Below are 55892 nucleotides of genomic sequence, written 5' to 3' on the forward strand. Positions count from 1 at the left end.
TACAGAAAGCACATCGTGGAGAACGAGATGCTGAACGGCGAGACCATCCGCCTCGACGGCGCCATCCGCATGGCGCCGCAGTAACCGGACGCGCGCAGCTTGGTTTCGGAAACGGCCCCTTCGCGGGGCCGTTTTCCATTGGCCGCCCCCCCGCCAGCCCTCGCCGATGCCCGTCCGGCGCATGGCACGATTGATCGAAGCGCGGGTTTGTCGACGGACTGAACTGTGGGTATGATCCCCAAGGTGTTTAACAAATCGAACACCCGTATGAAAAATGCGGGTATAATCCATTGACAGGATGGGCAAGATGACCGCGACCGGCAACTCGGCGGCGAGCCGCGACAAGGCTTTCGTTCTCCACCCCTACACCAACCTGCACGCCCACGAGACGCAAGGCCCGCTGATCATCGAGCGCGGCGAGGGCGTGCGCGTCTACGACGACGCCGGCAACGCCTACATCGAGGCCATGGCGAGCCTGTGGTGCGTCTCGCTGGGCTGGGGGGAGGAGCGTCTGGTCCAGGCGGCGGCCAAGCAGATGCGCCAGTTGTCCAGCTACCACATCTTCGGCCACAAGTCGCACGAGCCGGGCATCGACCTCGCCGAAAAGCTGATCAAGCTGGCGCCCGTGCCGATGTCGAAGGTGTTCTTCGCCAATTCGGGCTCGGAAGCCAACGACACGGCGGTCAAGCTGATCTGGTACTACAACAACGCGCTCGGCCGGCCCGAGAAGAAGAAGATCCTGGCGCGGACGCGCGGCTACCACGGCGTGACGGTGGCGTCGGCCAGCCTGACCGGCCTGCCCAACAACCACCGCGACTTCGACCTGCCGATCGCCCGCATCCTGCACGCCGACTGCCCGCACCACTACCGCAACGCCCATCCGGGCGAGAGCGAGGAGGATTTCGCGACCCGTCTGGCCGAGCAGCTTGAGGCGCAGATCCTGGCCGAGGGGCCGGACACCGTCGCCGCGTTCTTCGCGGAGCCGATCATGGGGGCCGGCGGCGTGGTGGTTCCGCCCGCGACCTACTATGAGAAAATCCAGGCGGTGTTGAAGAAATACGACATCCTGCTGGTCGCCGACGAGGTCATCTGCGGGTTCGGCCGGACCGGGACTTTCTGGGGCAGCCAGACCCTGGGGATGCGTCCGGACATCCTGACCTGCGCCAAGCAGCTCTCCTCGGGCTACCTGCCGATCTCGGCGGTGATGGTGTCCGAGGCCGTCTATCGGGCCTGCGTCGACGAGAGCAAGAAGATCGGCACCTTCGGCCACGGCTACACCTACTCCGCCCATCCGGTGGCGGCGGCGGTGGCGCTGGAGACCCTGGCGATCTACGAGGAGCGCGACATCCTGGGCCATGTGCGCGACGTCGCCGTGCCGTTCCAGAAGCGGCTGAAGGCGCTGGCCGACCACCCGCTGGTCGGCGAGGTCCGAGGCACCGGCCTGATCGGCGCCCTCGAACTGGTCGCCGACAAGGCGACCAAGGCGAACTTCGACCCGGTCGGCCGGGCCGGGGCGGTGGTGAACACCCTTGCCCAGGAGAACGGCCTGATCGTCCGCGCCATGGGCGATTCCATCGCGCTCTGCCCGCCGCTGGTCATCGGCGAGGACGACGTTCATCAGGTGTTCGACCGCCTGACCACGGCGCTGGACGCCGCGATCCCGGTCCTGCGCGGGTAGGGGCTCGCCCCCTCCCCATCCCTCCCCCGCCTCCGGCGGGAGAGGGGACCGGAGCTTTGCGGAAGTCCAGCGGCAGTTCCCTCTCCCGCGAAGCGGGGGAGGGTCAGGGAGGGGGCAGGCGCGCCGCTCCCCCGCCCAATCCCGCACACGGGCATGGCCGGTCCACCACCACTAAACAGTCCATCCGCATCTTGGAAACGACTTGGCACACCCCAAGCGAAGGCGTGGCGCCGGGGTGGTGCGCGTTGTGCCAATGTCTCATTCGCACACGCTTGATTTCGGTCAATGCCGGATGGAACTTTCACGACGATGATGCCATCATGCCGTTGCGTGAGGTTGGGGCGGACGCGTTACACCGCTTGGGACCGGCGCGACACATCGTTGGTATGGCCGCGAACGGAACCCGCGCGATGGATTACGAGAGCTTCTTCCGCACCCAGATCGCCACCCTCAAGCAGGACGGCCGCTACCGGTTCTTCGCCGATCTGGCGCGGCAGGCGGGGAATTTCCCGACCGCGACCTTCCGCGACTCCCAGGGGCGCGAGCGGAGCGTGACGGTCTGGTGCTCCAACGACTACCTCGGCATGGGCCAGCACCCCGCCGTTCTGAAGGCCATGCACGACGCGCTGGACGAGGTCGGGGCCGGGGCCGGCGGCACCCGCAACATCTCCGGGACCAACCGCTACCACGTGCTGCTGGAGAAGGAACTGGCCGACCTGCACGGCAAGGACGCGGCGCTGCTCTTCACCTCGGGCTACGTGTCGAACGACGCGACGCTGACCACGCTGGGCAAGATCCTGCCCAACGCCGTGATCCTGTCGGACGCGCTGAACCACAACTCGATGATCACCGGCATCCGCAACTCCGGCGCCGAGAAGCACGTCTTCCGCCACAACGACCCCAAGCACCTGGACGAGCTGCTGTCGGGCATCGCGCCCGGCCGTCCCAAGGTGGTGGCCTTCGAGAGCGTCTATTCGATGGACGGCGACATCGCCCCCATCCATGACATCTGCGACGTGGCCGACAAGCACGGCGCGATGACCTACATCGACGAGGTCCACGCGGTCGGCATGTACGGTCCGCGCGGCGCCGGCGTGGCCGAGCGCGACGGCGCGATGGACCGCTGCACCATCATCGAGGCGACGCTGGGCAAGGCGTTCGGCGTCCAGGGCGGCTACATCACCGGCTCCTCGGCGCTGGTCGATTGCGTGCGCAGCTTCGCCGCCGGCTTCATCTTCTCGACCTCGCTGGCCCCGGTGCTGGCGGCGGGCGCGCTGGCCAGCATCCGCCACCTGAAGTCCAGCCAGACCGAGCGCGAGCGCCACCAGGAGCGCGCGGCCAGGCTCAAGCGCCTGTTCGCCGAGGCCGGTTTGCCGGTGATGCCCTCGGTCAGCCACATCGTGCCGCTGATGGTCGGCGACGCCCACCGCTGCAAGCGCGCCTCGGACGAGCTGCTGGAGCGGCACGGCATCTACGTGCAGCCGATCAACTACCCGACCGTCCCGCGCGGGACCGAACGCCTGCGCTTCACCCCGACCCCGCTGCACGGCGACGCCGAGATGGAGCGTCTGGTCGAGGCCCTGCTCGACGTGTGGAGCCGGCTGGACCTGCGTCTGGCCGCCTGAAAAATCCCTGCGCGAAACAGGCTCTTGGGCGGTACCGACATTTTGCCCCCTGGACAGACGCGGTGTGCGGCCCTAACTTGACGGGAGTGTTGCGATTGACTCGCAGCGCTCTCGTCTCGTCCCACCCGCCTGTCCCAACCGACTGTCCAGGGGTTTGCCATGTACCGTGACAACTCGCTGATGCCGAAGGAGGCCGTGCGCCTCGTCGTCCTGGGCACGCTGATCCAGGGCGGGCCGCTGCGCTACGCCGAGCTGGCCGGGTCGGTGCGTCATTTCCTCGACCGCATCGTCGGGCCGTCGCTCGACCTGATGGGCACCTCGCTGGAGATGCTGCGTTACGAGGGGCTGATCGAGGCGCTGGACGGCAGCGGGATGGAGGACAACGCGCTCCTCGGCCCGACCGACGCCGGCCGGGCGGAGTTCGAGACGCTGATGCGCGCCAACGTCCGCGCGCCCTCGGCCGAGGGCCTGAACAAGCTGGTCATCGCGCTGAAGCTGCGCTTCCTGCACCTGCTCGATGCCGAGTCGCAGCGCGAGCAGGTCGACAACCTCGCCATGCTCTGCGAGTCGGAGCTGGCGCGGCTGGGCGACCTGAAGCGCGCCAACACCGCCGACAGCGGCCATTTCGCCGCGTGGCTCGACCAGGACATCGCCCAGGCCGAGGACCGGCTGGCGTGGTTCCAGGACCGGCTGACCAAGCTGTAAGCGTTACCGTTCCGTTTCGGCCGTGTTGCGGGGACGCGACCTTTTCTCCTGGGGTCGCGCCGGGGTTTGTTTCGGACCCGGATTTTGTGTAGCCTAACGGCTTACCCCAACCTGCCGGAATGACCGCTCATGGCTTCGCTCCTGTCGACCGACGATCTTGAAGACCGCCTTCGCATGGAGTTCGTCGACGACGCGCGCGACCGCATGGAGGTCATGAACGCGGCGTTGAACGGCAAGGCCAAGGGCCAGCGCACCGACGCCGAAGTGATCGGCGTGCTGCGGCTGGAAGCCCACAATTTCAAGGGCATGGGCACGAGCTTCGGGTACCCCACGGTCAGCCTCGTGGCGCACCGGATGGAGGATTACCTCAGCGGCCTGAAGCAGCTCGACGCCAAGCAGCTCACCGACGCGCAGACCTTCATCGACCGCATCGCCGAACTGGTGGACCGCGCCGAGCAGCCGCTGCTGGCCGAGACCAACCGCATCATCCGCGCCCTGCCGGTCCGCTACGAGTTCCAGGTCACCGACGTCGAGGTTCGCAACGTCGAGATCATGCTGGTGACCCCGTCGAAGGTGATCGCCAAGAAGCTGGGGGCGGAGCTGGCGGCCTGCGGTTTCCGCACCGTGACGGTGACCGACCCCATCGAGTCGATCAGCCTCGCGGTCCGCGTGCCGCCGGACATGGTCATCGCGTCGATGGTGATGGACGGTCTGTCGGGGCTGGACCTGATCCGTGGCCTGCACGCCATGAGCGTCACGCAGAGCGTGCCGATGGCGCTGCTGACCTCGCTGAACCTCGACCACCCGTCGCTGAAGGAAATTCCCCACGGCGTGTCGGTCATCCGCGTCGGCGAGCATTTCGGCGACGATTTCGCGGCGGTGGTCGCCAAGCACAATCTGGGCTGAGGCCCGTTTGAAGCCCCTCTCCCCTTGTGGGAGAGGGGTTGGGGTGAGGGGGCGCAAGTCCCCTAACTTTCGCCTTCGGCGAATACCCCTCATCCCAACCCGCGAACCCATCGGACGCCTTTGGCGTCCTCCGGGATTCGCCCCGCAAGGGGAGAAGGGCTCCCTTCGCCGTAGAGATCCTACTCACCCCGGAATGGCGGTCGCCCCGACCTTGCCGCGCGGGGCGGCCTTGATCGACGGGCCGGCGTTGTCCGCCGGCTTGGAGATGGTCGTCGTCGTGCCGCGCGTGCCGGCCGGCGTGCTGCCCTTCAGCCGCAGCAGGTGCAGCCGCACATAGGCGGTCGACCCGGCGGCCTTGACCGCGATCCAGTCGCTGTTGCGCACGCGGCCCAGCACGGTCACCGCCTGACCCGCGCCGATGGTGGCGACGACGCCGCCGCCGGGCGTGGGCTGGGCCAGCAAGGAGGTGGGCTTGTCCGCCTCCCACTCGCCGTAGACCTTCTCCAACCCGGTTCCGCCGCTGGGCGCGCTGCGCACGTCGGGCGGGTTGGGGATGCGCTCGCGCGTCGTGCAGCCGGGGACCAACAGCGTGGTCAGGGCCAAGGCCAAGGGGACAAGATGCGCAGGCCGGATCATCGGACACCCTAGGGAAACGCTCAACCGTTGGCGCGACCATACAGGAGGAACGCCGCCCTTCGCCACCGCAGCGCACCCACAGGGGCTATGCGCTTTTTGGGGCAGGACCGCGCTTCGCTCAGAAGGCGGGCGGGCAGCCGCCGGGCTTCAGGGTGCGGGCGCTCGCCGGCGGGTTGGCGGCCAGCTTTTCCGTTGGGCGGATCGGGCGGCGGACCAGCTCGCCGCCGCAGTTGGGGCAGCGCTCGCCCGGCAGCCGGCTGCGGCAATCGCCGCAGAAGGTGCATTCGAACGAGCAGATGTAGGCGTTGGGCGACGCGGGCGGCAGGTCGCGGTCGCAGCATTCGCAGTTGGGGCGGAGTTCCAGCATGGGGCGCGGTCCTTCGTGGAGGGTGGCGACGGCACGAAGGATAGCCGACGGCGGACCGTCCCGACATTGGCGCGCTTGCCAACATCCATCAAGATCACGCCAATCCGCGCGCCCAAACGAAAACGGCGCGGCCCTCCGGAGAGAGCCGCGCCGTCGTCACGCCGGTGAAGGCGTCAGCGTGTTACCAGGACTTGGCGCGGGCCGGGGCCGGCTTGCCGTTGCCGTGCGACTCGCGGCGGGCGTGGTCCGGGCGCGGGCCGGCGTCCGAACGGTGGTTGTCCGAGCGGGCGTGCTCCGGACGGCCGCCACGGCCGGCGTAACCGCCGGGCTTGTTCTCGCCGCCGCCGTTGCCGTTGCGGTGCCACGGCTTCGGACCGCCGTTGCCGCTGGGACGGCCGCTGCCGTTGCGGGCGGGGGGACGGCCGCTGCCGGCGGTGAACGGACGCTGCGGCTCCAGGCCGGGGATCGTGTGGATCGCCAGCGTGGCGTTGGTGTAGCGCTCGATGCGGAACAGCGTCTCGCGGTCGGCGCGCGAGGCGAAGGAGATCGCGATGCCCGAGGCGCCGGCGCGGCCGGTGCGGCCGATGCGGTGGACGTAGTCCTCCGCCGAACGCGGCAGGTCGAAGTTGATGACGTGGGTGATGTCGCGCACGTCGATGCCGCGCGCGGCGACGTCGGTCGCCACCAGCAGGCGGACCTGCCCGGTGCGCAGACGCTGGAGCGTGCGGTTGCGCTTGCCCTGGTCCATGTCGCCGTGCAGGGCGGCGGCGGCGTGGCCGGCGAGGCTCAGTTCCTCGGCCAGCGTGTCGGCGTCGCGCTTGGTCGCGGCGAAGATGATGGCCTTGCCCACTTCCGGCTGCATCGCGATGTGCTGCAGCAGACGGCGCTTGTGGTCGAGGTCGTCGGCGTGGTGCAGGCGCTGCTCGACGTTGATCGCCGTCGCCTCGGTCTCCACCGCGACCCGCTCGGGGTTGCGCAGCAGGTTGCCGGCGAGGCCGGCCATGCGGCGGTCCAGCGTGGCGGTGAACAGCATGGTCTGGCGGGTCGGCGGGCAGCACTTGGCGATGGTTTCCACGTCGTCGTGGAAGCCCATGTCCAGCATGCGGTCGGCCTCGTCGAGGATCAGCACCTCGACGTAGTCCAGGTCGAGGCGGCGGCGCGACACGTGGTCGATCAGGCGGCCCGGCGTGGCGACGACGACGTCGACCGGACGCGACAGCAGGCGGAGCTGCTCGCGGTAGGGCATGCCGCCGACCACGTCCACGATGTTCAGCTTCATGAACTTCGCGTATTTGCGGGCGGCGTCGGTGACCTGCTTGGCCAGTTCGCGGGTCGGGGCCAGCACCAGCACGCGGGGGGCGGCGACGCCCAGGCGCGGCATTTCGGCGATGCGGGTCAGGGCCGGCAGCATGAAGGCGGCGGTCTTGCCGGTGCCGGTCTCGGCGGTGGCGAGGATGTCGCGGCCTTCGAGCGCCGGCGGGATGGCGGCGGACTGGACCGGGGTGGCGGTGATGTATTCGAAGGACTCAAGGGCCTTCAGGACGAGCGGGTGCAGACCGAGTTCGGAAAACGACAAAGGATTCAACCTTCTCAAGACAAGTCGGCACGCCCACGCGCGTCCGGATGACGAACGTGGGAGAAGCCGGCGGTTTCGCCGGGAGGAGGTCGAGAGGGAGAGGCGTCTATCCGAAGCACGAACCGCCCAACCCCGCCATTGTTTGGGGTGGACGCCCTGCGATATCAAAGCGCGTCTCGCTCAAGAGACGCGCGAGCCTCCAGCGATCAAGGATGCAGTACATAGTCTATCGCGTTGCACAAACCAAGATCTTTCCGAACGTTAAGCCCTGCGCTCCTCACGGGCTACCCATGCGCGTCGTGGCGGGGGGTGTCGGATGGCCGGGCGCGACGTCGGGCGGGACGGCCGGATGGTGGGCGCGGAGCGCGTCGCGGATCTCGGTCAGCAGGATTTCCTGGCGGGACGGACCGGCCTCGGCCTTGTGCATGAAGTGCAGGCGGTTCACTTGGCGCACGATCAGGAACAGCGCGCCCGAGACGATCAGGAAGTTGATGACCGTGTTGATGAAGCGCCCGTAATTGATGGTCGCCGCCCCGGCGGCCTCGGCCGCCGCGATGCTGTCGAAGCGCCCGCCGGACAGGCTGATGAAGTAGTTGGAGAAGTCGATCCCGCCCATCAGCCAGCCGATGGGCGGCATCAGCATGTCCTTGACCAGGGAGTTGACGATCCCGGTGAAGGCCGCGCCGATGATGATGCCGACCGCCAGTTCCACGACGTTGCCGCGGCTGACGAATTTCTTGAACTCGTTGAGCATGGTCGGGGGGTCCCTTGCCGTTCCGAAGGACGGAAACGGTCTCAAGGGTGCCATGGTTTCAACGGGGCGGCGCCTTGGGCGCGGTTATGGGGGGTAACACGGCCCCTCCATAGGGCCAAAGACAAGCCCCTCTCCCCTCGCGGGAGAGGGGTTGGGGTGAGGGGGCAAGCTTCCGCCTTTGGCGGAATACCCCTCATCCCAACCCTTCTCCCACAAGGGGAGAAGGGCTTTATTCGCTCGTCCTTACGCCAGACGGCCGTGGCAGTGCTTGAACTTCTTGCCCGAGCCGCAGGGGCAGGCGGCGTTGCGCTGGGTGGTCGCCATCACGTCGGCCGGGAGCGGCTGGTCCTCCGGAATCACGCCCGCCGGGGCCGGGGCGCGGACCATGCCGTCGGGAAGCTCCTCGCCGCCGGCCAGCGCCAGCGCCGGGTCGCTGCGGCCCTCGTGCATCTCCTGCATCTGGCGGGCGAACAGCTCCTCCGGCGAGGGCTGCATGCGGATCTCGACGTGCATCAGCACCGAGGTGACCTGCTCGCGCAGCGCCATCAGCATGGTGTCGAACAGCTCGAACGCCTCGCGCTTGTACTCGTTCAGCGGATCCTTCTGGGCGTAGGCCCGCAGGGAAATGCCCTGGCGCAGATGGTCGAGCTGGAGCAGGTGGTCCTTCCATTCCTGGTCGAGGATCTGCAACAGCAGGCTCTTCTCGACGTGCCGCATCGTCTCGGCGCCGTAGGCCTCCTCCTTCTCCGCGTATTTGCGGTCGGCGGCCTGCTGCACGCGCTCCTCGATCTCCGGCTCGGCGATGCCTTCCTCCTTGGCCCAGTCATGGACCGGCAGGTCCAGGCCGAGCAGGCGGTTGACGCCCTCGTGCAGACCGGCGATGTCCCACTGCTCGGAGTAGCTGTTCGCCGGGATCGCCGTCGCCACCATGTTGGCGACGATCTGGTGGCGCATCTCCTGGATTTCCTCGGCGATGTCGGCGCTCTCCATCACCTCGCGGCGCTGCTCGTAGACGACCTTGCGCTGGTCGTTCATGACGTTGTCGAACTTCAGCAGGTTCTTGCGGACCTCGAAGTGGTGCGCCTCGACCTTCTGCTGCGCCTTCTCCAACGCCTTGTTGATCCAGGGGTGGATGATCGCCTCCCCCTCCTTCAGGCCGAGGCGCTGGAGCATGCTGTCCATACGCTCCGACCCGAAGATGCGCATCAGGTCGTCTTCCAGCGAGAGGAAGAACTTCGAGGTGCCGGGATCGCCCTGGCGCCCCGACCGGCCGCGCAGCTGGTTGTCGATGCGGCGGCTCTCGTGCCGCTCGGTGCCGACGACGTAGAGGCCGCCGGCCTCCTTCACCTGCTCGCGGGCCACGGCGATCTCGGCCTCGATCCGCTTGATCGCGGCCTCGCGCTCCGGACCCTCGGGCATGTCGGCCAGCTCGACCTCGATGCGCATCTGGAGATTGCCGCCGAGCTGGATGTCGGTGCCGCGCCCGGCCATGTTGGTGGCGACCGTCACCGCGCCGGCGCGGCCGGCTTGCGCTACGATGTAGGCCTCCTGCTCGTGGTGGCGGGCGTTCAGCACGTTGTGCGGGATGCCGCGCTTGGTCAGCAGCTCGGCCAGCAGCTCCGACTTCTCGATCGAGGTGGTGCCGACCAGGACCGGCTGGCCGCGCTTGCGCGCGTCCTCGATCAGGTCGATCATCGCGTGGTACTTCTCGGTCGCCGACCGGTAGACCTCGTCGTCGTGGTCGATGCGCTTGACCGCGACGTTGGTCGGGATGTCCACCACTTCGAGGCCGTAGATCTCGCCGAACTCGGCGGCCTCGGTCAGCGCGGTGCCGGTCATGCCGGCCAGCTTGGGGTAGATGCGGAAGTAGTTCTGGAAGGTGATCGAGGCGAGAGTCTGGTTCTCGCGCTGGATCGTCACCTGCTCCTTGGCCTCCAGCGCCTGGTGCAGCCCCTCGGAGAAGCGGCGGCCGTCCATCATGCGCCCGGTGAACTCGTCGATGATGATGACCTTGTCATCCTTGACGATGTAGTCCTTGTCGCGCTGGAACAGCGTGTGGGCGCGCAACGCCTGCTGGGCGTGGTGGACCAGCGCCACGTTCTGGATGTCGTAGAGCCCGCCGGTCTTCAGCAGCCCGGCCTGGGTCAGCAGCTGCTCCATGTGCTCCTGGCCGATCTCGGAGAAGCTGACGGAGCGGTGCTTCTCGTCCTTCTCGTAATCCTCCGGGACCAGGCTGGGGATCAGCGCGTTGACCTGCATGTACATCTCGCCGGCGTCCGTCGACGGACCGGAGATGATCAGCGGCGTGCGCGCCTCGTCGATCAGGATCGAGTCGACCTCGTCGACGATGGCGTAGTTGAAGGGCCGCTGGACCATCTCCTCCAGGCGGAACTTCATGTTGTCGCGCAGGTAGTCGAAGCCGAACTCGTTGTTCGTGCCGTAGGTGATGTCGGCGGCGTAGGCGAGGCGGCGCTCGTCGTCGTCCAGGCCGTGCACGATGACGCCGGTGGAGAGACCCAGGAATCCGTAGACCCGGCTCATCCACCCACTGTCGCGGCTGGCCAGATAGTCGTTGACGGTGACGACGTGGACGCCCTTGCCTTCCAGCGCGTTCAGGTAGACGGCCAGCGTGGCGACCAGCGTCTTGCCCTCGCCGGTCCGCATCTCCGAGATCTTGCCCTGGTGCAGGACCATGCCGCCCAGAAGCTGCACGTCGAAATGCCGCTGGCCGAGCACGCGCTTGGCCGCCTCGCGCACGGTGGCGAAGGCGTCGGGCAGGATGTCGTCCAGCGACTCGCCCTTGGCCAGGCGCTCGCGCAGCCAGGGCGTGCGGGCCTTCAGATCCGCGTCCGACAGCGCGATCAGCGACGGTTCCAAGTCGTTGATCTGCTGGACGGTTTTGTGCAGCGCCTTGACCGCGCGCGTGTTGGCGGTGCCGAAAATCTTGCGGGCGAGAGCGCCGAACATGAAAACCTCGGAAGTAAAACGGAGTGTGGGCCAGCCTAATCGACGGGTCTGACATAGGACTATGGCAAGGCGCTGTCAACGAGCCCCGCCCCTTTGCGGCGTTGGAACACGGCGCGAAATCAGGGGGCGGGGGCCGGTGTGGGGCTGGTATTGGGGGACCGGCAATCACAGTTGTGTGACGGATCGAGGGACCGCTTGCCCGCCACGCGCGAGCCATGCTTAATCCTCGCGGAATCGGGCACGGAGCGGCGGATGGCTCCGGTGCCGCAGGGGCTTGCTTCGAGACCATCCGCGGAAGGAAAAGACACGTCATGGTGAATCGTATGTTCCGCACCGCGCTTCTGTCGATGGCGGCCTGCGGGATCGCGCTGGCGGCGCACGCCCAGACCCCGGCTCCGGCGACCCCTGCGGCCCCGGCCACCACGGCCGCCCCTGCGGCAACCCCCGCCGCCACCCCCGCTCAGGCCGACCCGGTCGTCGCGCGCGTCAACGGCGAGGAGCTGCACCGCTCCGACGTCAGCCGCATGATCGCCCAGCTGCCGCCCCAGGTGCAGCAGATGCCGGTCGAGATGATCTATCCGGCGGTGATCGACCAGCTGGTCAGCGGCAAGCTGGTCGCGGCGGCCGGCTACAAGGACAAGCTGGCCGATTCGGCCGAGGTCAAGGACGAGATCAAGCGCGCCGAGGAGCGCGCCGTGCAGCGCGCCTACATCCAGAAGGAAGTGAAGGCCCGCATCACGCAGAAGGCTCTGGACGACGCCTATCAGGCCTTCCTGAAGCAGAACCCGCCGCAGGAGGAGGTCAAGGCCGCCCACATCCTGGTCGAGAAGGAGGACGAGGCCAAGGCCATCATCGCCCAGCTCAAGAAGGGCGGCGATTTCGCCAAGCTGGCCAAGGAGAAGTCGAAGGACGCCGCCGCCGCCGCGCAGGGCGGGGATCTGGGCTACTTCACCAAGGACGCGATGGTCGAGCCCTTCGCCAACGCCGCCTTCGCCATGAAGCCGGGCGAGGTGAGCAAGGAGCCGGTGAAGACCCAGTTCGGCTACCACATCATCAAGGTCGAGGAGAAGCGCACCCAGCCCGCCCCGACGCTCGACGAGGTGAAGCCGCAGCTGGAGCAGACGCTGTCCAAGGACATCGTCACCGCCCTGGTCGACGAGCTGCGCGCCGGCGCCAAGGTCGAGACCTTCCAGATGGACGGCTCGCCGATGCCGGCCGCCCCGGCGGCCCCGGCCGACGCTCCGGCGGCCACGCCGGCGCCGGCCAAGTAAGGACGCGGGCTCCCTCCCGAAGCCCGTTGCCCCCTCCCCATCCCTCCCCCGCTTCGCGGGAGAGGGGGCCGGAGCTTCGGGGGCGTTCAGCGGCAGTCCCCTCTCCCGCCGCAAGGCGGGGGAGGGTTAGGGAGGGGGCCAGCTTCCCCGGCCTCAAGTCTTTCCACCGCCCACCCCACGCCCACGACGGGACTCCCCCCATGGCCACGACCCTCTCCCCCTTGGCTCCCGCCAGCTTCCCGACGCTGCCGCCCATCGCGGGCGTGCGCATCGCCACGGCGAACAGCGGCATCCGATACAAGGGCCGCGACGATCTGCTGCTGGCCGTGCTGGATCCCGGCACCGCCGTCGCGGGCGTGCTGACCCGCTCGCTGACCTGCTCGGCCCCGGTGATCTGGTGCCGCGACAGTCTGCCCAAGGGGTCGGCCCGCGCCGTCGTGGTCAACGCCGGCAACGCCAACGCCTTCACCGGCAAGGCGGGCGACGCCACCGTCCAGGCCACCGTCCAGGCCGCCGCCTCCATCGCCGGATGCGCGCCCGACGAGGTCTACATCGCGTCCACCGGCGTGATCGGCATCCCGCTCGCCCCCGACGCCATCGGCAAGTGCCTGCCCGGCATGGAGCCGGCTCTGGCCGCCGACTCCGCCGCCTGGGAGAAGGCGGCGCGCGCCATCATGACCACCGACACCTTCCCCAAGGGGTCCGTGCGCACCGTCACCATCGGCGGCACGCCGGTGACGATCGCCGGCTTCGCCAAGGGGTCGGGCATGATCGCGCCGGACATGGCGACGATGCTGGGCTTCGTCTTCACCGACGCCGCCATCGCCGCCCCCGCGCTCCAGGCCATGCTGTCGGAGTTCAACGAGCGCACCTTCAACGCCATCACGGTGGACGGCGACACCTCGACCAGCGACACGCTGCTGCTGTTCGCGACGGGCAAGGCCGGCAACGCCCCGGTCACCAGCGCCGACGCCCCTGAGCTGGCCGAGTTCCGCGCCGCGCTGGAGGATCTGCTGCTCGATCTGGCGCTCCAGGTCGTGCGCGACGGCGAGGGGGCGACCAAGTTCGTCGCCATCACCGTCAACGGCGCCGACAACGACGTCGCGGCCAAGCGCATCGCGCTGACGGTGGCGAACTCGCCGCTGGTCAAGACCGCGCTGGCCGGCGAGGACGCCAACTGGGGCCGCATCGTCGCCGCCATCGGGCGGGCCGGCGAGCGCGCCGACCGCGACCTGATCAAGATCACCGTCGGCGGCACGCTGATCTGCGCCGAGGGGATGGAAGTCCCCGGCTACGACGAGACCCCGGTCGCCGCCCACATGAAGGGCAAGGAGATCGAAGTGCTGATCGAGCTGGGCCTCGGCCAGGGCACCGCCAAGGTGTGGACCTGCGACCTGACCCACGGCTACATCGACATCAACGGCAGCTACCGGAGCTGACGCGGATGACCGCCTGTTTCGATCCCAGCTCCACCCCGGCGCCCGGCTCGCTGCCGGTGCTGTTCGTGGTCGCGGTGGCCCTGGTGGACGCCGACGGCCGCGTGCTGCTGGCCCAGCGCCCGCCCGGCAAGTCGCTGGCCGGTCTGTGGGAGTTCCCCGGCGGCAAGGTCGACGCCGGGGAGACCCCGGAGGCCGCGCTGGTGCGCGAGCTGAAGGAGGAGCTGGGGATCGACACGGCGGCGAGCTGCCTCGCCCCCTTCACCTTCGCCTCGCACAGCTACGAGAGCTTCCATCTGCTGATGCCGCTCTACGTTTGCCGGATCTGGGAAGGCGACGTCACCGCGCGCGAGGGGCAGCGGCTGGCCTGGGTCCGGCCCAACCGCATGGGCGACTACCCGATGCCGCCGGCCGACGTGCCGCTGGTGGCGATGCTGCGGGACCTTCTGTGACCCTGCGTTGAAAAGGCTCTTCGTCGGGAGTATGTTGCACGGAGATAGCCGGCGGATGCTCGCGACACCCGCCGACCACTCCTGATGCTTGGCGCCGTATCAGGCGGATCTCGATCCGCCATCTCTGCCACTGGAGCACCAGGAAGAAGGGCATCGTTTTCATGCCTTTTTTTCTCCTTCTGAAACGGCGGATGGACCACCCATCCGCCGTTTTCAGTTTGCACGCAGGAAAGGAATCGGCGTCATGGCTTCACACGCCTGCGTGGAGGACCACCGCTTGTCCCACCTGCCCGCCCGGCCGATCCCCGATTGCGGCTTTGCCGGTGGGGCGATCTGTGCCACATCATGGACTCTGAAACGCAAGCCGGCCCCCGGCCCCACCAACTGAACCGCATGGGCGTGGATTCGTTGTTCACATTTTCCCGCCGGGCCTCCAACGGGAGCTTCGGCGATGGTCCCGAGGCCGCGCTCGACGCGCTGCAATCGGTGTTCGGCTATGATTCCTTCCGGGGCCAGCAGGCCGAGATCATCGACCATGTGGTGCGGGGCAACGACGCGCTGGTGCTGATGCCCACCGGCGGCGGCAAGTCGCTGTGCTATCAGATCCCGGCGCTGGTCCGCGACGGCGTGACGGTGGTGGTCTCGCCGCTGATCGCCCTGATGCGCGACCAGGTCACCGCGCTGAAGGAACTGGGCGTCCGCGCCGCCTTCCTGAACTCCTCGCTGGGCGCCGCCGAGGCGCGCGAGGTCGAGCGCGACATGGTGCAGGGCGAGATCGACCTCGTCTACGTGGCGCCGGAACGGCTGGTGACGCCGCGCTTCCTCGACCTGCTCGACCGCACCAAGCTCGCGCTCTTCGCGCTGGACGAGGCGCATTGCGTGTCGCAGTGGGGCCACGACTTCCGCCCCGAATATCTGCAATTGTCGATCCTGCACGAGCGCCATCCGACGGTGCCGCGCGTCGCGCTGACCGCGACCGCCGACGTGCAGACCCGCAACGAGATCAAGGAGAAGCTGGGCCTGACCGAGGCCCGCGTCTTCCTGTCCAGCTTCGACCGCCCCAACATCACCTACCGCGTGGTCCCGAAGAAGAGCGAGCGCCAGCAGATGCTGGCCTTCCTCAACGAGAACCACCCGGAGGACGCCGGCATCGTCTATTGCATGTCGCGCGCGAAGGTGGAGGACACCGCCGCTTGGCTGAACGCCCAGGGGCGCGAGGCCCTGCCCTACCACGCCGGCCTTCCGGCGGCCGTGCGCGAGGCCAACCAGGACCGCTTCATCAAGAGCGAGGGTCTGGTGATGGTGGCGACCGTCGCCTTCGGCATGGGCATCGACAAGCCCAACGTGCGCTTCGTCTGCCACCTCGACCCGCCCAAGAGCCTGGAAGCCTACTATCAGGAGACCGGCCGCGCCGGGCGCGACGGGTTGCCGGCCAACGCCTGGATGTCCTACGGCATGGCCGACGTGGTGATGCTGCGCCAGATGCTGGAGCAGTCGGAGGCCGGCGACAGCCACCGCCGGGTCGAGCGCGGCAAGCTGGACGCCCTGCTGGGCTTCTGCGAGACCTCGGGCTGCCGCCGTCAGGTGCTGCTGAACTATTTCAACGAGACGCTGGCCGAGCCCTGCGGCAACTGCGACACCTGCCTCGACCCGGTCGAGATCTGGGACGGCACCGTCGCGGCGCAGAAGGCCCTGTCGGCGGTCTACCGCACGGGGCAGCGCTACGGCGCCGGGCATCTGATCGACGTGCTGCTGGGCAACACGACGGAGAAGGTGGCCCAGCAGGCGCACGACACGCTGAAGACCTTCGGCGTCGGCAAGGATCTGTCCAAGACGGAATGGCAGTCGGTCTACCGGCAATTGGTGGCGAACGGCTTTCTGACGGTGGATCTGGAATACGGTGGCTTCCGCCTGACCGACGCCGGGGTCGCGGTGATCAAGGGCCAACGGACGGTCGGCCTGCGCAAGGACCCGGTGCTGGAGCGCCGACGCGGCGTCCGCGACGCGCTGCGCCGCCAGAGCGGGCGCGGCGGGTCGGCAAGCGACGGCGTGTCGCGCGGCAGTGCCCGGGGGACGCTGTCGGCGGCCGACGACGCGCTGTGGCACGCGCTGCGCGACTGCCGCACGGGCCTCGCCAAGGAGCAGAGCGTGCCGCCCTACGTGATCTTCCACGACAGCACGCTGCTGGAGATGGTGAACCAGCGCCCGCGCAACCGCGAGGCCTTCGCCCATCTGCCGGGCGTGGGCGCGCGCAAGCTGGAGCGCTACGCCGACGCCTTCCTGGAGGTGATCCGGGAGCACGGTTGAGCGGGTGATTTTCCCAAATTGTTCGCTTGCATCCGGCAAAGCACGCCGCTATGTTCCCCGCCACAACGACGCCGCAGTAGCTCAGGGGTAGAGCAACTGATTCGTAATCAGTAGGTCCGGGGTTCAAATCCCTGTTGCGGCACCACTCTAAGGCCCTGAAACGCCGACGCGTTTCGGGGCCTTTCCATGTCCGGACCATGATGATGGTCAGAGTTCAGTCATCGGTCCGTTCCTCCCTTGTCCGCCTCGGGCGCCGGCAGCGCCCGAAGCCAAGCTGGAGTTCGCAATCGACAAGGCTCCAGCTTCCCCGTTAACGTCGGTGGATCAAGGAGATGATCCGATGTCGAACAACCTCAAATTCTACATTGACGGCGCGTGGGTGGATCCGGCGGAGCCCGCGACGATCGACGTGGTCGATCCCTCGACCGAAGAGGTCTTCGCCACCATCGCGCGCGGCGGCGCGGCGGACGTCGACCGGGCGGTCGCCGCCGCGCGCGCGGCCTTCCCGGCCTTCGCCGCGACCTCGCGCGAGGAGCGGCTGGTCCTGATGCGGCGCCTGCTGGAGGCCTACAAGGACCGCTACGACGAGGTCGCCGACGCGCTGTCGCGGGAAATGGGCGCGCCCCGGACGCTGGCCCAGCGCTCGCAGGCCGCGATGGGCACCGCGCATCTGGCCCGGACGATCGAGGCGCTGGAAGGGTTCGCCTTCGAGGAGCTGCGCGGCTCGACCCTGATCGCCAAGGAGCCCATCGGGGTGGTCGGCATGATCACGCCGTGGAACTGGCCGATCAACCAGATCATGTGCAAGGTCGCGCCGGCGCTGGCCGCCGGCTGCACCATGGTGCTGAAGCCGAGCGAGATCGCGCCGCTCAACGCCATCCTCTTCGCCGAGGCCGTCCACGCCGCCGGCCTCCCCAAGGGCGTGTTCAATCTGGTCAACGGCGACGGCCCGACGGTGGGCGAGGCCATCGCGCGCCATCCGGGCGTCGACATGGTGTCCTTCACCGGCTCGACGCGGGCCGGGATCCTCGTCGCCAAGGCGGCGGCCGACACGGTCAAGCGCGTCCACCAGGAACTGGGCGGCAAATCCGCCAACATCATCCTCGACGACGCCGACCTCAAGCGCGCGGTGAAGCTGGGCGTCGAGGGCTGCATGCGCAACAGCGGCCAGTCCTGCAACGCGCCGACCCGCATGTTCGTCCCGGCCGCCCTGCACGGCGAGGCGGTGGCGGTGGCCAAGGCCACGGCGGAACGCCTGACGGTCGGCGCGCCCGCCTCGGAAGGGACGTGGCTCGGCCCCGTGGTCAGCCAGGCCCAGTACGACAAGATCCAGCGGCTGATCGCGGCCGGGATCGAGGAGGGCGCCGAGCTGGTCACCGGCGGCCCCGGCCGTCCGGACGGCCTCGACCGTGGCTACTACGTGCGCCCGACGATCTTCGCCAACGTCACCGACGGCATGACCGTCGCGCGCGAGGAGATCTTCGGGCCGGTGCTGGTCATCCTGCCCTACGGCAGCGAGGAGGAGGCGATCGAGCGCGCGAACGACACGCCCTATGGCCTCGCCTCCTACGTCCAGTCGGGCTCGCTGGAGCGCGCCCGCAAGGTCGCGGCGCGGATGCGCAGCGGCAACGTCTACATCAACTACCCGGCCTGGGACGCGGGAGCGCCCTTCGGCGGCTACAAGCAATCCGGCAACGGGCGGGAATACGCCGATTTCGGCCTGGAGGAGTTCCTCGAAATCAAGGGCGTCGTCGGCTACGCGCCGGCCTGAGACCGAAAGCCGGTCCCCGGAGCCCGCGCCGCGGAGTCCGGGGCCGCTTCGTCTCAGCGGATCGAGTCGTTGTGCAGCACCATCTCCACCGCCAACTGCGCGGCGCAGAGATCCTCCAGCGCGGTGCCGACCGACTTGAAAAGAGTGATCTGGTCGTAGAAGCGCCGCCCGGCCCGCTCGCCGCGCGTCAGGTCGTAGAGATCGCCCGCGATGTCGTCCTCGCTCAGGATGCCGGCCCGCATCGGCTGCACGATGTCGCCGGCCTCCTTGCAGGCGCCCTCGCGGGTGTCCACGAAGACGCGGGAGCGGCGGATGCAGTCGTCGTCGGCCTCGCGCATCTCCGGCGTGAAGCCGCCGATCAGGTCGAGGTGCTGGCCCGGTTGCAGCCAGTCCCCCCTGATGATCGGCTCCTTGGCCAGGGTGGCGCAGGTCACGATGTGGGCGCCGCGCACGGCGCCCTCCAGATCGTCGGTCGCCTCGATCTTGAACTTCGGACGGTGGAAACGGCCGGCGACCTTCTTCGCCTTCTCCAGGCTGCGGCCCCAGACCAGCACCTGCTTGATCGGGCGAACCGCCGCGTAGGCCTCGATCAGTTCGGGGGCCAGCGCGCCGGTGCCGACCACCAGCAGCCGCTCCGCGTCGGCCCGCGCCAAATAGGAGGCGGCCAGCGCCGAGGCCGCCGCCGTGCGCCGCTTGGTCAGGGCCGAGCCGTCCAGCAAGGCCTGCGGAATGCCGGTCTTGCCGTCCATCAGCAGGTAGACGCCCTGCACCGCCGGCAGGTCCTGCGCGCCGTTGTCGGGGAAGACGGTGACGATCTTGACGCCGATCGACTGGTTGACCTGCCACGCCGGCATCAGCAACAGCGTGGCGTCGTGCTCCCCGTAGGTCCCGACCGTGTGGTGGTGGCGCATCGGCACCTCCACCCCGGCCCGGAAGGTCTGCCGCATGCGCTCGATCAGCATGCGGTGGTGCAGAACGGACCTCAGCTCGGCACCGGTGATGGTGCGCATGGGCGCCTCCCGACGAAGGCGCCGCCCGGTGCCGTCCGACGGCGCCGGACGGCGCGTGCGATCAATGAACCGTCGTCGCCGTGGTGGCGGAGGCGGCGGGAACCGGCAGGCCGGTGCCGGCGCCGGAGACCGGGCGCGACAGTTCGGCCAGACGCTTCTCGGCGGCGGTGGCGCGGGCCTGCGCCTCCTTCACCTCGCGCTCCAGGAACAGGACGCGGTCGCTCTCGCGCCGGGCGCGGCGGCGGTGGCGGCGCTGGGCGTTCCACACGATGAAACCGCCGGCCAGGAAGCCGGCCAGCAGGGCCAGCAGGGCGGCGAGGTAGAGCGGCGCCTCCAGCGTGAAGGGCAGCGGCCACAGCGCCCAGGTCACGACGTCGCGGTTGGACACCGCGAACAGAACCGCGATCAGGGCGATGGGCAGGGTGACGATCCAGGTCAGGTAACGCAAAGCGACGATTCCTCAACAAGGACGGAGGGACCGGCGGGCCATCGGTGGCCGGCGGTCAATCCGTGTTCAGCCGTTCCCGGAGCTGTTTCCCGGTCTTGAAGAAAGGGATGCATTTCTCGCCCACGTCAACCGATTCTCCGGTGCGGGGGTTGCGGCCGGTGCGCGCGTCGCGCCGCTTGATCGAAAAGGCGCCGAATCCCCGCAGCTCGACCCGGTCGCCGCGGGCCAGCGCCTCGGTGATCTCGTCGAAGATGGTGCCCACGATCTTTTCGATGTCGCGCTGGTACAGATGCGGATTCCGCTCCGCCAGCCTCTGGATCAATTCCGATTTTGTCATGGCCGTCGACGTTTCCCCTTGGCTCTTGCGGACGCCTCGGTTGATTGTGCGCCGCTTGGCCTCAAGCGTGCCACCAAGCCCCCTCCCCGTCAAGCTAAGCCGTTATGGAACAACGTCTTTTCCGCATCGCGGCAGGGGGTTGGCGAGGCCGTGCCACGGATCGGGGGGCCTGCGGGCCTGAAATTTTCGCCAAGGATATCAATGGGCTTTTGAAAGCATGCGATCCGGGGCGAGGCCCGGCCTCCACAAAGTCACGCCTGCCCCAGCCGGGTTCCTTCCAGGATGGCGTCGTCCAGCACCGCCGTGCTGCGGTCGCAGCCGGTCAGGTCGGCCAGGGTCAGGTCGCTGCCCTTCAGGTTGGTGCGCAGCAACGAGGCCCCCGCCAGCCGCGCCCGCACCAGCGAGGCCCGCATCACCTTGGCCCCGGCGCTGACCAGCAGCAGGCCCAGATTGGCGCCGTCGAGCTGGCAGTCGATCAGGATCGCCCGGTCGAGCTTGACCCCGCGCAGATCGGCGCTGCGCAGGTCGGCGGAACGGAAATCGGCCCCGTCGAACTGCGCGGCCTGGAGCTGCGCGCCGTGCAGCCGGGCGTGGCGCAGCCGGACCCCCGACCCCTTGGCGAGCGTCAGGATCTTCCCCGACAGGTCGGCGCCCTCCAGGTTCAGCCCGCTGAGGTCGAGCTGGTTACCCTGCTTGCCGCTGGTGCCGAGCCAGATCATGTGCTGCTTCAGCATGCTGTCGAGCTGGTCGGCGGGCAGCGCCGGCATCTCGGCGGCGGCCGGCTCCTCCTCTTCCGGCGCGGGCGGTGGCGGCGGAGGCGGTGCTTGACTGGCGGCGCGGGCGTCGTCGTCGGTGCGAATCGCCTGCTCCAGCCCCTCCGCGTCGACCTGCGCGCCCTCCAGCCGGGCGCCGCGCAGGTCGGACCCGTTCAGGTCGGCGCCGCGCAGGTCGGCGCCGGAGAAGTTGGCGCCGCGCAGATCGGTGCGGTCGAGCCGGGCGCCCGACAGCTTGGTGTTGGTGAAGTCGGCGGAGCGCGCGAAGCTGCCCGACAGCTTGGCCCGCGCCATGTCGGCGTTGGTCAGCCGGGCCGACGCCATGTCGGCCGGGCCGGGGTCGAAGCCGACCACCTTCAGCTCGCCGTCGCTGTTGCGGCTGACCATGCTGCCGTCGCGCAGGTCGACCTCGACCATGGCGGCGCCGTCCAGCGTGGCGCCGCGCACGTTGGCGCCGCGCAGGTCGGTGCGGAACAGCCGCGCCCCCGACAAATCGGCCCCGCGCAAATCGGCGCCGTAGAGGTCGGCGTGGTCGAGGATGGTGCCCATCAGGTTGGCGTCGCGCAGGATGGCGCCCGACAGATGCGCGCCGGTCAGGTCGCGCCCCGCCAGGCTCAGGCCCGACAGGTCGAAGAAGGGCAGGTTGGCGCGGGCGCCGTTCGGCCGACCCTCGGTGAAGCGGACGTGCCGCTCGCACACGCGGTCGAGCTGCTCCTGATTCAGCCGGACCCTGGATTTGCCGTCTTGCGCCATCAGCCGGTCACGCGAACAGGGCGTCGATGTCGGCTTGCGAGATCGACGGGCCGCCGCCGTCCGCCGCGTCCGCCGGGGGCGGAGGCGGTGGAGGAGGGGCCGCCTTGCGTGCCGGCGGGGGGGGAGGCGGTGGTGGCGGAGGAGGCGGTGGTGGGGGCGCCGTCTCGAAAGCCGGCTCCGCCCGTTCCAGCACGTCGGGCATGCTGTCGAACAGCGCGTCGATGGCGTCCTGGCTGACCTCCGGCCCGCCCAACTGCGGCCCGTTCAGCAGATGCGCGTCGGGCCGCGTGTCGCCGCTCTTGCGGTGGGAGGACACGTCACCATTTCCGGGGCCGTTCCCGGCGCCGCCGACGGCCAGCCGCTCGACGCCCCAGATCTCGATCATCGTGTTCACGCGCTCTTCGATGTAGCGCAGCGTGTTCACGACCTTGGTGGTCCGCTGTCCGGTGATGTCCTGGAAGGAGCAGGCGGTCATCACCTCGATGCACCACGCCTCGATCGCGTCGATCCGCTCGGCCAGATCGGGATCGCCGCGCGGGATCGACATGGTGATTTCCTGGATCTTCTCCGCCGCGTTCAGGATGTCGGTGGTCGCCCGCTCGGTCGCCGCGACGATCTCGTCCAGCTCGCCGGTCGCGGCCTCGATGCGGTTGGATCCGGTGTCGGTCGCCTTCAGGGCGGCGATGTCGCTGCGCGCCTCCTGCACCACCTGGGTGATGGCGGTCAACTCCTGCTGGAAGCGCCCGTCGCCCAGCGCGAATCCGGCCGGGGACGCCGCCGGGGCGGCGCCGTTCAGACGGTCGACCTGCCGTTCGAGCTGCCCCACCAGCCGGTGGAACTCGTCCGACGCCACGACGCGGCAGCGCCGGTCGCGCATGCGCAGGAAGGCCCGGCCCCGCGCCGATTGCGACAGGGCCTCCTCCATCTGCAGATACTCCTGCTCGGTCAATTCGAGCAACGGCCCGCTCATGCCCGCCAATCCATCCCGACAACGCGCCCGGCAAAACTGCCCAAAGTCGCAAAACTGCCCAAAGTCATAGGCCGACCATAACCCGACGACGTCCCTGGGGCAAAGGCGGCGCCGGGCCTTTGCCTGTGTATCACCGAAATGATTTACCGAGGGTTTCCGGCCCTGGCGGCGAAACGCGGCGCCGATGGCGCGTCCGCCCCCTCGCGGCGGCGGCGGCGGTCGGCTATGATCGCGGGCAACGGGCTTGAAGACGTTTTGTTTTTCTCCCAAATCTGCCCGGCCCACAACGGAGAGGACGAACCCATGACGGCGGTTGCGCGCTTGGCGACGGTTGGTGTGATGATGGCGCTGGCCTGCGGCGCCCTGGTCGGACCGGCGGCGGCGCCCGCCTCGGCCGCGCTGCCGGCCGGCGTGACCGGCGTCACCACCATCGCCCCGATGCTGGAGCAGGTGACCCCGGCGGTGGTCAACATCTCGGTCCTGTCGCGCGCCCCGCAGTCGGAGAACCCGCTGCTGCGCGACCCCTTCTTCCGCCGCTTCTTCAACATCCCCGACCAGCAGGTCCAGGCCAAGCCGCAGGTCAGCGCCGGCTCGGGCGTGATCGTCGACGCCGCGCGCGGCTACGTCATCACCAACAACCACGTGGTGGAGAACGCGCAGGAGATCGCCGTCACCCTGAAGGACCGCCGCCGCCTGCGCGCCAAGCTGGTCGGGCGCGACGCCGCCACCGACATCGCCCTGCTGAAGATCGAGGCCAAGGGGCTGACCGCCCTGCCGATGGGCGATTCGGACCATCTGAAGGTCGGCGATTTCGTCGTCGCCATCGGCAACCCGTTCGGGCTGGGGCAGACGGTGACCTCGGGCATCATCTCGGCGCTGGGCCGCAGCGGGCTGAAGATCGAGGGCTACGAGGACTTCATCCAGACCGACGCCTCGATCAACCCCGGCAATTCCGGCGGCGCGCTGGTCAATTTCAGCGGCGAGCTGATCGGCATCAACACCGCCATCATCGGCCCGGCCGGCGGCTCGGTCGGCATCGGCTTCGCGGTGCCGGTCAGCATCGTCCGCTCGGTGATCGAGCAGTTGGGGGATTACGGCGAGGTGCGGCGCGGCCGGCTCGGCGTCGCCATCCAGGACCTGACGCCCGACCTCGCCGAGAGCCTGAGCCTGACCGGCGACGAGGGCGCGCTGATCGCCAAGATCGAATCCGGCTCGCCCGCCGACGGCGCCGGACTGCGCAGCGGCGACGTGGTGGTTGCGGTGGACGGCCGGCCGATCCGCAGCGCCACCGACTTCCGCAACCGCATCGGCCTGCTGCGCGTCGGCACCCCGGTGCAGGTGACCGTGGTGCGCAACGGCGGGCAGAAGTCGCTGACCGTCCGCACCGCGAAATAGGGGGCGAAGCCGCAGCCGCATGGTCCGTCCCACCGCTCCCCGCCCCAACGCGCCCCGCCGCCCCGCCCCGTCGCCGGCCCAGAAGAGCCCGGCGCAGCGCCAGCGCGAGATCGCCACGCTGCTGATGCGGCTCGACGCCATGCTCAAGCAGACCGGCGAGATGGGGCTGGCGGCGCGCGAGCGCATCTCGGTCGGCGGGCTGACACGCTACCGGCGGTTCAGCCGGCGGGTCCGCGACTTCTTCGCGCTGGCCGCCGTGGCGCAGGAGCGGCTGGACGCCGCGCCGGGGGAAATGGAGGACCTGATCGGCCCGATGACCACCGCGCTGGAGCGCCTGCACACCCGCATGGTGATCCTGTTCGTGGAGGGCAGCGCCGGCTTCTTCGCCGGCTTCGCGCGGGTCAAGGCGCTGCCCATCGGCACCCACGAGATGTGCGGGGTGGAGCTGCGCGGCGTGGTGGAGATCCGCAAGTTCCTCGACGACCCGCTCTACGACGGGGAGCGCGGGCAGGCCCTGCGCGCCGAGGCCGACCGCATCGTCAAGCTGATCCGCGTGGTGATGGACCGCATCCCGCCGCTGCCCGATTTCGGCGAGGAGCCCAGCATCGGCCCGAAGGGCGCGCTGAACAGCCCGTTGAAGGGGCCGGGGGCCGGGCTGCCCCGCCCGGCCCGTCCGGGGGGGCGGCCCCCGGCCCTGCCCCCGGAACCGCCGAGGCCGCCGCCGGAGGTCCGGTCGCTCAGCCTCGACCAGTTCGAGGACGACGAGGAGGATTGAACGTGGCGCGGATCAGCGGCGGCGGCGGCCACCGCCCTCGTCGGCGCTGAGCGCCCCCACCGCCGCGCCCGCCGCGCCGCCCAGCAGGCCGCCGTAGACGGGGCTGCCGCCGGTGACGGCGCCGATCGTGGCGCCGCCCGCGGCGCCGATGGCGCCACCGGCCAGGGCGCGGTTCTCGCGCTGATTCAGGTTGGAGCAGCCGCCCAGCGCGCCGGCCCCGACCAGCAGGGCGAACAGGGCGGCGGAAGCGTTGCGCGTCGTCTTGGTCATGGTCTCTGTTCCTCACATCATAAGCGTGGCGGATCGGGTGCGCCCCGAACAGCCACGCTTATGATTGGGAAGAACCGGGATCCTGTGCTGTGGCTATTTCGGGGTAAATGTCCCCCTTCGGGCGGGAACGCGGGGTGGGCGCCGCGTCAGCGCTTCAGTTGGGGGTCCTCGCCCTTGGCGTGGCGTTTCCCCTCCTCCTCGGCGCGCCGCAGTTCCTCGCCTTCCGGACCGTCCACCGCCTTGCGGGCGCGGTCGGCGTCGCCCTGGACGTCGTGGTTGCGGACATGGTCCTCGACGCCCCGGCGATACTGGGCGTCGGCGGTGCGGTTGCCCTCGCCTTGGTTCTGGGCGGCCGGGTCGGGTTTCTCGGGCGTGTCGGCGGTCATGGCGTCGTCCTCCGGATTCGCGGGCGTTGAACCGTGATGATGGGCCGGCGCGTGACCGCGCGGACCTGCCCTCAACAACCCGGCGGCGGCGTCAAAGTTTCCATAATCCCAAGAATCCCCTCGCCCGCTCGGCCTTGCGGAGACTGAGGGACGCCGAAGGCGGTACCGCCTCCAGCAAGGGAACAGTTGCACCGTGCGGTGCGTTCACCCACACTGCGTGCGTTGCCAGACCAACAATGGGCCATGGAAGACATCGACCGTCAAAGAACGCTGGAGTATTTCGAACGGCTGGGGAAGGAGCGTGTGCGCCTTTACGCCGCCATCGACTGCGAGCGTTTTCTGGGGGGATGGCAGGTCCGGGAACTGGCCGACCAGTGGCTCGACGCCAAGGAGGCGGAGAACGGTTCCCGCACCCTGTGGCGCCGCCTGCGTCCCGGCCGCTGACGGTCCCCCGTCTCCAACAGCTCAGCGCCGCTCCGGAAACAGGCCGAGCAGCCCCTCGCGGGTCGCGGGACAGACGCCGCGCTCGGTGATCAGCCCGGTCACCAGCCGGGCGGGAGTCACGTCGAAACCGAAATTGGCGACCGGGCTGCCCTCGGGCGTCACGCGGACGGTCTCGATCCGCCCGTCGGCGGTCCGGCCGGTCAGGTCGGTGACCTCGCGGCCGTCGCGCTCCTCGATGGGGATCTGGCGCACCCCGTCGCTCATCCCCCAGTCGATGGTCGGCGACGGCAGCCCGACGTAGAAGGGCACGCCGTTGTCGGCGGCGGCCAGCGCCTTCAGATAGGTGCCGATCTTGTTGCAGACGTCGCCGGTCGCGGTCGTCCGGTCGGTGCCGACGATGCAGAGGTCGACCCGGCCGTGTTGCATCAGGTGGCCGCCGACGTTGTCGGCGATGACGGTGTGCGGCACGCCGTGGCGGTTCAGCTCCCAGGCGGTCAGGCTGGCGCCCTGGTTGCGCGGGCGGGTCTCGTCCACCCAGACATGCAGGCGGATCCCCTGCTCGAACGCCACGTAGACCGGGGCCAGCGCCGTTCCCCAATCGACCGTGGCGAGCCAGCCGGCGTTGCAATGGGTCAGCACGTTGACCGGCTCCCCCGCCCCCTTGCGCTCCGCCACCGCGCGGATCAGGGCGGCGCCGTGTTCGCCGATGGCGCGGTTGATGGCGACGTCCTCGTCGCCGATGGCCGCCGCCGCCGCCGCCGCCGCTCCGGCCCGCTCCACCGCCGGCAGGGCGGCCAGCCGGCCGGACACCCGCTCCAGCGCCCAACGCAGGTTGACCGCCGTCGGGCGGGTCGCCAGCAGGACGGCGCAGGCGCGCTCCAGCCCCGAGTCGGACGGATCGGCGCGCATCGCCAGCGCGACTCCGTGGGCGGCGGTGGCGCCGATCAGCGGGGCGCCGCGCACCAGCATGGCGCGGATGGCGTGGGCGGCCTCCTCCAGGCTGCCCAGCCGGACGACCGCGAAGTCGTGCGGCAGGCGGGTCTGGTCGATGATCGCGACACTGCCGTCCTCTTCCGCCCAGATGGTCCGGTAGGCCGTCCCGTCGATCCGCATAGCACCCTCCTCCCAACGCCCGATGCCGGAATCGGCACCCCAGAATAGGTGGTGGCCGGTTTCCCTTCAACGCGGCTAGCGTCCCGTGGAACCGTCACCCGCGGCCGGTGTTACCGTTCCCGGCCTAGCCCGAACAGGCCTGATGTCCTCATGGTAGCCCAAACGATGCCGCTCCGCGCGCTGCGATCCCACCCCTCCCCCCTGTACCGGCTGCCCGGATCGGCGCTGGTGCTGATGGCGTGCGCGGTCGCGGTGCTGGCGACGGTCGGGCTGTCGGCCTTCTTCGCGTGGCGCGACCGCGACGAATCGGTGCGCCAAGCCGCCGGAGTCGCCGGCAACGTCGGGCTGCTGGTCGCCGAGCACGCGGCGCGGATGATCGAATCGGGCGACCTGCTGCTGACCCAGGCCACCGCGCTGGCCGGCGCGCCGAACCAGCCCCTACCGACCGGCGAGGAGGCGCGGGAACGCCTGTCGATGCTGGCCGCCAGCGCGCCGCATGTGGTCGGGCTGGAGATCCGCGACGCCGAAGGCCAGCCGGTCCTGTCCAGCCTGAGCGACAATCCCGCCACGAACGCGCAGCCGCCCGCCGCCAGCGGCCTCAACCCGGCCGGGCGCGGCATCGCCGACGGCACCATGGACGGCCGGCCGGTGCTGCGCGTCACCCGCCCGCTGGCGGGACCCGGCGGTCCGCCGCGCGGCTACGCCGTCGCCGGGATCGACGCGGCGTCGTTGCGCGACGTCTACCGCGCGCTCGACGTCGGCTACGGCCACACCATCGCGCTGCTCGCCGCCGACGGCCGCACGCTGCTGCGTGAGCCGGATGGCGCCGGTACCGGCGGCAATCCGTCGCAGGCCGAGGACATCGCCGCCACCCGGCCGGTCGGCAACACCGGCCTCAGCGCGCGGGTGACCATCGCCACCGGCAGCGTCCTGGTGCGTTGGCGCGACCAGTTGTGGACCTACGCCGCCTTCGCGCTGGCCGGCTGCGCCGCGGTGGGCTGCATCGGCGCGCTCGCCCTGGAGCGCACCCGCCGCCAGCGCGAGGCCGAGGACGCCCTCCAGCACGCCTACGACACGCTGGAGGAGCACGTCCACCAGCGCACCACCCAGTTGGAGAACGCCAACGCCCGGCTGGAAGGCGCCCTGACCGACAAGGAGGTCCTGCTGAAGGAGGTCCAGCACCGGGTGAAGAACAACCTCCAGGTCATCTGCAGCCTGCTGCGCCTGCAGGCCGCGCGCATCGACGACCGCGCCCGCCGGGGCTTCGACGAAAGCCTGCGCCGCATCCAGACCATGAGCCTGCTGCACGAGCTGCTGCACCGCTCCAACGAGCCGGCGCACCTGAACTTCGCCGACGCGCTGCGGCAGATGTGCGACGGGCTGGTGCGCTCCGACAACCCGACCGCCGCCCGGTTGGAGGTCGAGGCCCAGGACTGGATCGTCGACGCCGACCGCGCCACCCCGCTGGCCATCGCCACCAGCGAACTGGTGTCCAACGCCCTGCTCCACGCCTACCCCGGCGGCCATCCCGGCACCGTCCGCGTCATCCTGGAGGCGGTGGACACCAACATGCGCCTGATCGTGCGCGACGACGGCGTCGGCCTGCCCCCGGAGATGCCCGGCCAGTCCAAGCGTGGCGCCAGCAGCAGCGGCGGCGCCAGCAGCGGGTTGGGTCTGGCGCTGGTCCAGGCGCTGTCCCATCAGGCGGGCGCCGCGCTGGCCATCGAGCGGGAGGGCGGCACCGTCTTCACCATGACCCTGCCGATCCAGCCGGTGAAGCGCGCCGCCAAGCAGGCGGCGGCGTGACGGCACCACGCCGCGCCTGAGCACCCTTTCGTCGGGCAATTGCAGACGCGCGATTATCAAGCCTAGATTTCCCGCAAAAGACGAACAAGCGGGACTATCGACATGGCTGGGGAGAAATTCGGCTTATTGGCGTCCGCCTTGGCGGCCCTTGCGCTGGTGGGATGCGCCGCGATGGGAACCGGCGACTCTTCCGGCGCGGCGCTTGACGGCGTGGGACCGACGGCGGCCAAGCGCTTCGAGGCGGTGCGCCACAGCCCGCCGGCGTTGCGGGCCTTTCTGTACCGGATGCCGAAGGGGGCCGATCTCCACAGCCACCTGACCGGCGCGGTCTACGCCGAAACCTATCTGCGGCTGGCGGCGGCGCAGGGGCTGTGCTTCGAGACCGGGACGAAGTTCCTGGTGCTCCCGACCAAGGCCGCACCCTGCGGCGACACCACCGGGTCGCCCCGCCCGGCGGCCGGGGTGGTGATCGCCGACCCGACCCTCTACCCGGTCGCCTTGGACGCGCTGTCCACCCGCGACGCTTTGCCGCTGTCGGGCTACAGCCTGCACGACCAGTTCTTTTCCACCTTCGGCCGCTTCGCCGCCGCCGACGGCGCCGTGGGCGACCTGCTGGCCGAGGTGGTGGACCGCGCCGGCCGGCAGGGCGAGCAGCACATTGAGCTGATGGTGTCCTTCCAGACCCGCACCGCCGCCGGCATCGGCAAGTCACAGCCCTGGACCGACGACCTCCCGGCGATGGCCGACCGGCTGATCGCCGCCGGGCTGGCGGACGTGATCCCGCAGGCCCGTGCGGACATCGACGCGGCGGAGTCGTGGATGCGGTCGTTGCTCGGCTGCGGCACCCCGGCGGCCAAGCCGGGCTGCGCGGTGTCGGTCCGCTACCTCCAGCAGGTCTCGCGCACGCAAGGGCCGGGGGCGGTCTTCGCGGCGACCCTGTTCAACGCGTTGCTGGCGGTACAGGAGCCGCGCGTCGTCGGCCTGAACTTCGTCGCGCCGGAGGACAACCCGACCGCGCTGGCCGATTACGACCGCCACATGCGCATGATCGCGGAGACCCGCCGCCGCTTTCCCGGCACCAACGTCGCGCTGCACGCGGGTGAATTGACGCTGGGCCTCGTCCCGCCGGAGGAACTGCGCAACCACATCCGCAAGGCGGTGGAGATCGCCGGGGCCACGCGCATCGGCCACGGCGTCGACCTGATGCTGGAAGACGACCCGCGCGGCCTGCTGCGCGGCATGGCCGCCCGCAAGGTGGCGGTGGAGATCAACCTGACCAGCAACGACCTTATCCTGGGCGTCGCCGGCAAGGAGCACCCCTTCCCGCTCTACCGGGTGGCCGGGGTGCCGACGGTGATCGCGACCGACGACGAGGGCGTCAGCCGCATCGACCTGACCCACGAGCTGCAACGCGCGGTGACGGAGTTCGGCCTCGGCTACGCCGATCTGGTCGGCTTGGCCCGCGCCAGCCTGGAGCACAGCTTTTTGCCGGGCGGCAGCCTGTGGGAGGAGGGCTGCGGGACGGCAGCGTCGGACGCCTGCCGGGCGGTGCTGGAGCGCAGCGAGAAGGCGCGGGTCCAGTGGAGGCTGGAGGAGGCACTGCGGCGCTTCGAGCGGGAGGTGGGAGAGGGGAAGGTGTGAGGGGCTGGCCCCCTCCCCATCCCTCCCCCGCCTTTGGCGGGAGAGGGGGTGGGATGCTTGCCGGCGTTCAGCGGAGTTCCCTCTCCCGAAAGGCGGGGGAGGGTTAGGGAGGGGGCCAAGCGCCCCCTTTTTTTACGCCACCGGCGACTTCGCGATGGCCGCGTGGGCGTGGCCGTGCCCCGGCTCCATCAGCGACACCGCCAAAGTCGGCGCCTTCCAGTCCAGGCTGTCGAAGGCCCCGCAATGGCCGCACAGCCCGCCCCAGGCTTGGCTGACGGCGTGGCAGGGGGCGCAGGTCCAGGCCGGGTCGGCCGGGGCGGCGGCGGCCTTCGCCATCCAGTCACGCGCCGCCGCCTCGTCGTGGCGCTCGCTGCGCTCCAGCTCGGCGAACAGGCGGTAGAGCCGGCGCGACGGCTCGATCGCCAGCGCGCGGTTCAGATGGTCGCGCGCCTCGCCCCACAGTTGGGCCTCCAGCGCGATGCGGGCGAGCGCGATGTGCGACTCGACGTGGTTCGGCGCCTGGGTCAGCAGCTTCTCGAACAGCTTCACACGGGTCAGCGGGTCGTAGCTGCCGAGAACCTCGCGGTAGGCGTCGGCCAGATCGGGGTGCGGCGACTGGCGCCACGTCCGCTCCACCACCTTGGCGGCGGCCTTCTGCTTGCCGGCGGCCACCATCAGACGGGCCAGACGCGCCGCCGCCGGGACGAAGCCGGGCGACAGGTCGTGCGCCGACTGCGCGTGCGACAGGGCGTTGTCGCTGCGCCCACGGCGCTCGGCCTCGAAGCTGCGCTCCAGCAGCAGGACCGTGCGGTGGCGGCGGCCGTCCTCGGTCGGGATCGCCCCGGCCTGGATCGCCTGTTGCAGCGTGCCCTCCGCCGACGCCCAATCGCCCGCGCGGGCCTCCAGGTCGTACAGAGTCGCGAGCAGCCAGGGCGTGTTGGGCTGCAACGCCCGCGCCCGGCGGGCCAGTTGCAACGCCTCCACCCGGTCACCGGTCTTGATGGCCTGGGTCAGCAGGCCGCGCAGGCCAAGGAAGGCCGTCTCCGGCCGCTCCAGCATCGCGGTGAAATACTCGTTGGCGGCGCGGTCGTCGCCTTGCAACTGGGCGGCCTGGGCCGACAGCAGCATGGTCAGCGGCGGCTCGTTCAGCAGGCCGTCGGCCTTGCGCGCCATCTTGCGCGCGGTCGGCGCGTCGCCGGCCGCCACCGCCACCATGCCCTGGGTCAGGGCGCGGTAACCGCGTTCCCGCTTGCGCGCGCGCGAATGGCGACGGATGCGCGACGGCGTGCGCAGGACCGAGCGGATCAGCCGATAGCCCAGCGCCGCGACGCCCAGCGCCACCAGCCCGATCAGCAGGGCGACGGTGAAGGAGGTCTCGATGGCGTAGCCCAGCATGTTGACGCGGACGCTGCCGGGATGCTCGACCAGCCAGATGGCCGCCGCGATGACGACCGCCAGCTTCAGGAAGAACCAGAGGGCGCGGATCATTGGGCCGCTCCCTTCCCGCCGGCGGCGGTGGTCAGCAGAGCGATGGCGCGTTCGGTCAGGTTCCGGCCGGACTGGTCGGCGGCGAGCCGGGCCTTGGCGTCGGCCAGCCACGGCGCCGCGACCTCGGAGCCCGGACCCTGGAGGGTCGACAGCTCCTCGACCGCCTTGGCGAGGTTGTTCTCGTTCACGGCCGCCTCGGTGCGGGCGACGATGGCGTCGGCGCTGGTGCCGACCACGCCGCCGCCCTGACGGCGGACGGTGACCAGCGTGGCGAGCTTGCCGGTCACCTGATCGACCCAGGTGGTGCCGGGGCCGCGGTTGGCCGCCTGCACGATCTCGGTGGCGAGCGGCCGGAAGCGGTCGATCATCTGCGCCTGGGTCGGGATGCCCTTGGCGGCAAAGGGCGCCACCGCGTCGAGCGGCTGCGTCACCCCGGCGTCGCCGATGCCGAGCGCGCGGACGGCCTGGAGATCCTGCTGGAAGGGCAGCCCGGCGTTCAGCGCCAACCGCAGTTGCCCGGCGGCGAGCACCAGCGCCTGCGCGGCGGTGGCGGCGTCGCGGCGGGTCTCGACGGCCTGGTTGACCGTGGCGACCTGCTGCTTCACGGCGTCGAGGTCGCGGCGCAGATCCTGGGCGGCCTGGCTGTTGCCGGCGACGGCGGTCAGCTTCTGCTCGATGCCGCCGAAGCGTTCGGTCAGTTCGGCGACGCGCGGATCGGGCTCGGGGGCCGGGGCTTCGGCCGGGGCGACGGGGCGCTTCTCGAGCCCGTCGATGCGCTCGGCCAGCTGGCGCAGCGACGCCTCCAGCCCGGAGGTGTCGGCGGCCGGAGTGGCGGCGCTGTCGGTGGGAGCCGTGCCGTTCACCACGACGGGGGCGGCAGCGGCCGGGGCCGGGCGCTGCTCCAGACGGGCGAGGCGCTCGGTGAGCTGCTGCACCTGAGTGCGCAGCGCGGGATCGGCGGGGGTCGCGACCGCCGCCGGGGCGCCGGAGGCGCCGGGCCAGCCCGGCAGGCGCGGTCCCCACCACGGCTCGGCCAGGGCGGCGGCGCCGACCAGCAGGGCGACGATGGACAGCGACGTGGCGAAACCGGCGCCCGAGCGCGGCTCGTCGATGTAGGAGGAGGCCGGCGGAACCGTCGTGGTTTCGATCCGGGGCGGCTCGGCGCTCGCGGGCTTGGTGTAGCCCGGCGCCGCGTCGTCGGCCGTCGCGGGGTAAACGGTGGAGTAGAGGGAGGGTCCGTCGTCCTTGTCGGCGGCGCTCCTGGCCGCAGCCTCGGTGTCGGTCGCGGGCGTGGCGTCGAGCGGGATGGTCCCGCCGAGCGTGGTGCCGGAGGTCGCGCCGTCCACCGCCGGGGCCTCGGGATCGAGCTTCGGCGCGGCCGGATCGGTCACCGCGTCCGCCGCCGGGTCGAGCTTCGGGGTGTCGGTGGCGGTCGGCTCGCCAAGGATGGGAGCGCCCTCGACGGGGGTGATGGCGACCGGGACGGCGTCTCCCGGAATGGTGTCGGCCGGCGAGGCGTCGGGCGCGGCGGCGACCGGCGGCACGATCACCGCGTCCGTGGTCAGCGCGTCCACGGGCGCGGAGGCCGGGATGATGCCCTCGACGACGACCGTGCGGTCCTCGGAGGGCGTGGCGGCGTCCAGGTCGGCTTCGTCGATCTTGATGCGGTGCTTCGCGGCGGCGGCGCGCAGGTCGGCGTGGCGGGCCAGCGGGATCGCGCCGCGCTTCTTCCAGCCCTGCACCGTGGTGACCGGCGTGTCCAGCTTGTTGGCCATCGGGCGGATGCCGCCGAACCGTTCGACGATGCGGTCGACAGCGCCGGTGTTACCGGGGGCGCCGGCATTGCCGGGCGAAGCGGCGTTCGAGTCGCCGTCCTGTTCGTTTGTCGGACGGTCCGAGCCTGGGCGAGAGGTCATGGAGGGTGTGCCTTTTGTTCGCTGTTGTACGTCTTAACGCCACAGCCCCCAAACCGGCTCCCTCACCCTCCCTCGCCGCCGGTGCCCGACTTTCTGGTCAGTCGGTCTTCGGCAGCAGGCCGAGCAAGGCGTCCTGCTCCGGCCGTGGCGCCACCCGTACGCTTCGCCATGGCGTCACTCCCTGGTCGCCGTACGCGCGGGCAGCCTCCGCGACCGCGGGGCTGAGGCAGAACGCGTCGACCGTACGACAACGGTCGACCAGTCCGGCCTCGGCCAGCAACTTAACAAAGGAACGCGCGGTCCGGGGAGAGAAAAACAACACCCCGTTAAGATCAGACGTACGGAAAATTGTCGCGGTCTCCTCCGACAGGCGCCCGGCGGGCAAGGCGTCGTACAGGGCTTCCCGCCGCAGGGCGAAACCGGCCCCGCCCAGCAGCCCGGCGAGGTCGCCCGCGACCTTGCTGCCGGCCACGTGCAGCAGACCGCCGCCCGCCGGATCGAGGCGGGCGCGCACCAGCTCCGCCAGCGCGTACACGTCGCCGGACGCGCTCTCGACCTGGGTGAAGCCGGCCTCGCGGGCGGCGGTCGCGGTGGCATCGCCGACGGCATAGACGGGTCGGTCGCGGCGCCCTGTACGTCGGGCATAGCCGCGTACGCCGTTCGCACTGGTGAACAGCAGGGCCTGTACGTCGGTCAGGTCGGGTTCCGGCCCGTCGAGCCAGACGAGCGACAGCATCGGCTCCAGCGCGCAGGCGAAGCCCAGCGCGTCCAGCCGGCGGACCAGAGGCTCAGCATCCTCCATCGGGCGGGTCACGAGAAGGCGTGGCCGCCCGGCGGAGGGGCTGTTTTTCACAGGGCGAAAAAATCCGGCGGCAGCTGCGCCTTGATCTCGGCGCCGGCGTCGGCGCCGAGCGCCTGGGCCTCGGCGGCAGCGCCCCGCCGTTCGGCGTGGAAGACGCGCGCGCCGTCGGTGGACAGCACCTTGACCCGCAGATGCAGCGCGTCGCCGTCCAGCAGCGCCAAGGCGGCGATGGGGGTGCGGCAGGAGCCGTCTAGCGCGGCCAGCAGCGCGCGCTCGGCGGTCACGCGGGTCGCGGTCTCCGCGCAGTTTAGCGGGGCGAGCAGCGCGCGGGTGGCGTCGTCGGCGCTGCGGATCTCGATGCCGATGGCGCCTTGGGCAACCGCCGGCAGCATGGTCTCCGGCTCCAGCACGGCGGTGATCCGCTCGGTCAGGCCAAGACGGCGCAGGCCGGCCAGCGCCAGCAGGGTGGCGTCCACCTCCCCGGCGTCGAGCTTCGACAGGCGGGTTTGCACGTTGCCGCGCAGGGGGAAGATTTTCAGATCGGGCCGCAGTTCCAGAACCTGGGCCTGACGGCGGAGCCCCGCCGTGCCGACGACGGCGCCGGGCGGCAGATCGGCCAGACCGCCGCCGGAGCGCGAGAAGAAGGCGTCGCGCGGATCCTCGCGCGGCAGCAGGGTGGCGATCTCCAGCCCGTCGGGAAGCTGGGTCGGCACGTCCTTCATGGAATGGACGGCGAGGTCAGCGCGGCCGTCGAACAGCGCCTCCTCCAGCTCCTTGGTGAACAGGCCCTTGCCGCCGGCCTCGGCCAGCGTGCGGTCGAGGATGCGGTCGCCGGTGGTCTTGAAGGCGACGATCTCGATGGCGCCGGGCGCCGCCAGATGGGGATGGGCGGCGATCAGGCGATCGCGCGTCTCATGGGCCTGCGCCAGCGCCAGCGGGCTGCCGCGCGTCCCGATGCGGAGCGGTTGGGTCGTCATGCTCCGAGTTCTAGGGGATCCGCGCGGCTTTGCAAGGACTCCTTGTCAGCGGTGCCCGGCAAGGTTTCGGTGCCCGGTGGCGACGATCCGCCGGCTGTCGGGCGTCCAGGCCGCGCCGTCGAAGTCGCCGGCCAGCCCGTCGAGCGTCAGCCCGGCGTCGCGCAGCAGGCCCTCCAGCTCCGCCCGGTCGACCATCCGCCAGTCGAAGGCGAAGCGGGTGGTGCGGAGGCCGCCGTCGGGCAGCAGCTCGTCGTACCAGCCGGCGAGGCGCTGGACCTTGCGCGAATCCACCGCCGAGGCCTGGGCGTGGCGGATGTAGGGGTTTCCGCTGCGCGGGTTCAGCCGGGGCCGCGACGGGACCGGGGCGGGATCGGCCTCCCAGGGCAGGGTCGCCGGGTTCATCACGTCCAGGGCAAAGGCGCCGCCGGGCGCCAGATGCCGGGCGGCGGCCTCCACCACCCGCAGCGCCTCCTCCCGGTCGGGAAGCAGCATGAGGAGGTTGAAGGGCAGGATCGCCAGACGGGCGGTAACGCCCGGAAGCTCCAGCGCTGCGGCGTCCTGCCGCAGGACGTGGACCCGCGCCCGGACCTCCGGCGGCTCGGCCGCCAGCTTGGCGCGCAGTTGCCCGAGCATGGCCTCGGACACGTCCACCGCATGGATGTCCACCCCGGCTCTGGCCAGCGGGATGGTCAGGCGCCCGGTGCCGCAGCCGATCTCCAGCACCGGCCCGCCGGCCGCCCGCGCCTGCTCGGCGTAGAAGGCCACGTCGCCCAGCATACCCATGCGGGCCAGCGCCGCCGCGTCCTCGCCACGCGCCGGGCCGAGCTCCAGCGACGGGTAGTCCGCGTCGTAGTAGAGGATGCTGGCGTCGTCGGCCGGGGTGTCGGAATTCATCGGGCGGGGCTTTCGTCGGGGCCAAAACCCTATACCCGCAAAATCCTATACCGGCGCGCGCAAGGCGGCTAGTTTGGCGGCATGATCGTTCTTGGAATCGAGACAAGCTGCGACGAGACGGCCGCCGCCGTGGTCACCGACGCGCGCGAGATCCGCGCCGACGTGGTCCTGTCGCAACTGGACGACCACACCCCCTATGGCGGCGTGGTCCCGGAAATCGCCGCGCGCGCCCATCTGGAGCATCTGGACGGGCTGATCCGCCGCGCCATGGCCGAGGCCGGGATCGGTTTCGGCGACCTCGACGCGGTGGCGGCGACCGGTGGACCGGGGCTGATCGGCGGGGTGATCGTCGGCGTGATGACCGCCAAGGCCATCGCGGCGGCGCGCAACCTGCCCTTCGTCGCGGTCAACCATCTGGAAGGCCACGCGCTGACCGCGCGGCTGACCGACGACGTCGCCTTCCCCTATCTGCTGCTGCTGGTCTCGGGCGGGCATTGCCAGCTGCTGGTGGTCGAGGGGGTTGGCCGCTACCGCCGGCTCGGCACCACCATCGACGACGCGGTGGGCGAGGCCTTCGACAAGACCGCCAAGCTGCTGGGCCTCGGCTATCCCGGCGGGCCGCTGGTGGAGAAGGCGGCGGCGCGGGCGACCGATCCGGGACGCTTCGACCTGCCGCGCCCGCTGGTCGGGCGGCCGGGCTGCGATTTCTCCTTCTCCGGGCTGAAGACCGCCGTGCGGCGGCACGTCGAGGAACTGGCCAAGGCGTCGGGCGCGCCGCTGACGGACGCCGACCGCGACGACCTCGCCGCCGCCTTCCAGGCGACGGTGGCCGAGGTGATGGCCGACCGCTGCGCCCGCGCCATCCGCCGCTTCAAGGAGGAGCACCCGCAGGGCGGCGCCCTGGTGGTGGCCGGGGGCGTGGCGGCGAACAAGACCCTGCGCGCGCGGCTGGCGACGCTGGCCGCCAGGGAGGGCATGCCCTTCGTGGCGCCGCCGCTGCGGCTGTGCACCGACAACGCGGCGATGATCGCCTGGGCCGGGATCGAGCGGTTCCGTCTGGGCGAAAGCGATCCCCTGAGCTTCGCCCCGCGCCCGCGCTGGCCGCTGGACCCCACGGCGGCCCCGGCCATCGGGCGCGCGGGCGTCGGGTCGGGGGTGAAGGCGTAGGGGGTGCATCGGCCCCCTCCCTAACCCTCCCCCGCCTTTGGCGGGAGAGGGGATTACCGCCGAACGCCGACAAGCCTCCAGCCCCCTCTCCCGCGAAGCGGGGGAGGGATGGGGAGGGGGCACCGTTCAGCAACCCACCAACACGCCACAAGGAACGCCCCATGACCACCCCCGCCTCCCCCTTCCAACGCATCGGCGTCGTCGGCGGCGGCGCGTGGGGCACGGCCCTGGCCCTGGCGGCGCTCCGCGCCGGGCGCGACACGCGGCTGTGGGCGCGCGAGCCGGCGGTGGTCGAGGCGATGACCCTCCACCGCGAGAACCGCGACTATCTGCCCGGCGTGGCGCTGCCGGCCGACCTCTCCGTCACCGGCGACCTCGCCGGCCTCGCCGACCGCGACGCGGTTCTGCTGGTCTCCCCGGCCCAGCACGCGCGCGGCGTCTGCGCCCGGCTGGCCCCGGTGCTGAAGCCCGGCGCCCCGGTCATCGTCTGCGCCAAGGGCATCGAGCTGGACAGCTTCGCCCTGATGAGCGACGCGGTGGCGGCCGCCCTGCCCGCCGGCACGCCGGTGGCGATCCTGTCCGGCCCGACCTTCGCGATCGAGGTGGCGCGCGGCCTGCCGACGGCGGTGACGCTGGCCTGCGCCGACCGCGACATCGGCGCCGCGCTGGTGGAGGCGCTGGGCAGCCGCACCTTCCGGCCCTACCGGTCGGACGACGTGGTCGGCTCGCAGATCGGCGGGGCGGTGAAGAACGTGCTGGCCATCGCCTGCGGCGTGGTCGAGGGGCGGAGGCTCGGCGACAACGCGCGGGCGGCGCTGATCACGCGGGGGCTGGCCGAGATCACCCGGCTGGCGCTGGCGCTCGGCGGGCGGGCGGAGACGCTGATGGGGCTGTCGGGGCTGGGCGATTTGACGCTGACCTGCTCCAGCCTGCAATCGCGCAACATGTCGCTGGGCGCGGCGCTGGGCGAGGGTCAGGCGCTGGCCGACATCCTGGCCGCGCGCCGCTCGGTGGCGGAGGGCGTCTACACCGCCGCCGCCGTGACCGGGCTGGCCAGGCGGCTGGGCGTGGACATGCCGATCTGCGCGGCGGTGGACGCCATCCTCAACCGGGGCGCCGGGCTGGACGAGACCATCGACGGGCTGCTGGCCCGGCCCTTCCGGGGCGAGGGCGTCTGAACCACCCGGCCGCTTCCACGGCCGCGCCGGAGCTTTCCCGCGCCGGCCGGCTGCGCTAGGCTTCCGCCCGACCCGAGGCCCGACCCGGCCCGCGATTTTAGGGAGTTCCCCGATGCTGTACATGTTCCATTGCACCGACAAGGCGGGCGCCGCCGAGATCCGCGCGTCCAACCGCGCCACCCATCTGGCCTATCTGGAAGCCAGCGCCGAGCGCCTGTTCGTCGCCGGCCCGCTGCTGTCCGAGGACGGCCAGGGCATGGTCGGCAGCCTGCTGATCGTGGACTGCGCCGATGCGGCGGACGCCCAGGCCTTCGCCGACAACGACCCCTACGCCAAGGCCGGCCTGTTCGAATCGGTGACGATCCGGCCGTGGCGCCGCGTCTACCCGAAGGCCTGAGCGGGAGAGCGTCGGCGATGGCCCATTGGCTGCTGAAGTCGGAACCGTTCAAGTATTCCTGGGACCGCATGGTCGCCGACGGGCGCACCCATTGGGACGGCGTCCGCAATTACCAGGCGGCGAACAACCTGAAGGCCATGCAGGTCGGCGACCAAGCCTTCTTCTACCACTCCAACGAAGGGCTGGAGGTGGTCGGCATCGTGGAGATCGCCCGCACCTACTACCCCGACCCCAGCGATCCGGCGGGCCGTTTCGGGATGGTCGACGTCCAGCCGGTGAAGCCGGTCAGGACGCCGGTGACGCTGAAGCAGATGAAGAGCGACCCGCTGTTGCAGGGCATGGCGCTGATCCGCCAGTCGCGTCTGTCGGTTTGCCCGGTCGCGGACAACGAATGGGCGCGGGTCTGCGAACTCGCGGGAATTGAGCCGTAACCCGGACGGCGTAACGCGTTATTCCGCCGCTTCGTGAAGGGCCGCCCGGAAATCCCGGGTGGCCTGGAGCATCTGGCGGGCCATCGCCCGTACTTCCGCCGCCGCGCTGAAATTACCGATCCCCACCAGGGACTTGACGCCGTTGTCATGGGCGGCGCGCAGCGTCGCGTCGAGCGCCATCAGGCTGCTGCGGTCGGCCATCTGGGTCAATCGGTCGGTGATATCGGCGGCTTTGGAAACGGCGGTGTCGGTGCTGTCGCCCGTGCTGGTGGTGCTGGCCATTGGAAGTCCTTGCCGCCCGTATCGTTGCCGATGCAGGCAATTTACGGACAGACCTGTTAAAGGCCGGTTAAGCATAGACGCCGCCGCTGCACGCGGCGCGGGAGTCGCGGCATGGCGCCGCAGCCGTCATCAAGGATGGGTGACGTCGGGGAAACGGCGAGTCGCCAGGAATAATAAGTCTCGCGCGATGGAAAACGCGACACAATCCTCCTTTGGTCGGGGGGGTTTAAAAGGCCCTTCTGCTTGTTCGTCCTGCAATTTGTGTGGATAATGCGCGCAACACGGGCGGCCCGCCGCCCTCAAACATCTTCCGGGCAATCGGAAGCATCACGGGGGAACCGCGCAGCTATGACCGACAACAGCTTCTTTCCGGTGAAACCCGAAATCGCCAAGGCCGCGCATGTGGACGAGGCCGGCTACGCCCGTCTCTACGAGCAGTCGGTCGCGGACCCCGAGGCCTTCTGGGGCGAGCAAGGCAAGCGCCTGGACTGGATCAAGCCCTACACCAAGGTGAAGGACGTCGATTTCAACAACGACGTCCACATCCGCTGGTTCCACGACGGCACGCTGAACGTCTCGGCCAACTGCATCGACCGCCACCTCGCCACGCGCGGCGACCAGACCGCGATCCTGTTCGAGGGCGACGATCCGGGCGTCTCCAAGGCCATCACCTACAAGGAACTGCACGAGCAGGTCTGCCGGCTGGCCAACGTCCTGAAGAAGAACGGCGTCAAGAAGGGCGACCGCGTCACCATCTACCTGCCGATGATCCCGGAAGCGGCCTACGCGATGCTGGCCTGCACCCGCGTCGGCGCGATCCACTCCATCGTGTTCGGCGGCTTCTCGCCGGACAGCCTGAAGGACCGCATCGTCGACTGCGACAGCCACTTCGTCATCACCTCGGACGAGGGCCTGCGCGGCGGCCGCAAGGTCGCGCTGAAGGCCAACGCCGACAAGGCGGTGGCGGCGGCCGCTTGCGTCAAGCACGTGCTGGTGGTCAAGCACACCGGCGGCGCCGTCAACTGGACCGAGGGCCGCGACCTCTGGTACCACGAGGAGATCGCGTCGGTCTCCGCCGACTGCCCGCCGGAGGAGATGAGCGCGGAGGATCCGCTGTTCATCCTCTACACCTCGGGCTCGACCGGCAAGCCCAAGGGCGTGCTGCACACCACCGGCGGCTATCTGGTCTACGCGTCGATGACGCACCAGTACGTCTTCGACTACAAGGACGGCGAGGTCTACTGGTGCACGGCCGACGTGGGCTGGGTCACCGGCCACAGCTACATCGTCTACGGCCCGCTCGCCAACGGCGCCACCACACTGATGTTCGAAGGCATCCCGACCTACCCGGACGTCTCGCGCTTCTGGCAGGTCATCGACAAGCACAAGGTCAACATCTTCTACACCGCGCCGACCGCCATCCGTTCGCTGATGCGCGAGGGCGAGGGGCCGGTGAAGAAGACCTCGCGGGCGAGCCTCCGCGTGCTGGGCTCGGTCGGCGAGCCGATCAACCCGGAGGCGTGGCTCTGGTACTACAACGTCGTCGGCGAGGGCCGCTGCCCGATCGTCGACACGTGGTGGCAGACCGAGACCGGCGGCATCCTGATCACCCCGCTGATCGGCGCCATCGGCCAGAAGCCGGGTTCGGCGACCAAGCCCTTCTTCGGCGTCCAGCCGGTCGTCGTCGACAACGAGGGCACGGTTCTGGACGGCGAGACCGAAGGCAACCTCTGCATCGCCGACGCGTGGCCGGGCATGATGCGCACGGTCTACGGCGACCATGAGCGCTTCATCCAGACCTACTTCTCGACCTTCGCCGGCAAGTACTTCACCGGCGACGGCTGCCGCCGCGACGCCGACGGCTATTACTGGATCACCGGCCGCGTCGACGACGTCATCAACGTGTCCGGCCACCGCATGGGCACGGCCGAGGTCGAAAGCGCGCTGGTCGCCCACCCGAAGGTCGCCGAGGCCGCCGTCGTCGGCTACCCGCACGACCTGAAGGGCCAAGGCATCTACGCCTACGTGACGCTCAACGCCGGCGAGACGCCGACGGAAGAGCTGCGCAAGGAGCTGGTGGCCTGGGTCCGCAAGGAGATCGGCCCGATCGCCTCGCCCGACCTGATCCAGTGGGCGCCCGGCCTGCCGAAGACCCGCTCGGGCAAGATCATGCGCCGCATCCTGCGCAAGATCGCCGCGAACGAGCACGACAGCCTGGGCGACACCTCGACGCTCGCCGATCCGGGCGTCGTGACCGACCTGATCGACAACCGCATGAACGGCGCCTGATCCGGCACGCTTCATACGGAACACGGTGACGGAACCGGGGGCTTCACGGCCCCCGGTTTCTTTTTACGCCAGCCACAAAGCAGCAAGCGCCAGCAACGCCGGCAGGGCCTGCACCATCAGGATGCGGCGGCTGACCGACCACGCGCCATAAGCCCCGGCCACCACGACGCAGGCCAGGAAGAAGCTCTTGATGTGCAGGGCGGGCGCCGGGTCGGGATAGACCAGCCCCCAGAGCAACCCGGCCGCCAGGAAGCCGTTGTAGAGTCCCTGGTTGGCCGCCAGCACGGCGGTGGCCCGCGCCTTCTCCGGCGATTGCCGGAAGGTCTTCAGCCCCAGCGGCTTGGTCCACAGCACCATCTCCAGCACCAGGAACCAGAGGTGCAGAAACGCCACCAGCGCCACGAGCGCGTTCGCCACCAGAGCCATGCCGTGTCCTTCCGTTCGAACCGCTTGTCGTTCGAACAAAATTCTCCGCGCTTCAGCTTCCGGTCAAGCGCGGAGCGTGAACGGCGGCGACGGCCGGAAATTGCATCCGAAAGAATGCGTCTTGCTTTGGTTGTTCAACCGTCATGGTGTGCAGCGGTGGGTGCGGACGGGGTGGCGGATCGGCCACCACCCCCGCCGCTTCAAGGAGGTGTTGAGGATGACGAAGTTCCTCACTCTCCTGATCCTGGAGATCATCAAGCGGTTGCTTGAGTTCCGTCATTAGGATCGGGTCGGCGGGCGGGAGCTGACACTCCCACCCGCTACGCCCAATGATGGTGACGGACGCTTCCCAAGTCAACCGCCGACGCTTCGTCGCCTTGATCCGCCCCTCTGCGCCAAAACCCCGCGAAAGGCTGTAGCGGCCGCGCAATTCCGGTATGGTGCGGCATCTTTTCGTGTTCCAGCCGATTCGGAGCCGCCGCGATGACCGACACGCCCGCCCCCACCCTGCTCGACGCGGCCCGCCTGTTCCGGGCCAACGACCTGCCGGGCGCCGAGGCGATGTGCCGGGCGCTGCTCGCCGCCGACCCGCACCACGCGCAAGCGCTGCATCTGCTGGGGCTGATCGCCGCGCACACCGGCCACCCCGACGACGCGCTGTCGCTGTTCGCCCAGGCCATCGCCGAGGGTGGCAGCGACGCCTCCTTCCACAACAGCCGGGGCAGCCTGCTCTTCCAGCTCGGCCGCGCGGCGGAGGCGGAGGAATCGTTCCGCGCCGGACTGTCGGTCAACGCCAAATACCCGGAGCTTCACGGCAACCTCGGCAACGCGCTGAAGGCGCTGGGACGGCTGGAGGAGGCGGCGGAGTCCTTCCGGGCCGCGCTGGATTTGCGCCCCGAGGCGCCGGAGATGCATCACTTCCTGGCGACCACCCTGCGCGAACTGGGCGAGCTGGAAGCGGCGGAGGCGCATCTGCGCAAGGCGCTGGACCTCGCGCCGGACTATCTGGAGGCCCATTACAACCTCGCCGAACTGCTGTCCACCCGCGGCCGGCTGAAGGAGGCGGAGGACGCCTTTCGCGTCGTGCTGGCGGCGGCGCCGCGCTTCGTCCCGGCGCAGGTCGGGTTGGCCCATGTGCTGCAAAGCCTCGACCGCGCGTCCGACGCCATCGAGGCGATCGAGGCGGCGCGCGAGCAGGCCCCCGACCACCCGCTGGTCCAGTTCACCCGCCGACTGATCTACTCCAACGCGGTGCCCGGCTGGCACCTGCCGATGATCAACGACTTCGAGCGCAACGAGGCCTACAAGCAATCGCTGGAGCGCGCGGTCAAGCCGGACTCGCTGGTGCTGGAGATCGGCACCGGGTCGGGAATCGTCGCCATGATGGCGGCGCGCGCCGGGGCGAAACAGGTCGTGACCTGCGAGGTCAACCCGATCCTGGCCCGCGTCGCCAAGGAGACCGTCGCCAACAACGGTTACGCCGACCGCGTCACCGTGGTGCCGCGCCTGTCCACCCAGCTGACCGTCGGCGCGGGCGGCGATCTCCCCGAGAAGGCCGACGTCTTCGTGTCGGAGCTGATCAACATCGGCATGCTGGCGCCGCGCATGCTGTCGGTGCTGCAGCACGCCCGCACCCATCTGGTGAAGCCGGGCGGCGCCATCATCCCGCGCGCCTCCACCGTCTACGCCATGCTGATCGAGACGCCGGAACTGGCCCGCATCAACCCGGTCAAGCGGATCGACGGCTTCGACATGTCGACCTTCGACGTTTTCCGCTCCCCCGGCTACCAGCAGCTCGACCTCGGCGCCGACGCCCACACCGCGCTGTCCGACAGCTTCACCGCGCTGGACTTCGACTTCACCCGCAACATGCCCGAGGACGGCGAGCGCGAGATCGCGGTGACGGTGACCAAGGGGGGCACCTGCCACGGCGTCGCCTTCTGGTTCGACCTCTTCATGGACGAGGAGGTCGTCTACAAGTCGGAAAGCCGGTCGCGCACCAACCATTGGAAGCAGGCGATGACCTTCCTCGACGCGCCGATCCAGGTGCTGCCGGGGGACACGCTGCGCGTCGTGGCGCGTTACGACAACAACCAGATTTCCTTCGGGATCGGCGGGTGAGCGCGCCGGTGGCGGGACGCGGCGTGCGGACGGCGGAACCGCCCATCGACCGGCGCGCCATCGCCTCCTGGTGCCTCTACGACTGGGCGAACTCCGCCTACAACACCATCATCACGACCTTCGTCTTCGCGGTCTATTTCGCCAACGGCGTGATCGGCGACCCGGTGGCGGGAACCGCGCGCTGGAGCGCGGCGATGACCGTCGCCGGGGTCGCCATCGCCCTGCTCAGCCCGGTGCTGGGCGCCATCGCCGACCGCAGCGGGCGGCGCAAGCCATGGATGGGGTTCTTCACCGGCCTCACCGTGCTGGGCAGCGCCGCGCTGTGGTGGGTGGAGCCGGATCCGTCCTTCGCCCTCTTCGCGCTGGTCTGCGTCGTCGTCGCGACAGTCGCCTTCGAACTGGCGAACGTCTTCTACAACGCCACCCTGCCCGGTCTGGTGCCGCCGCGCCTGCTGGGCCGCGTCTCCGGCTGGGGCTGGGGCGTCGGGTATTTCGGCGGGCTGGCCTGTCTGGTGGTGGCGCTGTTCGGCTTCGTGAAGGCCGAGGCCCCGCTGTTCGGCCTGTTCGGGCTCGCCTGGAGCGACTGGGGGCCGCAAGCCAACATCCGCGCCACGGCGCTGCTGGTCGCGGTCTGGTACGGGCTGTTCGCCCTGCCCTATTTCCTGTGGGTGCCGGACGAGCCGTCGAGCGGGCGCCCGCTGGGGCAAGCGGTGCGCGAGGGGATCGGCATGCTCGGCCGCACCCTGCGCGAGGCGCCGCGCTACGGCCAAGCCTTCCGCTTCCTGATCGCCAGCGCCTTCTACCGCGACGGGATCAACACCATCACGGCCTTCGGCGGCCTCTTCGCCGCCGGCAGCTTCGGCATGAGCTTCGAGGAGATCGTCCTCTTCGCCATCGCGCTGAACGTGGTGGCGGGGACCGGCGCCGTCGGCTTCGCCTGGATGGACGACCGGGCGGGGGCCAAGACGGTGATCCTGCTGGCGCTGGCCGGGATGACCGCCTTCGGCGTGCCGCTGCTGCTGGCGACCGACAAGGCGTGGTTCTGGATCCTGGCGCTGGGCTTGGGCGCCTTCTTCGGACCGGCGCAGGCGGCGGGGCGGTCGATGATGGCGCGGCTCGCCCCGCCGGGCATGACCACCGAGATGTTCGGGCTGTACGGGCTGACCGGTCGCTTCGTCGGCTTCTTCGGGCCGCTGCTGTTCGGGCTGGCGACCGAGGCCTTCGCCAGCCAGCGGGCCGGCATGGCGACGGTTCTGGCTTTCTTCGTGGTCGGGTTCGGGCTTATGCTGACCGTGCGCGAACCAGCCATGCCGCGTCGGAACGCCGCATCCTGAGAGCTTTTCCGGTTCGACGCTGTTAACGTCGCGATTGCTGCGACGCACAAATGTCGAGGCCGAGGAACCAGCCATGCTGCACATCAAGGACATCGAGGCCTTCGCCCGCATCAACGAGGCGTTGAGCGACGAAGCCGACATCGCATCCACCGAGGACACCGGCACCGCCGGGACGGCCGCGCACCCCGCCCTGCTGCTGGCGATGGTGGCGACCGGGCGCCTGCCGCTGTCGGCCCTGCCCAAGGCGGCGCCCGGCGCGTCGCCGTCTCCGCCCTGGAACCGTCCGGTCCGGAAGCCGTAACGGAGGGCCGGTCCCCTTTTCAAGAAACCGGCCTCCATCCAACTCAGTGCCGGAAGTGGCGCATCCCGGTCAGCACCATCGCCAGACCCTTCTCGTCCGCCGCCGCGATGACGTCGGCGTCGCGGATCGAGCCGCCCGGCTGGATCACCGCCGTCACGCCGGCCTCCGCCGCCGCCAACAGACCGTCGGCGAAGGGGAAGAAGGCGTCCGAGGCGACCACCGAGCCCTTGGTCAGCGGCTCCGCCAGGCCGGCGGCCTTGGCGGCCTCGGCCGACTTGATCGCGGCGATGCGGGCGCTGTCGACGCGGCTCATCTGGCCGGCGCCGACGCCGACCGTGGCGCCGTTCTTGGCGTAGACGATGGCGTTCGACTTGACGTGCTTGGCGACGCGGAAGGCGAAGAGCAGGTCGGCCAGCTCCTGCTCGATCGGCGCGCGCTTGGTGACGACCTTCAGCTCGGCCGGGTTGACGCGGCCGGCGTCGCGGTTCTGCAGCAGGAAGCCGCCGGCAAGCTGCTTGATCGTCATGCCGGCGTCGGCCGGGTTCGGCACGTCCTTGGTCAGCAGGACGCGCAGGTTCTTCTTGGTCGCCAGCAGGGCGCGGGCCGCGTCGTCGGCGTCCGGGGCGATCACCACCTCGGCGAACAGCTTGGCGATCTCCTCGGCGGTCGCGGCGTCGAGCGACCGGTTCACCGCGATGATGCCGCCGAACGCGCTGACCGGATCGCACAGCAGGGCCGAGCGGTAGGCGTCGAGCAGGTTCGCCCCTTGCGCCACGCCGCAAGGGTTGGCGTGCTTGATGATGGCGACGGCGGGTTGCTCGAACTCGGCGACCAGCTCGAAGGCGGCGTCGGTGTCGTTCAGGTTGTTGTAGGACAACTCCTTGCCCTGGAGCTGGATGGCGGTCGCCACGCCGGGGCGCTGCTCGCCGGTGACGTAGAAGGCGGCCTGCTGGTGCGGGTTCTCGCCATAGCGCAGCGTCTGCGCCAGCGAGCCCGACAGGGTGACGCGCGGCGGGAAGGTCTCGTCCAACTGACCGGCCAGCCAGGTCGAGATCGCGGCGTCGTAGGCGGCGGTGCGGGCGTAGGCGCGTTGGGCGAGGCGGCGGCGCAGGGCCAGCGTGACGCAGCCGTCGTTGGTCGCCAGCTCGTCCATCACCGCCTCGTAGTCGGACGGCTCGGTGACGATGGCGACGAAATCATGGTTCTTGGCGGCGGCGCGGATCATCGCCGGCCCGCCGATGTCGATGTTCTCGACGCAGTCGTCGTAGGCGGCACCCTTGGCGACCGTCGCCTCGAACGGGTAGAGGTTGACGACCACGAGGTCGATGCCGGGGATGTCGTGCTGCGCCATCGCGTCGGCGTGGATGTCGCGGCGGGCCAGGATGCCGCCGTGGATGCGCGGGTGCAGCGTCTTGACGCGGCCGTCCATGATCTCCGGGAAGCCGGTGTGCTCGGAGACCTCCTTGACCGGCACGCCGGCCTCGGCCAGACGCTGCGCCGAGCCGCCGGTGGACAGGATCTCGACGCCCTTGGCGGCCAGCGCCTGGCCCAGCGCGACGAGGCCGGTCTTGTCGGACACGGAAATCAGCGCGCGGGAAATGCGGACCTTGTCGGGGGCGGGGGCGTGGTTGGCTTTCGGCGGGCTCATGGCGTCATCCTGATCGCTGGCGTTGCGGCAAGCCGCGCGTGGTCAGGAAGACACGGATGAACACGGATGAAGAAAGGCACGGATGAACACGGATATTGAATTCATCCGTGTTTATCTGTGTTCATCCGTGTCGAATCCTCGTTCTGCACAGCAGGATCTGACACAGACGAACACAGATAAACACAGATAGAAAAATCCGTGTTCATCCGTGCCCAATCCGTGTTCATCCGTGTTCCCATGCCCCTTCCTACACGGAAAGAGCTTGGCCACCGCGGATGGGCGGGATTTACGCCGCCTTGCGTTCGCGGCGCAAGGCCCATTTCACCGTGATTCCCTCGGGGCTGCTCTGTCCCTGCATCACGATCTGGCTGGTGCGGCGCGGTTCGTCGCCGCTGCCCATGTAGATGCTCTCGGCCAGTTCCAGCACCGCCCCGGTCGCGCGCATGCGCCAGACGTTGCCGCTGGGCAGGCGCAGCTCCACCTGGGCGCCGCCCTGGATCAGCAGGGGCTCGACGTTGGGGTGCAGGTGGAAGCGGATGGCGAAGGGCTGGTCGGTCGGGGTGGCGCCGATCACGGGCTCCAGCGTGTCCTCGCCGCGCAGATCCTCGCCGTTGTCGGCCAGATAGACCCGGCGCCGGTGCAGGAAGCCGAAGCCCTTGCTGTAGCCGTTGTGGGTGGCGACGACCAGCACGGCGCCGTCCGATTCCTGGCGCTCGCAGCCGACATGCGAGGGGCGGCGGCCGAGACCGCCGTTCTCCAGCACCTCGGCCGAATTGGTGTCGGCGATGACCACGGTCGAATGCGCCGCCGACCCGGCCAGCGCCGCGCGCCAGCGCCCGCGCTGCGACGGGTGGCTGCCGCAATTGACGATCAGCCGCTCCTTGCCGACCGAGACCTCCATCGACAGCGTCCCGGCGTGGGCGGTGCGGTCCAGCCCGGAGGGCGGCGGCGAGCCGGTGTCGAGCAGCGCCAGGGTGCGCCCGGCGATCAGCCGCTCGAAGCCGCTGTGCGGCGCGCTCTTCAGCGGGCGGCCGCGGGCGTCGGCCTGGGCCAGCACGGTGTCGACCAGCGCCGTGTCCTCCTCGCGCCCGCCGTTGAACAGGGCGAGCCCGCCATCGGCGTGGCGGAAGAAGCGCAGGGTCGGGGTCATGCGGTCGATGGCGTGCTGGAGCGATTCCGGCACCTCGACGCGGGCGACGCGCAGCACGGCGCGCATGTCGATCAGGTCGCGCAGCACCCGCATCTGGACCGAGGGGTTGCGCTCCACATGGCCGCCGTCGGGCAGGATCTGGCGCGGCAGTTCGCGGTCGAGCAGGCGCAGGGCCTCGTAGCCGGCCTTCTCGTGGTCGGGCAGGCAGAAGCCGCCGTAGACCAGCCCCTTGAGCGCCACCACCAGCCGCTCGCCGTCGAGCGCGGCCGGCAGCACGCGGGCCAGATGGCGGACCTGCCGGGCGAGGCTCTCGAACACCCGCGCGCGGAACTCGTCGTCGGCCGAGGCGCAGTAGAAGTCGTGCAGCCCGATCCAGTTGGCGACCCGAGCGCCCAGCACGTCGGGCGACCAGCTCTGCGCGTTCCAGCCGCCGTTGTGGTCCAGCCAGGACCAGACCAACACCCGCGAGCGCCGCCGCGCCATGTCGCCGCCGACCGCGCGCAGGTCGCGCATCCAGTCGAAGCCGTGCAGCGCCCGCAGCCAGCCGGGGCCGGCGCCGTGGGGCCGCCAGCTCGGCTCCCCCGCCGGGTCGATGAGAATGGTCTGTCCAGCGAAGCGCAGCACCCCGGCCAGAATGGCCGAGCCGTCGCCGGAATCGCCCGGCCAGGGATCGGGTGGGATCACCGCCAGCGCCCCCGGCGAGCGGCCGCCCAGCATCAGCGAATAGAGCGGGTTGCCATAGGCGAGCCGCGCCATCCCGCCGCGAAGCCGTCCGAAGCCGTCCCCCATCGCCCGAACCCCCTCAGGCCCGCGAACGGCAAAAGAAGCCGGCGGACGGAAAATGTGCGATGTGGACGGGCTCGGGCGAAAGCATGACAGTGTCGTATCAATTCGACGGCTCTACCGCAAGGCGGTGGAGTCCCGTTAAGGACGGCGGCGCAGCCGGGCCACGAAGAAACCGTCGATGCCGCCCAGCTCGGACAGCATGCCGGGCAGCGAGCGGACCTCGCCCTTCTCGTTGATCAGTTCCGACAACCCGCCAAGCTCGGCGGGCTTCACCGGCCATCGCTCCATCCGGTTGTCGCGGGCGAGCAGGCGGGTGATCTGCGCCTCGCCCTCCTCGGGCTGGATCGAGCAGGTGCAGTAGATCAGCGTGCCGCCAGGCCTCACCAGATCGAGCGCGCGCGCCAGCAGGCGGCCCTGCGCCTTGGCCAGTTTGGCGATGTCGTCGGGGGTCTTGACGCGCAGGATGTCGGGGTGGCGGCGGATCGCCCCGGTCGCCGAGCAGGGCGCGTCGAGCAGCACCGCGTCGGCCAGCTCGCCCGGCTCCCAGGTGGCGGCGTCGGTGGCGACCAGCTCGGCTTCGAGATCCAGGCGCTTGAGGTTCTCGGTCACCCGCTCCAGCCGCTTGGCCGAGCGGTCGAGCGCGACGACGCGGGCGCCCTGCGCCACCAACTGCGCGGTCTTGCCGCCGGGGGCGGCGCAGAGGTCGAAGACGCGCTTGCCGCGCAGGTCGCCGAACAGCTTGGCCGGCAGCGAGGCCGCCAGATCCTGCACCCACCAGCCGCCGGCGTCGAAGCCCGGCAGCTCGGTGACCGACCCGCCGGACGCCCGGCGCAACGTCCCGGTCGGCAGCACCGTGGCGTCGAGCCGCCCGGCCCAGGAGGACGGGTCGGCCTTGGCCGTCAGGTCGAGCGGGGCCTCGTGCAGATGCGCCTCGACGATCCCGCGCGCCTTGGCCGTGCCGTAGGCGGTGCGCCAGGACAGCCACATCCAGTCCGGGGTGTTCAGCCGGCCGGCGTCCTGCTGGGCGGCCAGCGCGATGCCTTCCCGACCGACGCGGCGCAGCACGGCGTTGATCAGCCCCTTGTAGGGCGCGCAGTTTCGCGCGGCGGCCAGTTCCACCGCCGTGTCGACGGCGGCGTGGGCGGGGGTGTTGAGGAAGACCAGCTGCGCCGTGCCCAGCCGCAGCATGTCGTGGATCGCCGCCTTGGGCAGGCCCGGCTTGGCGAGGCAGGCCTGGATCAGCTCGTCGATCTGGCCCAACCGGCGCAGCACCGTGGCGACCAGCACGCGGACGAAGCCGCGGTCGCGCGGCTCCAGCCCCGCAAGGTCGGGGTGCGCGTCGAACGCGTCGTCGAAGGGAACGGACTTGCGCAGCACGTCGCGCAGCAAGTCGAGCGCGACGCCGCGGGCGGCGAGGGTGGTGTCGGTCATGCCGTTGATCTAGCGCGCCCGGCGGGGCGTGTCGATGGCGGTGTTGGGCCGGGGGCAAGAAGCCTCCTTGGCCCCCTCCCCATCCCTCCCCCGCTTCGCGGGAGAGGGGGCCGGACCCTTGTCGGCGTTCGGCGGAGTTCCCTCTCCCGCCAAAGGCGGGGGAGGGTCAGGGAGGGGGCAACGCGCGCCTTACCCTACCGCAACCCCATCGATGGTCAGCGCGCCGTTCTCCGCCCCGACATGGACCGTCTGGCCGTCCTTGACTCGGCCTTCCAGAATCATCGTCGCCAGCGGGTTCTGCAGCGCGCGCTGGATCACCCGCTTCAACGGCCGCGCCCCGTAGACCGGATCGTAACCCGCCTCGGCCAGCCAAAGCGTCGCCGCCTCGTCGAGCGACAGGGTGATGTCGCGCTCGGCGAGCATCTTCGTCAGGCGCCCGAGCTGGATGGTGACGATGCCGCCCATGTGCCGGCGGTCGAGCCGGTGGAACAGCAGGATCTCGTCCAGGCGGTTCAGGAACTCCGGCCGGAAATGGGCGCGGACCGCCTCCATCACCAGATCGCGGACGGCGCCGCTGTCCTCGCCTTCCGGCTGGTGGGCCAGAGCCTCCGAGCCGAGATTCGAGGTCATGATGATGACCACGTTGCGGAAATCCACCGTCCGCCCCTGCCCGTCGGTCAGCCGCCCGTCGTCGAGCACCTGGAGCAGCACGTTGAAGACATCCGGGTGGGCCTTCTCCACCTCGTCGAACAGCACGACCTGATAGGGCCGTCGGCGCACCGCCTCGGTCAGCGCCCCGCCCTCCTCGTAGCCGACATAGCCCGGAGGCGCGCCGATCATGCGGGCGACGGAGTGCTTCTCCATGTATTCCGACATGTCGAGCCGGACCATCGCGGTCTCGTCGTCGAACAGGAACTCGGCCAGCGCCTTGGTCAGCTCGGTCTTGCCGACGCCGGTCGGCCCTAGGAACAGGAAGGAGCCGATCGGACGGTTGGGATCCTGCAACCCGGCGCGCGCCCGGCGCACCGCGTTGGACACCGCGACGATGGCCTCGTCCTGGCCGATCACCCGGCCGCGCAGGCGGTTCTCCATCGCCAGCAGCTTCTCGCGCTCGCCCGCCAGCATCTTATCGACCGGCACGCCGGTCCAGCGGCTGACCACGCCGGCGATGTCGCTGTCGCGCACCTCCTCGTTCAGCATGCGGTTGGCCGCGTGCTCCTCGGCGTCCTTCAGCGCCTTTTCCAGGCCGGGGACGACGCCGTAGGCCAGCTCGCCCGCCCGGCCCCAGTTGCCCTCGCGCTGCGCGGACTCAAGCTCGGTGCGGGCCTTCTCCAGCTCCTCCTTGATCTTCTGGGCGCCCTGGAGCTGGTCCTTTTCCGCCTGCCATTTGGCGGTGAGTTCGGCCGACTCCTGCTCCAGGTCGGCCAGCTCGCGCTCCAGGTTGACCAGCCGGTCGCGGGAGGCCTGATCGGACTCGCGTTTCAGCGCCTCGCGCTCGATCTTGAGCTGGATGATGCGGCGGTCGAGCTCGTCGATGCTCTCGGGCTTGCTGTCCACCGCCATGCGCAGGCGGCTGGCCGCCTCGTCGATCAGGTCGATGGCCTTGTCGGGCAGGAAGCGGTCGGTGATGTAGCGGTTGGACAGCGTCGCCGCCGCCACGATGGCGCTGTCGGTGATGCGCACGCCGTGGTGGACCTCGTAGCGCTCCTTCAGGCCGCGCAGGATGGAGATGGTGTCCTCCACCGTCGGCTCGGGCACGAAGACCGGCTGGAAGCGCCGGGCCAGCGCCGCGTCCTTCTCGATGTGCTTGCGGAACTCGTCCAGCGTGGTGGCGCCGACGCAGTGCAGCTCGCCGCGCGCCAAAGCGGGCTTGAGCATGTTCGAGGCGTCCATCGCGCCGTCCGCCTTGCCGGCGCCGACCAGCGTGTGCAGTTCGTCGATGAAGACGACGATCTCGCCGGCCGCCGCCTGGATCTCCGACAGCACGGCCTTCAGCCGCTCCTCGAACTCGCCGCGGAACTTGGCGCCGGCGACCAGCGCGCCGAGGTCGAGCGACATCAGCCGCTTGTTCTTCAGGCCCTCCGGCACGTCGCCCTTGACGATGCGCTGGGCCAGCCCCTCGACGATGGCGGTCTTGCCGACGCCGGGCTCGCCGATCAGGACGGGGTTGTTCTTGGTGCGCCGCGCCAGAACCTGGATGGTGCGGCGGATCTCCTCGTCGCGGCCGATCACCGGATCGAGCTTGCCCTCGCGCGCCGACGCGGTCAGGTCGCGCGCGTATTTCTTGAGCGCGTCGTAGCCCTGCTCGGCGCTGGCGCTGTCGGCGGTGCGGCCCTTGCGGACGTCGTTGATGGCGGTGTTGAGGCCCTGCGGGGTGACGCCCGCCGCCTTCAGCAGCTTGGCGGACGGCGTGCCCTCGGCCATGGCGAGCGCCAGCAGGATGCGTTCGGCGGTGACGAAGCTGTCGCCGGCCTTCTCCGCGATCTTCTCGGCCTCGCCGAACAGGCGGGAGAGTTCGGGCGACAGGTAGAGCTGCCCCGCCCCGCTGCCCTCGACCTTGGGCTGCTTGTCCAGCTCGGCGTCCACGGCGGACAGCGCCAGCGCCGGATCCCCGCCGGCGGCGCGGATCAGGTTGGCGGCCAAGCCCTCCTTGTCGTCGAGCAGGGTCTTGAGCAAATGTTCGGGCGTCAGGCGCTGGTGGCCCCGGCGCGTGGCGAGGGTCTGCGCGGCCTGGACGAAGCCCCGGCTGCGCTCGGTGTATTTCTCGAAGTCCATAGAGCGTGCTCCCTTATCTCCGACGACCGTCCGCAAGGCAGCCCGGTCGTTCCGATCCACATGAAACCGTGCGATCCGCAAGGATGATGCCGAAGATGTAGGCATCGCCCAAGGCCATGCAAGACCATCGGCCTGCGGCCTTTTCCCGGCCGAACGGGGTATGCGTGGCCTGGCGCTTTTCCGCCTTAGTCCTCCGCCGATTGACCCGCTTACGCGGCGCCCGGCGCGGCGGCTACAGTGTCGGCCGCAGAGCCAACGGCGCCCCCAACGGACGGACCCCATGACGGCCATCGTCACCCCCCGCAAGCCGGAGCCGGACGCCGAGCGGCGGATCCAACCCGCCGCCCAGCCGACGCCTCGGCCGCTGCTCGCCCGCCTGCTGCGGCTGGCCTGGATCGGGCGCGGCCTGTGGCATCGTGTCGCGCGGCCGCTGACCATGGGCGTGCGGGCGCTGATCGTCGACGACTCCGACCCCGAGGACCACCGCGTCCTGCTGATCCGCCACAGCTACGTCGGAGGCTGGCACATGCCGGGCGGCGGCGTGGGACGGGGCGAGACCCTGTGCGAGGCGATGCGCCGCGAGGTGCGTGAGGAGGTCGGGCTGATCGTGGAGAGCGACGTCCAGCCGCTGGGCGTCTACGCCCGCTTCCGCCATGGAGCGAGCGACCACGTCGCGGTCTTCGCCGTGCGCGGCTGGAGCGGCACCCCGAAGGCCGACGGGGTGGAGATCGTCGAGGCGCGGTTCTTCGCCCTCAGCCACCTGCCCGCGGACCTCAGCCCGGCGACACGGCGGCGGCTGGAGGAGTTTCTCGGGCGCAAGCCCCTGGCCGAACGGTGGTAGCGGGAACATCTGATGGGGTAGCGCGTCGAAACCGTCGATCGGGCCGTGATCGGGCCTGTTGACAGGGCCGATCCGCCCCACTCATTGTGCAGTGCAATGAACCCGATTCTCGCCGCCATCCGCCGCCATCCCGTCAAGGGGCTGAGCGGCCAGGAGCTTCCCGCCGTCGAACTGACCGCCGGCCGGGCGCTCCCCTTCGACCGCCGCTACGGCCTGCTGAACGGAACGGCGGCGCTGGAGTCCGGGAGCGACGGGTGGCGGCTTCCGACCGATTTCTTCACGCTGGACCGCGTGGAAAAGCTCGCCACCCTCGACACCGAGTTCGACGAGGCGACCACGTCGCTGATCGTGCGGCGCGGCGGGCGGCAGGTGTCGCGCGGGCGGCTGGACCAGCCGATGGGCCGCACCCTGCTGGAGCAGTTCTTCGCCGCCTATCTGGCCGGCACCGTGCCCGGCATGCCGCGACTGGTCGAGGCGGCGTCGGGCGCCTTCGGCGACCACGAGGAGCCGTCGCTGGTCCTCCTCAACCTCGCCAGCCTGCGCGACCTGGAGGAGCGGGTCGCCAAGCAGCCGGTCGATCCGCGCCGCTTCCGGGCCAATCTGTGGATCGACGGGCTGGATCCGTGGGTGGAACGGTCCTGGACCGGCCAGAGCCTGAGCGTCGGCGGCGCGACGCTGGAGATCGT

At 70.2% G+C, this 55892-nt stretch carries 49 protein-coding genes and 1 tRNA gene (1 of these 50 running past the window's edge); 25 read left to right on the plus strand and 25 right to left on the minus strand.

Annotated features, from left to right (window positions below; all coding sequences use genetic code 11):
* The first annotated feature begins 307 nt into the window (after positions 1-307).
* The 4 genes from EJ913_RS24605 (at position 308) to EJ913_RS24620 (ending at position 4914) form a co-directional block, all read left to right on the plus strand.
* Positions 308-1678 carry an aspartate aminotransferase family protein gene (locus EJ913_RS24605; RefSeq protein WP_127002901.1) on the plus strand — a complete coding sequence of 457 codons (1371 nt, stop codon included), beginning with the start codon at positions 308-310 and terminating at the stop codon, positions 1676-1678.
* Positions 1679-2088: 410 nt separating this feature from the next.
* Positions 2089-3303 carry a 5-aminolevulinate synthase gene (gene hemA / locus EJ913_RS24610; RefSeq protein ID WP_127002903.1) on the plus strand — a complete coding sequence of 405 codons (1215 nt, stop codon included), beginning with the start codon at positions 2089-2091 and terminating at the stop codon, positions 3301-3303.
* A gap of 159 nt (positions 3304-3462) precedes the next feature.
* On the plus strand, positions 3463-4008 hold the full coding sequence (locus tag EJ913_RS24615) for a hypothetical protein (RefSeq protein ID WP_127002905.1): 546 nt from the start codon (positions 3463-3465) through the stop codon (positions 4006-4008).
* A 129-nt stretch (positions 4009-4137) separates the two neighbouring features.
* The gene (locus EJ913_RS24620) at positions 4138-4914 is read left to right on the plus strand and encodes an Hpt domain-containing protein (RefSeq protein WP_127002907.1); all 777 of its coding nucleotides are present in this window, start codon (positions 4138-4140) and stop codon (positions 4912-4914) included.
* A gap of 183 nt (positions 4915-5097) precedes the next feature.
* Here the strand turns inward: EJ913_RS24620 and EJ913_RS24625 are convergent, their stop codons facing one another.
* The 5 genes from EJ913_RS24625 to secA form a co-directional block, all read right to left on the minus strand.
* The gene (locus tag EJ913_RS24625) at positions 5098-5550 is read right to left on the minus strand and encodes an SH3 domain-containing protein (RefSeq protein WP_127002909.1); all 453 of its coding nucleotides are present in this window, start codon (positions 5548-5550) and stop codon (positions 5098-5100) included.
* Between the two features lie 118 nt (positions 5551-5668).
* Complete coding sequence (locus tag EJ913_RS24630) at positions 5669-5917, minus strand: DUF1272 domain-containing protein (protein ID WP_127002911.1); 249 nt, start codon at positions 5915-5917, stop codon at positions 5669-5671.
* 181 nt (positions 5918-6098) lie between these two features.
* The gene (locus EJ913_RS24635) at positions 6099-7493 is read right to left on the minus strand and encodes a DEAD/DEAH box helicase (RefSeq protein WP_127002913.1); all 1395 of its coding nucleotides are present in this window, start codon (positions 7491-7493) and stop codon (positions 6099-6101) included.
* A 277-nt stretch (positions 7494-7770) separates the two neighbouring features.
* Positions 7771-8247: a large conductance mechanosensitive channel protein MscL gene (gene mscL / locus EJ913_RS24640; protein ID WP_127002915.1), complete on the minus strand. Its 477-nt coding sequence runs from the start codon at positions 8245-8247 to the stop codon at positions 7771-7773.
* Between the two features lie 243 nt (positions 8248-8490).
* Positions 8491-11214: a preprotein translocase subunit SecA gene (gene secA / locus EJ913_RS24645; protein WP_127002917.1), complete on the minus strand. Its 2724-nt coding sequence runs from the start codon at positions 11212-11214 to the stop codon at positions 8491-8493.
* Between the two features lie 311 nt (positions 11215-11525).
* Here secA and EJ913_RS24650 point away from each other — a divergent pair, with 311 nt between their 5' ends.
* The 6 genes from EJ913_RS24650 to EJ913_RS24675 all read left to right on the plus strand — a co-directional run bounded on the left by EJ913_RS24650 (position 11526) and on the right by EJ913_RS24675 (position 18451).
* Positions 11526-12485, plus strand: coding sequence for a peptidylprolyl isomerase (locus EJ913_RS24650; RefSeq protein ID WP_127002919.1), 960 nt, complete (start codon positions 11526-11528; stop codon positions 12483-12485).
* Positions 12486-12685: 200 nt separating this feature from the next.
* The gene (gene argJ, locus EJ913_RS24655; RefSeq protein ID WP_127002921.1) at positions 12686-13924 is read left to right on the plus strand and encodes a bifunctional glutamate N-acetyltransferase/amino-acid acetyltransferase ArgJ; all 1239 of its coding nucleotides are present in this window, start codon (positions 12686-12688) and stop codon (positions 13922-13924) included.
* Between the two features lie 5 nt (positions 13925-13929).
* Entirely contained in the window at positions 13930-14373 is a 444-nt protein-coding gene (locus EJ913_RS24660) for a (deoxy)nucleoside triphosphate pyrophosphohydrolase (protein ID WP_127002923.1), read from the plus strand.
* 399 nt (positions 14374-14772) lie between these two features.
* Positions 14773-16680, plus strand: coding sequence for a DNA helicase RecQ (recQ, locus tag EJ913_RS24665; RefSeq protein ID WP_127002925.1), 1908 nt, complete (start codon positions 14773-14775; stop codon positions 16678-16680).
* A 70-nt stretch (positions 16681-16750) separates the two neighbouring features.
* Positions 16751-16825 (plus strand) — tRNA-Thr (locus tag EJ913_RS24670).
* Between the two features lie 195 nt (positions 16826-17020).
* Positions 17021-18451 (plus strand): aldehyde dehydrogenase family protein, encoded by a 1431-nt coding sequence (locus tag EJ913_RS24675; protein ID WP_127002927.1) that lies wholly within the window; start codon positions 17021-17023, stop codon positions 18449-18451.
* A 53-nt stretch (positions 18452-18504) separates the two neighbouring features.
* On the opposite strand, the gene lhpI is transcribed toward EJ913_RS24675, so the two are convergent.
* From lhpI to EJ913_RS31855, 5 genes are all read right to left on the minus strand, one after another.
* Positions 18505-19461: a bifunctional Delta(1)-pyrroline-2-carboxylate/Delta(1)-piperideine-2-carboxylate reductase gene (gene lhpI / locus EJ913_RS24680; RefSeq protein ID WP_127002929.1), complete on the minus strand. Its 957-nt coding sequence runs from the start codon at positions 19459-19461 to the stop codon at positions 18505-18507.
* A gap of 61 nt (positions 19462-19522) precedes the next feature.
* Entirely contained in the window at positions 19523-19909 is a 387-nt protein-coding gene (locus EJ913_RS24685; RefSeq protein WP_127002931.1) for a lipopolysaccharide assembly protein LapA domain-containing protein, read from the minus strand.
* Between the two features lie 55 nt (positions 19910-19964).
* Complete coding sequence (ihfB, locus tag EJ913_RS24690; RefSeq protein WP_085555815.1) at positions 19965-20246, minus strand: integration host factor subunit beta; 282 nt, start codon at positions 20244-20246, stop codon at positions 19965-19967.
* Positions 20247-20497: 251 nt separating this feature from the next.
* On the minus strand, positions 20498-21772 hold the full coding sequence (locus EJ913_RS24695; RefSeq protein ID WP_127002933.1) for a pentapeptide repeat-containing protein: 1275 nt from the start codon (positions 21770-21772) through the stop codon (positions 20498-20500).
* Positions 21773-21779: 7 nt separating this feature from the next.
* The gene (locus EJ913_RS31855) at positions 21780-22742 is read right to left on the minus strand and encodes a hypothetical protein (RefSeq protein WP_185909922.1); all 963 of its coding nucleotides are present in this window, start codon (positions 22740-22742) and stop codon (positions 21780-21782) included.
* A 303-nt stretch (positions 22743-23045) separates the two neighbouring features.
* Here EJ913_RS31855 and EJ913_RS24705 point away from each other — a divergent pair, with 303 nt between their 5' ends.
* Both EJ913_RS24705 and EJ913_RS24710 read left to right on the plus strand, forming a co-directional pair.
* Positions 23046-24137: a Do family serine endopeptidase gene (locus EJ913_RS24705; RefSeq protein ID WP_185909923.1), complete on the plus strand. Its 1092-nt coding sequence runs from the start codon at positions 23046-23048 to the stop codon at positions 24135-24137.
* Positions 24138-24156: 19 nt separating this feature from the next.
* Positions 24157-24912 carry a hypothetical protein gene (locus EJ913_RS24710; protein WP_127002935.1) on the plus strand — a complete coding sequence of 252 codons (756 nt, stop codon included), beginning with the start codon at positions 24157-24159 and terminating at the stop codon, positions 24910-24912.
* Positions 24913-24924: 12 nt separating this feature from the next.
* On the opposite strand, the gene EJ913_RS24715 is transcribed toward EJ913_RS24710, so the two are convergent.
* Positions 24925-25182 (minus strand): YMGG-like glycine zipper-containing protein, encoded by a 258-nt coding sequence (locus EJ913_RS24715; RefSeq protein ID WP_127002937.1) that lies wholly within the window; start codon positions 25180-25182, stop codon positions 24925-24927.
* 146 nt (positions 25183-25328) lie between these two features.
* Positions 25329-25568 (minus strand): hypothetical protein, encoded by a 240-nt coding sequence (locus EJ913_RS24720; RefSeq protein ID WP_127002939.1) that lies wholly within the window; start codon positions 25566-25568, stop codon positions 25329-25331.
* A 243-nt stretch (positions 25569-25811) separates the two neighbouring features.
* On the opposite strand from EJ913_RS24720, the gene EJ913_RS24725 reads away from it, so the two are divergent.
* Positions 25812-26012 carry a hypothetical protein gene (locus EJ913_RS24725; RefSeq protein WP_127002941.1) on the plus strand — a complete coding sequence of 67 codons (201 nt, stop codon included), beginning with the start codon at positions 25812-25814 and terminating at the stop codon, positions 26010-26012.
* A 21-nt stretch (positions 26013-26033) separates the two neighbouring features.
* On the opposite strand, the gene mtnA is transcribed toward EJ913_RS24725, so the two are convergent.
* Positions 26034-27125 carry an S-methyl-5-thioribose-1-phosphate isomerase gene (gene mtnA, locus EJ913_RS24730; protein WP_127002943.1) on the minus strand — a complete coding sequence of 364 codons (1092 nt, stop codon included), beginning with the start codon at positions 27123-27125 and terminating at the stop codon, positions 26034-26036.
* 165 nt (positions 27126-27290) lie between these two features.
* On the opposite strand from mtnA, the gene EJ913_RS24735 reads away from it, so the two are divergent.
* Together EJ913_RS24735 and EJ913_RS24740 are read left to right on the plus strand one after the other, a co-directional pair.
* A complete protein-coding gene (locus tag EJ913_RS24735) occupies positions 27291-28931 on the plus strand; it encodes a sensor histidine kinase (RefSeq protein ID WP_244939482.1) in 1641 nt (546 codons plus the stop codon).
* A 171-nt stretch (positions 28932-29102) separates the two neighbouring features.
* Positions 29103-30572, plus strand: coding sequence for an adenosine deaminase family protein (locus EJ913_RS24740; RefSeq protein WP_185909924.1), 1470 nt, complete (start codon positions 29103-29105; stop codon positions 30570-30572).
* Between the two features lie 132 nt (positions 30573-30704).
* On the opposite strand, the gene EJ913_RS24745 is transcribed toward EJ913_RS24740, so the two are convergent.
* The 5 genes from EJ913_RS24745 to EJ913_RS24765 form a co-directional block, all read right to left on the minus strand.
* Positions 30705-32060, minus strand: a complete 1356-nt coding sequence (locus EJ913_RS24745; RefSeq protein ID WP_127002949.1) for a heme biosynthesis protein HemY — start codon at positions 32058-32060, stop codon at positions 30705-30707.
* Positions 32057-33976, minus strand: a complete 1920-nt coding sequence (locus tag EJ913_RS24750; protein ID WP_127002951.1) for a carph-isopro domain-containing protein — start codon at positions 33974-33976, stop codon at positions 32057-32059. The genes EJ913_RS24745 and EJ913_RS24750 overlap by 4 nt, the downstream gene beginning before the upstream one ends.
* Positions 33977-34073: 97 nt before the next feature.
* The gene (locus EJ913_RS24755) at positions 34074-34778 is read right to left on the minus strand and encodes a uroporphyrinogen-III synthase (RefSeq protein ID WP_127002953.1); all 705 of its coding nucleotides are present in this window, start codon (positions 34776-34778) and stop codon (positions 34074-34076) included.
* 47 nt (positions 34779-34825) lie between these two features.
* On the minus strand, positions 34826-35755 hold the full coding sequence (hemC, locus tag EJ913_RS24760) for a hydroxymethylbilane synthase (protein WP_127002955.1): 930 nt from the start codon (positions 35753-35755) through the stop codon (positions 34826-34828).
* A gap of 45 nt (positions 35756-35800) precedes the next feature.
* Entirely contained in the window at positions 35801-36649 is an 849-nt protein-coding gene (locus tag EJ913_RS24765) for a class I SAM-dependent methyltransferase (RefSeq protein WP_127002957.1), read from the minus strand.
* 81 nt (positions 36650-36730) lie between these two features.
* Here EJ913_RS24765 and tsaD point away from each other — a divergent pair, with 81 nt between their 5' ends.
* From tsaD to EJ913_RS24785, 4 genes are all read left to right on the plus strand, one after another.
* A complete protein-coding gene (tsaD, locus tag EJ913_RS24770) occupies positions 36731-37816 on the plus strand; it encodes a tRNA (adenosine(37)-N6)-threonylcarbamoyltransferase complex transferase subunit TsaD (RefSeq protein ID WP_127002959.1) in 1086 nt (361 codons plus the stop codon).
* 161 nt (positions 37817-37977) lie between these two features.
* Entirely contained in the window at positions 37978-38994 is a 1017-nt protein-coding gene (locus tag EJ913_RS24775) for an NAD(P)H-dependent glycerol-3-phosphate dehydrogenase (RefSeq protein WP_127002961.1), read from the plus strand.
* 112 nt (positions 38995-39106) lie between these two features.
* The gene (locus tag EJ913_RS24780) at positions 39107-39391 is read left to right on the plus strand and encodes a YciI family protein (protein ID WP_127002963.1); all 285 of its coding nucleotides are present in this window, start codon (positions 39107-39109) and stop codon (positions 39389-39391) included.
* Between the two features lie 17 nt (positions 39392-39408).
* Positions 39409-39822 (plus strand): EVE domain-containing protein, encoded by a 414-nt coding sequence (locus tag EJ913_RS24785; protein WP_127002965.1) that lies wholly within the window; start codon positions 39409-39411, stop codon positions 39820-39822.
* An 18-nt stretch (positions 39823-39840) separates the two neighbouring features.
* On the opposite strand, the gene EJ913_RS24790 is transcribed toward EJ913_RS24785, so the two are convergent.
* Positions 39841-40104: a hypothetical protein gene (locus EJ913_RS24790; RefSeq protein ID WP_127002967.1), complete on the minus strand. Its 264-nt coding sequence runs from the start codon at positions 40102-40104 to the stop codon at positions 39841-39843.
* Positions 40105-40452: 348 nt separating this feature from the next.
* Between EJ913_RS24790 and acs the strand changes: the two genes are divergently transcribed.
* A complete protein-coding gene (gene acs, locus EJ913_RS24795) occupies positions 40453-42393 on the plus strand; it encodes an acetate--CoA ligase (RefSeq protein ID WP_127002968.1) in 1941 nt (646 codons plus the stop codon).
* 63 nt (positions 42394-42456) lie between these two features.
* On the opposite strand, the gene EJ913_RS24800 is transcribed toward acs, so the two are convergent.
* Both EJ913_RS24800 and EJ913_RS24805 read right to left on the minus strand, forming a co-directional pair.
* The gene (locus EJ913_RS24800; protein WP_127002971.1) at positions 42457-42819 is read right to left on the minus strand and encodes a DUF1304 domain-containing protein; all 363 of its coding nucleotides are present in this window, start codon (positions 42817-42819) and stop codon (positions 42457-42459) included.
* A gap of 52 nt (positions 42820-42871) precedes the next feature.
* Positions 42872-43099 (minus strand): hypothetical protein, encoded by a 228-nt coding sequence (locus tag EJ913_RS24805; protein ID WP_127002973.1) that lies wholly within the window; start codon positions 43097-43099, stop codon positions 42872-42874.
* 203 nt (positions 43100-43302) lie between these two features.
* Between EJ913_RS24805 and EJ913_RS24810 the strand changes: the two genes are divergently transcribed.
* The 3 genes from EJ913_RS24810 (at position 43303) to EJ913_RS24820 (ending at position 46575) form a co-directional block, all read left to right on the plus strand.
* Positions 43303-44940, plus strand: coding sequence for a tetratricopeptide repeat protein (locus EJ913_RS24810; RefSeq protein WP_127002975.1), 1638 nt, complete (start codon positions 43303-43305; stop codon positions 44938-44940).
* Positions 44937-46274: an MFS transporter gene (locus tag EJ913_RS24815; protein WP_244939483.1), complete on the plus strand. Its 1338-nt coding sequence runs from the start codon at positions 44937-44939 to the stop codon at positions 46272-46274. The genes EJ913_RS24810 and EJ913_RS24815 overlap by 4 nt, the downstream gene beginning before the upstream one ends.
* Before the next feature lie 73 nt (positions 46275-46347).
* Positions 46348-46575: a hypothetical protein gene (locus tag EJ913_RS24820; RefSeq protein ID WP_127002977.1), complete on the plus strand. Its 228-nt coding sequence runs from the start codon at positions 46348-46350 to the stop codon at positions 46573-46575.
* A 43-nt stretch (positions 46576-46618) separates the two neighbouring features.
* On the opposite strand, the gene purH is transcribed toward EJ913_RS24820, so the two are convergent.
* From purH to clpB, 4 genes are all read right to left on the minus strand, one after another.
* Positions 46619-48223, minus strand: coding sequence for a bifunctional phosphoribosylaminoimidazolecarboxamide formyltransferase/IMP cyclohydrolase (gene purH, locus EJ913_RS24825; protein ID WP_127002979.1), 1605 nt, complete (start codon positions 48221-48223; stop codon positions 46619-46621).
* A gap of 286 nt (positions 48224-48509) precedes the next feature.
* The gene (locus EJ913_RS24830; RefSeq protein WP_127002981.1) at positions 48510-50162 is read right to left on the minus strand and encodes a heparinase II/III family protein; all 1653 of its coding nucleotides are present in this window, start codon (positions 50160-50162) and stop codon (positions 48510-48512) included.
* Between the two features lie 135 nt (positions 50163-50297).
* Entirely contained in the window at positions 50298-51590 is a 1293-nt protein-coding gene (locus EJ913_RS24835; RefSeq protein WP_127002983.1) for an RsmB/NOP family class I SAM-dependent RNA methyltransferase, read from the minus strand.
* Between the two features lie 189 nt (positions 51591-51779).
* Positions 51780-54365, minus strand: coding sequence for an ATP-dependent chaperone ClpB (clpB, locus tag EJ913_RS24840; protein ID WP_127002985.1), 2586 nt, complete (start codon positions 54363-54365; stop codon positions 51780-51782).
* 280 nt (positions 54366-54645) lie between these two features.
* Here clpB and EJ913_RS24845 point away from each other — a divergent pair, with 280 nt between their 5' ends.
* Both EJ913_RS24845 and EJ913_RS24850 read left to right on the plus strand, forming a co-directional pair.
* Positions 54646-55206, plus strand: a complete 561-nt coding sequence (locus EJ913_RS24845) for an NUDIX domain-containing protein (RefSeq protein WP_127002987.1) — start codon at positions 54646-54648, stop codon at positions 55204-55206.
* Positions 55207-55302: 96 nt separating this feature from the next.
* Positions 55303-55892, plus strand: the 5' portion of a protein-coding gene (locus tag EJ913_RS24850) for an MOSC domain-containing protein (RefSeq protein WP_127002989.1). 181 nt of this gene lie beyond the right edge of the window; only the first 590 of its 771 coding nucleotides appear in the window; its start codon is at positions 55303-55305; its stop codon lies beyond the right edge, outside the window.

It is taken from the genome of Azospirillum doebereinerae (genome assembly GCF_003989665.1).
In the GTDB taxonomy this organism is placed as follows: domain Bacteria; phylum Pseudomonadota; class Alphaproteobacteria; order Azospirillales; family Azospirillaceae; genus Azospirillum; species Azospirillum doebereinerae.

What these genes read in the sequence shown, in the direction of transcription:
- EJ913_RS24605 (WP_127002901.1), top strand. Translation starts at nt 308, where the DNA reads ATGACCGCGACCGGCAACTCGGCGGCGAGCCGCGACAAGGCTTTCGTT.
- hemA (WP_127002903.1), top strand. Translation starts at nt 2,089, where the DNA reads ATGGATTACGAGAGCTTCTTCCGCACCCAGATCGCCACCCTCAAGCAG.
- EJ913_RS24615 (WP_127002905.1), top strand. Translation starts at nt 3,463, where the DNA reads ATGTACCGTGACAACTCGCTGATGCCGAAGGAGGCCGTGCGCCTCGTC.
- EJ913_RS24620 (WP_127002907.1), top strand. Translation starts at nt 4,138, where the DNA reads ATGGCTTCGCTCCTGTCGACCGACGATCTTGAAGACCGCCTTCGCATG.
- EJ913_RS24625 (WP_127002909.1), bottom strand. Translation starts at nt 5,550, where the DNA reads ATGATCCGGCCTGCGCATCTTGTCCCCTTGGCCTTGGCCCTGACCACG.
- EJ913_RS24630 (WP_127002911.1), bottom strand. Translation starts at nt 5,917, where the DNA reads ATGCTGGAACTCCGCCCCAACTGCGAATGCTGCGACCGCGACCTGCCG.
- mscL (WP_127002915.1), bottom strand. Translation starts at nt 8,247, where the DNA reads ATGCTCAACGAGTTCAAGAAATTCGTCAGCCGCGGCAACGTCGTGGAA.
- secA (WP_127002917.1), bottom strand. Translation starts at nt 11,214, where the DNA reads ATGTTCGGCGCTCTCGCCCGCAAGATTTTCGGCACCGCCAACACGCGC.
- EJ913_RS24650 (WP_127002919.1), top strand. Translation starts at nt 11,526, where the DNA reads ATGGTGAATCGTATGTTCCGCACCGCGCTTCTGTCGATGGCGGCCTGC.
- argJ (WP_127002921.1), top strand. Translation starts at nt 12,686, where the DNA reads ATGGCCACGACCCTCTCCCCCTTGGCTCCCGCCAGCTTCCCGACGCTG.
- EJ913_RS24660 (WP_127002923.1), top strand. Translation starts at nt 13,930, where the DNA reads ATGACCGCCTGTTTCGATCCCAGCTCCACCCCGGCGCCCGGCTCGCTG.
- EJ913_RS24675 (WP_127002927.1), top strand. Translation starts at nt 17,021, where the DNA reads ATGTCGAACAACCTCAAATTCTACATTGACGGCGCGTGGGTGGATCCG.
- lhpI (WP_127002929.1), bottom strand. Translation starts at nt 19,461, where the DNA reads ATGCGCACCATCACCGGTGCCGAGCTGAGGTCCGTTCTGCACCACCGC.
- ihfB (WP_085555815.1), bottom strand. Translation starts at nt 20,246, where the DNA reads ATGACAAAATCGGAATTGATCCAGAGGCTGGCGGAGCGGAATCCGCAT.
- EJ913_RS24695 (WP_127002933.1), bottom strand. Translation starts at nt 21,772, where the DNA reads ATGGCGCAAGACGGCAAATCCAGGGTCCGGCTGAATCAGGAGCAGCTC.
- EJ913_RS31855 (WP_185909922.1), bottom strand. Translation starts at nt 22,742, where the DNA reads ATGAGCGGGCCGTTGCTCGAATTGACCGAGCAGGAGTATCTGCAGATG.
- EJ913_RS24705 (WP_185909923.1), top strand. Translation starts at nt 23,046, where the DNA reads ATGACGGCGGTTGCGCGCTTGGCGACGGTTGGTGTGATGATGGCGCTG.
- EJ913_RS24710 (WP_127002935.1), top strand. Translation starts at nt 24,157, where the DNA reads ATGGTCCGTCCCACCGCTCCCCGCCCCAACGCGCCCCGCCGCCCCGCC.
- EJ913_RS24715 (WP_127002937.1), bottom strand. Translation starts at nt 25,182, where the DNA reads ATGACCAAGACGACGCGCAACGCTTCCGCCGCCCTGTTCGCCCTGCTG.
- EJ913_RS24720 (WP_127002939.1), bottom strand. Translation starts at nt 25,568, where the DNA reads ATGACCGCCGACACGCCCGAGAAACCCGACCCGGCCGCCCAGAACCAA.
- EJ913_RS24725 (WP_127002941.1), top strand. Translation starts at nt 25,812, where the DNA reads ATGGAAGACATCGACCGTCAAAGAACGCTGGAGTATTTCGAACGGCTG.
- mtnA (WP_127002943.1), bottom strand. Translation starts at nt 27,125, where the DNA reads ATGCGGATCGACGGGACGGCCTACCGGACCATCTGGGCGGAAGAGGAC.
- EJ913_RS24735 (WP_244939482.1), top strand. Translation starts at nt 27,291, where the DNA reads ATGCCGCTCCGCGCGCTGCGATCCCACCCCTCCCCCCTGTACCGGCTG.
- EJ913_RS24740 (WP_185909924.1), top strand. Translation starts at nt 29,103, where the DNA reads ATGGGAACCGGCGACTCTTCCGGCGCGGCGCTTGACGGCGTGGGACCG.
- EJ913_RS24745 (WP_127002949.1), bottom strand. Translation starts at nt 32,060, where the DNA reads ATGATCCGCGCCCTCTGGTTCTTCCTGAAGCTGGCGGTCGTCATCGCG.
- EJ913_RS24750 (WP_127002951.1), bottom strand. Translation starts at nt 33,976, where the DNA reads ATGACCTCTCGCCCAGGCTCGGACCGTCCGACAAACGAACAGGACGGC.
- EJ913_RS24755 (WP_127002953.1), bottom strand. Translation starts at nt 34,778, where the DNA reads ATGGAGGATGCTGAGCCTCTGGTCCGCCGGCTGGACGCGCTGGGCTTC.
- hemC (WP_127002955.1), bottom strand. Translation starts at nt 35,755, where the DNA reads ATGACGACCCAACCGCTCCGCATCGGGACGCGCGGCAGCCCGCTGGCG.
- EJ913_RS24765 (WP_127002957.1), bottom strand. Translation starts at nt 36,649, where the DNA reads ATGAATTCCGACACCCCGGCCGACGACGCCAGCATCCTCTACTACGAC.
- tsaD (WP_127002959.1), top strand. Translation starts at nt 36,731, where the DNA reads ATGATCGTTCTTGGAATCGAGACAAGCTGCGACGAGACGGCCGCCGCC.
- EJ913_RS24775 (WP_127002961.1), top strand. Translation starts at nt 37,978, where the DNA reads ATGACCACCCCCGCCTCCCCCTTCCAACGCATCGGCGTCGTCGGCGGC.
- EJ913_RS24780 (WP_127002963.1), top strand. Translation starts at nt 39,107, where the DNA reads ATGCTGTACATGTTCCATTGCACCGACAAGGCGGGCGCCGCCGAGATC.
- EJ913_RS24785 (WP_127002965.1), top strand. Translation starts at nt 39,409, where the DNA reads ATGGCCCATTGGCTGCTGAAGTCGGAACCGTTCAAGTATTCCTGGGAC.
- EJ913_RS24790 (WP_127002967.1), bottom strand. Translation starts at nt 40,104, where the DNA reads ATGGCCAGCACCACCAGCACGGGCGACAGCACCGACACCGCCGTTTCC.
- acs (WP_127002968.1), top strand. Translation starts at nt 40,453, where the DNA reads ATGACCGACAACAGCTTCTTTCCGGTGAAACCCGAAATCGCCAAGGCC.
- EJ913_RS24800 (WP_127002971.1), bottom strand. Translation starts at nt 42,819, where the DNA reads ATGGCTCTGGTGGCGAACGCGCTCGTGGCGCTGGTGGCGTTTCTGCAC.
- EJ913_RS24805 (WP_127002973.1), bottom strand. Translation starts at nt 43,099, where the DNA reads ATGACGGAACTCAAGCAACCGCTTGATGATCTCCAGGATCAGGAGAGT.
- EJ913_RS24810 (WP_127002975.1), top strand. Translation starts at nt 43,303, where the DNA reads ATGACCGACACGCCCGCCCCCACCCTGCTCGACGCGGCCCGCCTGTTC.
- EJ913_RS24820 (WP_127002977.1), top strand. Translation starts at nt 46,348, where the DNA reads ATGCTGCACATCAAGGACATCGAGGCCTTCGCCCGCATCAACGAGGCG.
- purH (WP_127002979.1), bottom strand. Translation starts at nt 48,223, where the DNA reads ATGAGCCCGCCGAAAGCCAACCACGCCCCCGCCCCCGACAAGGTCCGC.
- EJ913_RS24830 (WP_127002981.1), bottom strand. Translation starts at nt 50,162, where the DNA reads ATGGGGGACGGCTTCGGACGGCTTCGCGGCGGGATGGCGCGGCTCGCC.
- EJ913_RS24835 (WP_127002983.1), bottom strand. Translation starts at nt 51,590, where the DNA reads ATGACCGACACCACCCTCGCCGCCCGCGGCGTCGCGCTCGACTTGCTG.
- clpB (WP_127002985.1), bottom strand. Translation starts at nt 54,365, where the DNA reads ATGGACTTCGAGAAATACACCGAGCGCAGCCGGGGCTTCGTCCAGGCC.
- EJ913_RS24845 (WP_127002987.1), top strand. Translation starts at nt 54,646, where the DNA reads ATGACGGCCATCGTCACCCCCCGCAAGCCGGAGCCGGACGCCGAGCGG.